This is a genomic window from Pseudorhizobium sp. NPDC055634 (assembly GCF_053618655.1).
Genome location: NZ_JBSHHW010000011.1, coordinates 1 through 56,025 on the forward strand (window position 1 = coordinate 1; position 56,025 = coordinate 56,025).

52 protein-coding genes and 1 tRNA gene (1 of these 53 only partly in view) are annotated in these 56,025 nt (G+C 64.9%); 31 read left to right on the forward strand and 22 right to left on the reverse strand.

Annotation, left to right across the window (positions count from 1 at the left end):
* Window positions 1-399: 399 nt before the first annotated feature.
* Entirely contained in the window at window positions 400-2,280 is a 1,881-nt protein-coding gene (locus tag ACWGPT_RS16885; protein ID WP_452606796.1) for a DUF6538 domain-containing protein, read from the reverse strand.
* Window positions 2,281-2,645: 365 nt separating this feature from the next.
* Window positions 2,646-2,719 (reverse strand) — tRNA-Gln (locus ACWGPT_RS16890).
* Between the two features lie 252 nt (window positions 2,720-2,971).
* Here ACWGPT_RS16890 and ACWGPT_RS16895 point away from each other — a divergent pair.
* Entirely contained in the window at window positions 2,972-4,492 is a 1,521-nt protein-coding gene (locus ACWGPT_RS16895; RefSeq protein ID WP_452606797.1) for a Ppx/GppA phosphatase family protein, read from the forward strand.
* Window positions 4,489-5,232 (forward strand): RlmE family RNA methyltransferase, encoded by a 744-nt coding sequence (locus tag ACWGPT_RS16900; protein ID WP_452606798.1) that lies wholly within the window; start codon window positions 4,489-4,491, stop codon window positions 5,230-5,232. Before ACWGPT_RS16895 ends, ACWGPT_RS16900 begins: the two co-directional genes overlap by 4 nt.
* Here ACWGPT_RS16900 and ACWGPT_RS16905 read toward each other — a convergent pair whose 3' ends face one another.
* A complete protein-coding gene (locus tag ACWGPT_RS16905; protein ID WP_452606799.1) occupies window positions 5,233-6,639 on the reverse strand; it encodes an MFS transporter in 1,407 nt (468 codons plus the stop codon).
* A 329-nt stretch (window positions 6,640-6,968) separates the two neighbouring features.
* Between ACWGPT_RS16905 and ACWGPT_RS16910 the strand changes: the two genes are divergently transcribed.
* The 4 genes from ACWGPT_RS16910 (at window position 6,969) to ACWGPT_RS16925 (ending at window position 11,085) form a co-directional block, all read left to right on the forward strand.
* A complete protein-coding gene (locus ACWGPT_RS16910) occupies window positions 6,969-7,829 on the forward strand; it encodes an MBL fold metallo-hydrolase (RefSeq protein WP_452606955.1) in 861 nt (286 codons plus the stop codon).
* 178 nt (window positions 7,830-8,007) lie between these two features.
* Window positions 8,008-9,513 carry an IMP dehydrogenase gene (guaB, locus tag ACWGPT_RS16915; RefSeq protein ID WP_452606800.1) on the forward strand — a complete coding sequence of 502 codons (1,506 nt, stop codon included), beginning with the start codon at window positions 8,008-8,010 and terminating at the stop codon, window positions 9,511-9,513.
* 156 nt (window positions 9,514-9,669) lie between these two features.
* Complete coding sequence (locus ACWGPT_RS16920) at window positions 9,670-10,071, forward strand: MAPEG family protein (protein WP_452606956.1); 402 nt, start codon at window positions 9,670-9,672, stop codon at window positions 10,069-10,071.
* Between the two features lie 126 nt (window positions 10,072-10,197).
* Entirely contained in the window at window positions 10,198-11,085 is an 888-nt protein-coding gene (locus ACWGPT_RS16925) for a dienelactone hydrolase family protein (protein WP_452606801.1), read from the forward strand.
* Here the strand turns inward: ACWGPT_RS16925 and ACWGPT_RS16930 are convergent.
* Window positions 11,066-12,013, reverse strand: a complete 948-nt coding sequence (locus ACWGPT_RS16930) for a LysR substrate-binding domain-containing protein (protein ID WP_452606802.1) — start codon at window positions 12,011-12,013, stop codon at window positions 11,066-11,068. The two genes, ACWGPT_RS16925 and ACWGPT_RS16930, sit on opposite strands and share 20 nt — an antisense overlap.
* 109 nt (window positions 12,014-12,122) lie before the next feature.
* On the opposite strand from ACWGPT_RS16930, the gene katA reads away from it, so the two are divergent.
* Entirely contained in the window at window positions 12,123-13,619 is a 1,497-nt protein-coding gene (gene katA / locus ACWGPT_RS16935; RefSeq protein ID WP_452606803.1) for a catalase KatA, read from the forward strand.
* Window positions 13,620-13,670: 51 nt separating this feature from the next.
* Here the strand turns inward: katA and ACWGPT_RS16940 are convergent, their stop codons facing one another.
* A complete protein-coding gene (locus ACWGPT_RS16940) occupies window positions 13,671-14,621 on the reverse strand; it encodes a LysR substrate-binding domain-containing protein (protein ID WP_452606804.1) in 951 nt (316 codons plus the stop codon).
* 192 nt (window positions 14,622-14,813) lie between these two features.
* Here ACWGPT_RS16940 and ACWGPT_RS16945 point away from each other — a divergent pair, with 192 nt between their 5' ends.
* Window positions 14,814-15,110 carry a DUF1127 domain-containing protein gene (locus ACWGPT_RS16945; protein WP_452606805.1) on the forward strand — a complete coding sequence of 99 codons (297 nt, stop codon included), beginning with the start codon at window positions 14,814-14,816 and terminating at the stop codon, window positions 15,108-15,110.
* 79 nt (window positions 15,111-15,189) lie between these two features.
* Here the strand turns inward: ACWGPT_RS16945 and ACWGPT_RS16950 are convergent, their stop codons facing one another.
* The 5 genes from ACWGPT_RS16950 to ACWGPT_RS16970 form a co-directional block, all read right to left on the reverse strand.
* Window positions 15,190-16,077 (reverse strand): DUF937 domain-containing protein, encoded by an 888-nt coding sequence (locus ACWGPT_RS16950; RefSeq protein ID WP_452606806.1) that lies wholly within the window; start codon window positions 16,075-16,077, stop codon window positions 15,190-15,192.
* An 82-nt stretch (window positions 16,078-16,159) separates the two neighbouring features.
* Complete coding sequence (locus tag ACWGPT_RS16955; protein WP_452606807.1) at window positions 16,160-17,533, reverse strand: glutamate--cysteine ligase; 1,374 nt, start codon at window positions 17,531-17,533, stop codon at window positions 16,160-16,162.
* A gap of 123 nt (window positions 17,534-17,656) precedes the next feature.
* Window positions 17,657-18,394 carry a 16S rRNA (uracil(1498)-N(3))-methyltransferase gene (locus tag ACWGPT_RS16960; RefSeq protein WP_452606808.1) on the reverse strand — a complete coding sequence of 246 codons (738 nt, stop codon included), beginning with the start codon at window positions 18,392-18,394 and terminating at the stop codon, window positions 17,657-17,659.
* 13 nt (window positions 18,395-18,407) lie between these two features.
* Entirely contained in the window at window positions 18,408-19,913 is a 1,506-nt protein-coding gene (locus ACWGPT_RS16965) for an inorganic phosphate transporter (RefSeq protein ID WP_452606809.1), read from the reverse strand.
* 149 nt (window positions 19,914-20,062) lie between these two features.
* The gene (locus ACWGPT_RS16970) at window positions 20,063-20,563 is read right to left on the reverse strand and encodes an NUDIX hydrolase (protein WP_452606810.1); all 501 of its coding nucleotides are present in this window, start codon (window positions 20,561-20,563) and stop codon (window positions 20,063-20,065) included.
* A gap of 295 nt (window positions 20,564-20,858) precedes the next feature.
* On the opposite strand from ACWGPT_RS16970, the gene ACWGPT_RS16975 reads away from it, so the two are divergent.
* Genes ACWGPT_RS16975 through glcF form a run of 3 tightly spaced genes read left to right on the forward strand, consistent with a single transcriptional unit; the run spans window position 20,859 to window position 24,799 of the window.
* A complete protein-coding gene (locus ACWGPT_RS16975) occupies window positions 20,859-22,298 on the forward strand; it encodes an FAD-linked oxidase C-terminal domain-containing protein (RefSeq protein ID WP_452606811.1) in 1,440 nt (479 codons plus the stop codon).
* Window positions 22,295-23,497 (forward strand): FAD-binding protein, encoded by a 1,203-nt coding sequence (locus tag ACWGPT_RS16980; protein WP_452606812.1) that lies wholly within the window; start codon window positions 22,295-22,297, stop codon window positions 23,495-23,497. Before ACWGPT_RS16975 ends, ACWGPT_RS16980 begins: the two co-directional genes overlap by 4 nt.
* Before the next feature lie 3 nt (window positions 23,498-23,500).
* Window positions 23,501-24,799, forward strand: coding sequence for a glycolate oxidase subunit GlcF (gene glcF, locus ACWGPT_RS16985; RefSeq protein WP_452606813.1), 1,299 nt, complete (start codon window positions 23,501-23,503; stop codon window positions 24,797-24,799).
* A 47-nt stretch (window positions 24,800-24,846) separates the two neighbouring features.
* Here glcF and ACWGPT_RS16990 read toward each other — a convergent pair whose 3' ends face one another.
* From ACWGPT_RS16990 to ACWGPT_RS17000, 3 genes are all read right to left on the reverse strand, one after another.
* The gene (locus tag ACWGPT_RS16990) at window positions 24,847-25,572 is read right to left on the reverse strand and encodes an outer membrane protein (RefSeq protein WP_452606814.1); all 726 of its coding nucleotides are present in this window, start codon (window positions 25,570-25,572) and stop codon (window positions 24,847-24,849) included.
* Between the two features lie 141 nt (window positions 25,573-25,713).
* Window positions 25,714-26,376, reverse strand: a complete 663-nt coding sequence (locus ACWGPT_RS16995; protein ID WP_452606957.1) for a L,D-transpeptidase — start codon at window positions 26,374-26,376, stop codon at window positions 25,714-25,716.
* 154 nt (window positions 26,377-26,530) lie between these two features.
* A complete protein-coding gene (locus ACWGPT_RS17000; RefSeq protein ID WP_452606815.1) occupies window positions 26,531-27,289 on the reverse strand; it encodes a L,D-transpeptidase in 759 nt (252 codons plus the stop codon).
* Between the two features lie 211 nt (window positions 27,290-27,500).
* Here ACWGPT_RS17000 and ACWGPT_RS17005 point away from each other — a divergent pair, with 211 nt between their 5' ends.
* Window positions 27,501-28,130, forward strand: coding sequence for a DNA-3-methyladenine glycosylase I (locus ACWGPT_RS17005; RefSeq protein WP_452606816.1), 630 nt, complete (start codon window positions 27,501-27,503; stop codon window positions 28,128-28,130).
* Here the strand turns inward: ACWGPT_RS17005 and ACWGPT_RS17010 are convergent.
* From ACWGPT_RS17010 to ACWGPT_RS17020, 3 genes are all read right to left on the reverse strand, one after another.
* Window positions 28,117-28,827, reverse strand: a complete 711-nt coding sequence (locus ACWGPT_RS17010) for an HAD family hydrolase (RefSeq protein ID WP_452606817.1) — start codon at window positions 28,825-28,827, stop codon at window positions 28,117-28,119. The two genes, ACWGPT_RS17005 and ACWGPT_RS17010, sit on opposite strands and share 14 nt — an antisense overlap.
* A gap of 79 nt (window positions 28,828-28,906) precedes the next feature.
* Window positions 28,907-29,284 (reverse strand): CopM family metallochaperone, encoded by a 378-nt coding sequence (gene copM, locus ACWGPT_RS17015; protein ID WP_452606818.1) that lies wholly within the window; start codon window positions 29,282-29,284, stop codon window positions 28,907-28,909.
* A 109-nt stretch (window positions 29,285-29,393) separates the two neighbouring features.
* Window positions 29,394-30,158, reverse strand: coding sequence for a hypothetical protein (locus tag ACWGPT_RS17020; RefSeq protein WP_452606819.1), 765 nt, complete (start codon window positions 30,156-30,158; stop codon window positions 29,394-29,396).
* Between the two features lie 125 nt (window positions 30,159-30,283).
* Here ACWGPT_RS17020 and hisS point away from each other — a divergent pair, with 125 nt between their 5' ends.
* From hisS to ACWGPT_RS17040, 4 genes are all read left to right on the forward strand, one after another.
* Window positions 30,284-31,834, forward strand: coding sequence for a histidine--tRNA ligase (gene hisS, locus ACWGPT_RS17025; RefSeq protein WP_452606820.1), 1,551 nt, complete (start codon window positions 30,284-30,286; stop codon window positions 31,832-31,834).
* Between the two features lie 67 nt (window positions 31,835-31,901).
* Window positions 31,902-33,020 carry an ATP phosphoribosyltransferase regulatory subunit gene (locus ACWGPT_RS17030; RefSeq protein WP_452606958.1) on the forward strand — a complete coding sequence of 373 codons (1,119 nt, stop codon included), beginning with the start codon at window positions 31,902-31,904 and terminating at the stop codon, window positions 33,018-33,020.
* The gene (gene hisG, locus ACWGPT_RS17035) at window positions 33,020-33,718 is read left to right on the forward strand and encodes an ATP phosphoribosyltransferase (protein ID WP_452606821.1); all 699 of its coding nucleotides are present in this window, start codon (window positions 33,020-33,022) and stop codon (window positions 33,716-33,718) included. Before ACWGPT_RS17030 ends, hisG begins: the two co-directional genes overlap by 1 nt.
* 4 nt (window positions 33,719-33,722) lie before the next feature.
* Window positions 33,723-34,325, forward strand: coding sequence for a class I SAM-dependent DNA methyltransferase (locus ACWGPT_RS17040; RefSeq protein WP_452606822.1), 603 nt, complete (start codon window positions 33,723-33,725; stop codon window positions 34,323-34,325).
* A 63-nt stretch (window positions 34,326-34,388) separates the two neighbouring features.
* Here ACWGPT_RS17040 and ACWGPT_RS17045 read toward each other — a convergent pair whose 3' ends face one another.
* The 3 genes from ACWGPT_RS17045 to groES form a co-directional block, all read right to left on the reverse strand.
* Window positions 34,389-34,841, reverse strand: coding sequence for a DoxX family protein (locus ACWGPT_RS17045; RefSeq protein WP_452606823.1), 453 nt, complete (start codon window positions 34,839-34,841; stop codon window positions 34,389-34,391).
* 219 nt (window positions 34,842-35,060) lie between these two features.
* Window positions 35,061-36,701, reverse strand: a complete 1,641-nt coding sequence (groL, locus tag ACWGPT_RS17050) for a chaperonin GroEL (RefSeq protein WP_452606824.1) — start codon at window positions 36,699-36,701, stop codon at window positions 35,061-35,063.
* Between the two features lie 58 nt (window positions 36,702-36,759).
* On the reverse strand, window positions 36,760-37,056 hold the full coding sequence (gene groES / locus ACWGPT_RS17055) for a co-chaperone GroES (protein ID WP_452606825.1): 297 nt from the start codon (window positions 37,054-37,056) through the stop codon (window positions 36,760-36,762).
* 245 nt (window positions 37,057-37,301) lie between these two features.
* Here groES and ACWGPT_RS17060 point away from each other — a divergent pair, with 245 nt between their 5' ends.
* The 5 genes from ACWGPT_RS17060 (at window position 37,302) to ACWGPT_RS17080 (ending at window position 43,675) form a co-directional block, all read left to right on the forward strand.
* Window positions 37,302-38,150, forward strand: coding sequence for a TIGR01459 family HAD-type hydrolase (locus ACWGPT_RS17060; protein WP_452606826.1), 849 nt, complete (start codon window positions 37,302-37,304; stop codon window positions 38,148-38,150).
* 10 nt (window positions 38,151-38,160) lie between these two features.
* Entirely contained in the window at window positions 38,161-39,144 is a 984-nt protein-coding gene (locus ACWGPT_RS17065; RefSeq protein ID WP_452606827.1) for a bifunctional riboflavin kinase/FAD synthetase, read from the forward strand.
* 231 nt (window positions 39,145-39,375) lie between these two features.
* Window positions 39,376-42,369, forward strand: a complete 2,994-nt coding sequence (gene ileS, locus ACWGPT_RS17070) for an isoleucine--tRNA ligase (RefSeq protein ID WP_452606828.1) — start codon at window positions 39,376-39,378, stop codon at window positions 42,367-42,369.
* A gap of 137 nt (window positions 42,370-42,506) precedes the next feature.
* Window positions 42,507-43,130, forward strand: a complete 624-nt coding sequence (locus ACWGPT_RS17075) for a hypothetical protein (protein ID WP_452606829.1) — start codon at window positions 42,507-42,509, stop codon at window positions 43,128-43,130.
* A gap of 65 nt (window positions 43,131-43,195) precedes the next feature.
* A complete protein-coding gene (locus ACWGPT_RS17080) occupies window positions 43,196-43,675 on the forward strand; it encodes an N-acetyltransferase family protein (protein WP_452606830.1) in 480 nt (159 codons plus the stop codon).
* A gap of 13 nt (window positions 43,676-43,688) precedes the next feature.
* On the opposite strand, the gene ACWGPT_RS17085 is transcribed toward ACWGPT_RS17080, so the two are convergent.
* A complete protein-coding gene (locus ACWGPT_RS17085; protein WP_452606831.1) occupies window positions 43,689-44,138 on the reverse strand; it encodes a nucleoside deaminase in 450 nt (149 codons plus the stop codon).
* A gap of 151 nt (window positions 44,139-44,289) precedes the next feature.
* Here ACWGPT_RS17085 and ACWGPT_RS17090 point away from each other — a divergent pair, with 151 nt between their 5' ends.
* The 9 genes from ACWGPT_RS17090 to lpxK all read left to right on the forward strand — a co-directional run bounded on the left by ACWGPT_RS17090 (window position 44,290) and on the right by lpxK (window position 53,705).
* On the forward strand, window positions 44,290-46,302 hold the full coding sequence (locus ACWGPT_RS17090) for a pseudouridine synthase (protein WP_452606832.1): 2,013 nt from the start codon (window positions 44,290-44,292) through the stop codon (window positions 46,300-46,302).
* Between the two features lie 6 nt (window positions 46,303-46,308).
* Window positions 46,309-46,869 (forward strand): 16S rRNA (guanine(966)-N(2))-methyltransferase RsmD, encoded by a 561-nt coding sequence (rsmD, locus tag ACWGPT_RS17095; protein ID WP_452606833.1) that lies wholly within the window; start codon window positions 46,309-46,311, stop codon window positions 46,867-46,869.
* Between the two features lie 8 nt (window positions 46,870-46,877).
* On the forward strand, window positions 46,878-47,756 hold the full coding sequence (locus ACWGPT_RS17100; protein ID WP_452606834.1) for a patatin-like phospholipase family protein: 879 nt from the start codon (window positions 46,878-46,880) through the stop codon (window positions 47,754-47,756).
* A gap of 122 nt (window positions 47,757-47,878) precedes the next feature.
* On the forward strand, window positions 47,879-49,225 hold the full coding sequence (locus ACWGPT_RS17105) for a TldD/PmbA family protein (protein ID WP_452606835.1): 1,347 nt from the start codon (window positions 47,879-47,881) through the stop codon (window positions 49,223-49,225).
* Window positions 49,226-49,229: 4 nt separating this feature from the next.
* The gene (locus ACWGPT_RS17110; RefSeq protein ID WP_452606836.1) at window positions 49,230-50,036 is read left to right on the forward strand and encodes a 3'(2'),5'-bisphosphate nucleotidase CysQ; all 807 of its coding nucleotides are present in this window, start codon (window positions 49,230-49,232) and stop codon (window positions 50,034-50,036) included.
* A gap of 53 nt (window positions 50,037-50,089) precedes the next feature.
* A complete protein-coding gene (locus ACWGPT_RS17115) occupies window positions 50,090-50,329 on the forward strand; it encodes a DUF4170 domain-containing protein (RefSeq protein WP_452606837.1) in 240 nt (79 codons plus the stop codon).
* A gap of 168 nt (window positions 50,330-50,497) precedes the next feature.
* Window positions 50,498-51,817: a lipid IV(A) 3-deoxy-D-manno-octulosonic acid transferase gene (gene waaA, locus ACWGPT_RS17120; protein ID WP_452606959.1), complete on the forward strand. Its 1,320-nt coding sequence runs from the start codon at window positions 50,498-50,500 to the stop codon at window positions 51,815-51,817.
* Window positions 51,818-51,846: 29 nt separating this feature from the next.
* Window positions 51,847-52,563 (forward strand): HAD family hydrolase, encoded by a 717-nt coding sequence (locus ACWGPT_RS17125; protein ID WP_452606838.1) that lies wholly within the window; start codon window positions 51,847-51,849, stop codon window positions 52,561-52,563.
* Window positions 52,564-52,643: 80 nt separating this feature from the next.
* On the forward strand, window positions 52,644-53,705 hold the full coding sequence (gene lpxK / locus ACWGPT_RS17130; protein ID WP_452606839.1) for a tetraacyldisaccharide 4'-kinase: 1,062 nt from the start codon (window positions 52,644-52,646) through the stop codon (window positions 53,703-53,705).
* Here lpxK and ACWGPT_RS17135 read toward each other — a convergent pair.
* Both ACWGPT_RS17135 and mutL read right to left on the reverse strand, forming a co-directional pair.
* Window positions 53,696-53,932, reverse strand: a complete 237-nt coding sequence (locus ACWGPT_RS17135; protein WP_452606840.1) for a DUF2093 domain-containing protein — start codon at window positions 53,930-53,932, stop codon at window positions 53,696-53,698. The two genes, lpxK and ACWGPT_RS17135, sit on opposite strands and share 10 nt — an antisense overlap.
* Window positions 53,933-53,990: 58 nt before the next feature.
* Window positions 53,991-55,802 (reverse strand): DNA mismatch repair endonuclease MutL, encoded by a 1,812-nt coding sequence (gene mutL, locus ACWGPT_RS17140; protein WP_452606841.1) that lies wholly within the window; start codon window positions 55,800-55,802, stop codon window positions 53,991-53,993.
* 222 nt (window positions 55,803-56,024) lie between these two features.
* Between mutL and ACWGPT_RS17145 the strand changes: the two genes are divergently transcribed.
* On the forward strand, window position 56,025 holds a 1-nt sliver of the coding sequence (locus ACWGPT_RS17145) for a putative bifunctional diguanylate cyclase/phosphodiesterase (protein ID WP_452606842.1). 1,352 nt of this gene lie beyond the right edge of the window; a 1-nt sliver of its 1,353-nt coding sequence is all that appears in the window; the start codon is cut by the window's right edge — 1 of its three bases falls inside, at window position 56,025; the stop codon falls past the right edge of the window.

Genomic DNA, 56,025 nt, shown 5'->3' on the forward strand with positions numbered 1-56,025 from the left:
AGCAAAAGGCGGATGGTCAGACGAAACAGGTGGGGGGTCAAAATTGGACGCCGGTCACCCCGCCAGAGGGGTCAATATTCCACGCCTAAACACAGTGTAGGGCGCGAATTCGCCGCTTCGGGCAGCAGTGTCGATATGTACGCAGCCGCGCTTTCTTTGCCCCATGAGCTTAGGCCATAGGAGGCGGATTGATCGGTGACTGCTACCCGCGACACTCGCTCACATCGATAGGTATTGGCCACACACCACCATCATATTATGCCGGATACAGTGCCGACCATGGCGGTCGCCCGCTGCCACAAGCAAGATGGCGCTGGCGGCCGGGCTTCCGGCCGCCCCTTTGGCAAACAGCAGCCTGATCTGGTAGCGGAGTAGAGAGCTTTCTCCGCTCCGACTGCTTCATTTCTTGCCTTCTCGGGCCCATGGCGGGGGTTGCTTGTTCTCGATCCACGGAAGAAGCTGGAGCGGCTTACGTTCGATGGCCGATGTGATGATCGGATAGTGCTTGAGCGCGCTCCGCATCAGTGGAAGATCCGCCGGATTGGTGTAGCGCGTATTGGTCTCACTGCCTTCGCTCAGTCGACCCGAGATGTCATCGATGATCTCAGTCGAAACACCCGCCTGCTTCAGGGTGTCGGCCATGCCGTGACGAAGTGCGTGGATCGCACGCTTCCACATTTTTTCACCGAGCGCTCCCTGCATCACAGGGACGAAGGTGTCGTAGAAACGATCGCCAGGGTCGTTATCTGTCTTGTCCGAAAACAGGTCCGGAAAAAGCGCCTCGTATCCAAGCTGCTTGATAGCTTCAACGTAGTCGATGAAGCCCAGTCGGACCATTTCCTCGGGTACCGGAAGCAGCCGCTCCGACTGTGCCGTTTTCAGCCGCCGCAGGCTGTTCGTCCGGAGGATGATGACATAGCCGTTCTCGTCCTTCGCGATATCATTCACGGAAAGACCGGCGAACTCCTTCCTCCTCGGTCCCAGGTAGGTGAACAGGATCGGCAGATAATAGAGCGCATCGTGGAAGACATGCTTTCCCGATTTGCGCCGCTTGCCCCGGAGGTGACCGATCGACCCGCAGAAGACGGGGCTCGAGAAGATCGGAGCAATGTCCTGCGGCTTGGGCTTGTACTGCTGGCGACGTACCTCGCCCAGTTTTGGTTTCCGGGGCCGTAGGCCTTCGAAGGTCCAGCTCTCGATTTCGAAGCCATGACCTTTGAGATGCTTCAGGAAGTGCTGCAGATTGCCAAAGTGCTTGCGGATGGTCCCGGCCGCGAGGCCGACCTTTGCCTTGGTTGCGGAGGCTTCGGCCGCTTTGCGCAGCTTTTCGCCCTCTGCGCGCAGTTCCGGTGCCGACATGATCCTCATCCGGCTGCTTCGGCCCCAGTCTGTTGGAATGTGGTTGAAGTGTTGCCGCAACTGACCGATGTGAAACTGCGCGATCTGTCCGGAATGCTCGACCCCATGTTCCTCGAGCACTGTCTTGAACATCCTCACCAGGGCCATCGCGTCGCGCCCGGTGTCCTTCGTCCACTCGTCGCCCATGTTGGCGATTAGCTTTTCACATTCCTGCTCGAAATCCGAAACCGCGACAACCCGCTGCTCGGTTTCCGAAACTTGCGGCGCTGGCTTCGTTGTCGTCGCCGGGTGAGGCGTCAGCTCGAGATAGGCCAGTTCCGGCTCTTCCGGAACAGCAGCCGCTGAGGCAGTCAAGGATCGCTCATCAACCAGAACTGCAGGAGCAGGATGTGAAACTTGAGCAGGTGCCGCCTTCAAGTCGGCAACAGACGCCACGGCTCTTCCGCCGCTTGTGAACTCGCTCTGGCTCCTGTCGACGAGGTCGTCGCGTTCGTCAATGTCCAACAGGGCTGCCGCGCGGCCTTCGAAGATCTTGGACATTGCGCGCTCACGATTGGCGACCGTATCGTCGATCTCGAAGTTGTAGATCAGCCGTCGGATGCCGTCTTCGAAGCCGGGGCTGCGCGCCAGCGCCCGTTCGCCCTGATAGTTGGCGCGAATGGCATCGACATGCGATGCGGGTACGCAATTGTTCAAAAGGTAGGTGAGGCCCGCGCAGCCACTCTCCAGAGATAGCTCAACGCGCGTGCCGAACTTTGCCAGGAGCTGATAGGCCCAGCCAGCCTCGAGATCGAGCTCCATCTCGACGACATCGCCGCCGCGGCCGTTGCGCTTGGCCATCGTGCTGATGTCATCGAGCCTCTCGGTTTCCTCATCCCGTACATGCTCGAACAGCATCTGGAGTTGGCGCTTGCTGGACATCACTTCCTTCGAATGCACCTTCATTTCGGCCAGGCGCGTGTTCAGCTTCCGGCCAATGATCTGCGCCTTTCTATGATCGGAACAATGAAGGCTGAGTGAAAGACGGCTGCCCGGAAGGCAGTGAATGAAGGCGGCGGGGATGCGCGGACGCCACTAGAAGATGTTTCCGCGGCGGATCAGATTCTCGACCTCGTGGCGCACGGCCATGACGAATGCCCTCTATCGGGCCCGAAGATTTGGCTGCGGCGGTTAAGCGCCTGGGCATCACCTTTGGGCATCAGTTTTGGGCATCAGGTCGCCAATGTTGCCAAAACGGGATCCGGCACGACTGGAAAAACAAGGGAATCAAGGCTTTTTGGGAGAATTGGCTGGGGAACCTGGATTCGAACCAGGACTAACGGAGTCAGAGTCCGTGGGTCTACCGTTAACCTATTCCCCAAGAATAGTGCGACGGCGTGCGTCGTTCGGTGTGGGCGGCTTATAGCCAAAGCGCGGGCGGATGCAAATACCCTTTTTGAAAAAGTTTTCACCAGGGTGCCGCGAGTGTTTTGCGGCGGGGATCGCGGTCGCGGGCAGGCGGTCGAAAAACCGATTGGCGAAAGCGCCGGTCGCTGTTATCTTCCGGTCAACGAAACAGATGGACGCCTGCTGCATGCCATGATGGCGTTGCGCGGCGAGATGGATAGAAGTGATGGACCCCGAGGGCGGCGGAAAGCCGCAACAGGGCGGGGCATCGGCTGAAGGGCGGGGCGAACCGAAGTCCCGCCGCCGCAGGGCGAAGCGGAACGGCAAGCACCGTCACGCGGCGCCTCGCATGCATGGCGCACCCGCGAACGAGGCGGGTCAGTCCCATGTCGAGCCGGGCAACGCCGAAAGTCCCAAACGCAAGCGAAAGCGCCGCCGCGCGCGGTCGCCATCGGATGCCGAAGGCATGCCGAAGACAGCCGCGGGCACGCCGTCCCGGCCTTCCGGTGCGGAAACCGGCGCGTCCGAGGATCGCAACCGCACGCGAAAGCGCCGCAAGAAGAACCGCAGCGGTCGCGAACTGCAGGGCCGCCCGCTTGCGCCGCCGCGCCATGAGCCCGCCTATGCCCCCGAGACGGCCGTCAGGGCTGCTGCCTCCGCCCCAAGGCCGGCGACGCAGTCGGCCGCGGAGACCGGCCGGCCGCCGTTCCGGGACGACTTCTACGCCGCGCTCGATCTCGGCACCAACAATTGCCGGCTTCTGGTGGCCCAGCCGACCCGTCCGGGACAGTTCCGCGTCGTCGACGCTTTCTCCCGGATCGTCAGGCTCGGCGAAGGCCTCGCGGCGAGCCGAAGGCTTTCCAACGAAGCCATGGACAGGGCCGTCGAAGCGCTCAAGGTCTGCGCCGGAAAGCTTTCCAGCCGGCCCATCCGCAAGATGCGCCTGATCGCCACCGAAGCCTGCCGGGCAGCCGAGAACGGGGAGGAATTCCTCGACCGCGTCGTGCGCGAGACCAGCCTCACCCTGGAGATCATCGACCGCGAGACCGAGGCGCGCCTTGCCGTCTCCGGCTGCTCGTCGCTCGTCGGGCGGGAGGCCCGTTCGGTCGTTCTCTTCGATATCGGCGGCGGCTCCTCGGAAATCGCCGTCATCCGTATCGGCGAAAGCCGTTCCAACAGGCTTGCCAACCATATCACCCACTGGACCTCGCTGCCCGTCGGCGTGGTGACGCTGTCGGAACGCCACGGCGGCCGCGACGTGACGCCGGACGTGTTTGCCGGAATGGTGGCCGAGGTCGAGGAAATGCTGGCCGGCTTCGAGGCGCCGCCGGTGGCGGGCCATCACCGGGAAGACGGCGCGGGTTTCCACTTGATCGGAACCTCCGGCACGGTCACGACGCTTGCCGGGGTTCACCTCGACCTGCCGCGCTACGACCGCCGCAAGGTGGACGGGCTGTGGCTCTCCGATGCCGAGGTTTCCGCGATGCAGGCGAAGCTCCTATCCTGGGATTTTTCCGACCGCGCCGCAAATCCCTGCATCGGCCCCGACCGGGCCGACCTGGTGCTCGCCGGCTGCGCCATCCTGGAGGCGATCCGCCGGCGCTGGCCGAGCCCGCGCATGCGCGTTGCCGACCGCGGGCTTCGCGAGGGAATTCTGACTGACATGATGGCGGATGACGGTGCATGGCGCCGCATCCGGCCGCGCCGCCCCGACGTGGAGCGGCAGGAGCAGGGGACGCGTCGATGACGAAACCGCCGGTCGCAGGCAACCGGACAGGCCGAAAGCTCGGCCAGAAGGTGAAGAAGGGCAAGCTCAAGGCGTCGTCGCGGCGCTGGATCGAGCGCCATATCAACGATCCCTACGTGCAGAGGGCGAGGCTCGAGGGCTACCGCGCCCGGGCCGCCTTCAAGTTGCTGGAAATCGACGAGAAGCACCAGATCCTCAAGGGCGCGCGCCGGATCATCGATCTCGGTGCGGCGCCCGGAAGCTGGTCGCAGATCGCCGCAAAGGTAACGGGCTCGACCGACGAGGACATCCGGGTCGCGGCAATCGATTTCCTCGAGATGGCGCCGCTGCCGGGCGTCAGGATCCTGCAGCTCGACTTCCTCGATCCGTCGGCCCCGCAACAGCTGACCGATGCGATCGGCGGCGCGCCGGACCTGGTGATTTCCGACATGGCGGCCCCCACCACGGGCCACCAGAAGACGGACCACCTGAGGACCATGCACCTGTGCGAGGTCGCGGCCTATTTCGCCGTCGACGTCCTGAAGGAGGGCGGGCACTTCCTGGCCAAGACCTTCCAGGGTGGGACCGAGCGGGATCTCCTCAACATGCTCAAGCAGAACTTCCGGCAGGTGATCCACATCAAGCCCGGCGCCTCCCGTTCGGAATCGGTGGAAATGTTCCTGCTCGCCAAGCACTTCAAGGGCCGCAAGGCCGAGGGCGAAGGTGAGGCTGCAGCCGAGGCCGACGAAGCGGAAGACTGATCACTCGGCGGCTTCGGGCTCGATGATCGCCTTGCGCCCGTGACCGGATACGGCTGCTCCCGCGTCCCGCCTCAGGCCGAGCAGCGGAACGATGGCGAAGAGCGACACGCCGGCGACGACGAAGAATGCCAGGTGAAAGTCCGCAAGCCGAAGATGACCGCTGGACAGCATGGCGGATATTTCCAGGATGAATGCGGCAAAAGCGACCCCGAGCGCGAGGCTCACCTGCTGGAGCACCGAGGCGATCGAGGTGGCCTGGCTTGCCTGCGAATTGTCGATCTCCGCATAGCTGAGCGCGTTGCTGCCGGTAAAGAAGAACGACCGGAAAAGCCCGGACGCGACCAGGAAGGCGATGATCAGCGCGTGCGAGGTCTCCGGCGTGAAGAAGCCGTTCGCGGCAGTCGTCAGCGCAGCCAGGAAGCCGGCGGTGATCAGCATGGCCTTGAACCCGGTCGCCGCGAAGACCCGCCGGGCGATGAACTTGACCGTCAGCGCCCCGATCGCGCCGGCAAAGGTGATCATGCCCGACTGGAACGGGTTGAGCCCGAAGCCAAGCTGCAGCATCAGCGGCATCAGGAACGGGATGGCGCCGGTGGAGATGCGGAAGATGGTTCCGCTGACCGTTGCGGCCCGGAAGGCGTCGTTCCTGAAAATCGCGAGGTTGAGGATCGGCGAGGGGTGTCGCGCTGCGTGCCGCACATAGCCTATGCCGCATGCGATGCCGAACAGGGTGGCGCAGATGCCGAAGGCCGGCGGCAGAGCGGGAAGGCTGACGACCGAGAGCCCGAAGACCGTGCCCGCGGCGGCCATGGAGGCGAGGAAGAAGCCGAACCAGTCTATGGGCGGCGGGCGGACGGCCTCGATATCCGGCAGGAATATGCCGGACAGCCATATTCCGAGAAGGCCGATCGGGACATTGATGATGAAGATCCACTGCCACGCGAAATAGGTGGTGATGAAGCCGCCGACGGGCGGCCCGGTCAGCGGCGCGATCAGTGCTGGAATGGTCAGGAGCGCGAGGGCCGAGACGAGTTCGCTGCGATCAGTTGTCCTCAGGAGCAGGAGCCGTCCCACGGGCGTCATCATCGCGCCGCCCATGCCCTGCAGGAAGCGGGAAAGGACGAATTGCGACACCGAGCCGGAAACGGCGCAGCAGATCGACCCGATGATGAACACGACCAGCGCGAGCCGGAAGACCTTCTTGGCGCCGAAGCGGTCCGCCATCCAGCCGCTGACCGGAATGAAGATCGCCAGTGCCAGCATGTAGGAGGTGAGGGCAAGCTTCAGGGTGATCGGCCCGACGCCGAGATCGGCCGCGATCGTCGGCAGCGCCGTCGATATGACGGTGGAATCCATGTTTTCCATGAACAGTGCGACGGCGAGAATGAGGGGGACGATGCGGTTCATGGACTGGGTCACGCGGGGAAGGAGGCTGGCCTTACTAGAGCTATCCTCGCCAATTGCCAACGCCCGTCGATGTTCCGATCATATCCGCATCACGTCTGCGTGACGCCGCTTTCCGTGCTGAGGGGGTCGATTATCTCAGTCCGCGACGTTCCCGCAGTCGCGGGGAGAACGGGAATTCGAGGGAGAGGACGATCATGACCATACCGAAGATGGGACGCCGGGCGCTGCTGGGTTCGGCCGGGCTTGGCATACTGGCCGCGCCGGCTATCGTACGTGCCCAGCCCGCCCCTGCGGCGCAGGGGACCGTGCAACTGGAAATCGACCGCGCCATGCCACCGGAGACTCACCGCTTCCCGCTTGGCGACTTCGAGGTCTTCGTCATCAAGGACGGTGCCCGCGGGTCGGGCGCGCCGAACGAGACCTTCGGGACCAACCAGCCGCCAGCCGATGTCGCGGCACTTCTGGAGGAGAACTTCCTGCCGGCAGGCGACTTCGTGAACAGTTTCGCCCCGACGCTCGTCAACACGGGCAGCGAACTCGTGCTCTTCGACACCGGGCTTGGCCCCGGTGGACGCGCGCAGGGACTGGGCCGGCTGGTCGAGGGGCTCGCGGCAGGCGGCTATGCGCCCGAGGACGTCACCGTGGTGGTGATCACCCACATGCACGGCGATCACATCGGCGGGCTGATGGAGGACGGCAAGCCGGCCTTCCCGAATGCGCAATACGTGACCGGCCAGGTCGAGTACGACTTCTGGACCGATCCCGCCCGCGTCGGGACGCCGGCCGAGAACGGCCACAAGGGCGTTGTCGCCAACGTCCAGCCGCTTGCGGAGAAGATGACGTTCATCGGCGATGGAGGGGATGTCGTCTCCGGCATCACCGGCATGGCCGCCTTCGGTCATTCGCCGGGGCACATGATCTACAACATCGAATCGGGCGGTCGGCGCCTGGTGCTGACGGCCGATACCGCCAACCATTTCGTGCTGTCGCTGCAGCGGCCCGACTGGGAGGTCCGCTTCGACATGGACAAGCAGGCCGCCGCGGCGACCCGCAAGAAGGTCTTCGACATGATCGCGGCCGACAAGGTCGCCTTCGTCGGCTATCACATGCCCTTCCCGGCGGTGGGCTATATCGAGAAAGAGGGAACCGGCTACCGCTTCGTGCCGAAGTCCTACCAGTTCGACCTCTGAGCATCCTCGACGACGAGCCAGGAACCCGGAGGCTCGGTCTCCGGGTTTTTTCTATTCCCATCCCGTCATGAACGTGTTACCAGCCCTCGCCAACTTCCTAGCATTTTTAAGGGACGCCCGGGCGGACGAATGATCGTTCCGGTGCAGTTCCCGCATTTCTGACCCGAAGGAATTGGCCATGGCACGCATCATTGAATCAGCAACCGGCGCGGATGCGCTTACCTTCGACGACGTGCTGCTGCAGCCCGGCCATTCCGAGATCATGCCCGGGCAGACGAACATCGCCACCACCATCGCCCGCGACATCGACCTCAACCTGCCGATCCTCTCTTCGGCAATGGATACGGTCACGGAAAGCCGGCTGGCGATCGCCATGGCCCAGGCCGGCGGTATCGGTGTCATCCACCGCAACCTGACGCCCGTCGAGCAGGCCGAGGAAGTCCGGCAGGTCAAGAAGTTCGAAAGCGGCATGGTCGTCAATCCGGTGACCATCGGCCCCGACGCGACATTGGCCGAGGCGCTGTCGCTCATGAAGTCCCACGGCATTTCCGGTATTCCGGTGGTGGAAAACGGCGGCAACGACGGCCAGAAGACCGGTCGTCTCGTCGGCATCCTGACCAACCGCGACGTTCGCTTCGCCTCCGACCCATCCCAGAAGATCTACGAACTGATGACGCGGGAAAACCTCATCACGGTCAACGACAACGTCGACCAGTCCGAGGCCAAGCGTCTTCTTCACAAGCATCGCATCGAGAAGCTTCTGGTCGTTGACGGGCAGGGCCACTGCGTCGGCCTGATCACCGTGAAGGATATCGAGAAGTCGCAGCTCAACCCGAACGCCTCGAAGGATGCGCAGGGTCGACTGCGGGCAGCCGCGGCGATCAGCGTCGGCGACGACGGCTTTGAGCGTGCCGAACGGTTGATCGACGCCGGTGTGGACCTTCTCGTCGTCGACACGGCGCACGGCCATTCGCAGCGCGTCCTCGATGCCGTCGCCCGGGTGAAGAAGCTTTCGAACTCCGTGCGCATCATGGCCGGCAACGTCGCCACGGCCGACGGCACCCGCGCCCTCATCGATGTCGGCGCCGACGCGGTGAAGGTCGGTATCGGCCCGGGATCAATCTGCACGACGCGGATCGTCGCAGGCGTGGGCGTCCCCCAGCTCGCCGCCATCATGGCCGCCGTGGGCGCCGCCCGGGAGCAGAACATTCCGGTCATTGCCGATGGCGGCATCAAGTTCTCGGGTGACCTTGCCAAGGCAATCGCCGCAGGCGCCTCCGCCGTGATGGTCGGCTCGCTCCTGGCCGGCACCGACGAAAGCCCGGGCGAGGTCTACCTCTACCAGGGGCGCTCCTTCAAGGCATACCGCGGAATGGGCTCGGTCGGCGCCATGGCGCGCGGATCGGCGGACCGCTACTTCCAGGCGGAAGTCCGCGACACTCTGAAGCTCGTCCCCGAAGGCATTGAAGGCCAGGTTCCCTACAAGGGCCCGGTCTCGGCGGTCCTGCACCAGCTCGCCGGCGGTCTGCGCGCCGCCATGGGCTATGTCGGCGGCGTGGACATTCGCGACTTCCAGGAGAGGGCGACATTCGTGCGCATCTCCGGCGCGGCCTTGAGGGAAAGCCACACCCACGGCGTGACGATCACCCGCGAAAGCCCGAACTATCCGGGCACCGGGGGCTGATCGGAACATCCTTTCGTCGATAGCGGCAGCAACCCCGGCTGTCGCTCGTCGACTAGATCATGTACGAGCCATGGCCCTTGGGTCGTGGCTCGTAAAGCGACTGCCGGCCATGCTCCTGCAACCGTTCTGGAGAGCGCAGTGACGTTCAGCACGATGATGATCTGGCCGATGATCGGCCACGCGGCCCTGGTTTTCTGCCTCTACTTCCTCCTGTCGCGACGCCGCGTCGGCGCCGTGCGCGCCGGCACGGCCAGGGCCGATCAGTTCAGGGAAAACCGCGACGAGCCGCTCGAAAGCCTGCTCATCAACAACAACATCAAGAACCAGTTCGAGCTTCCGGTCCTCTTCCATGTGGTCTGCCTGGCGCTCTACGTGACGACCGCGGACAATGTGGGCACGGCCCTGCTGGCCTGGGCATTCGTGCTTTCGCGCTACGTCCACGCCTATGTCCACATCACCACCAACCGGCTTCGCCAGCGCCGGTCGATCTTCATCACGGGCTTCTTTATCGTCGTCCTGCTTTGGGGCTGGCTTGCCGTCTGGCTCGCGCTCTCCTGAGGTGATCCGGGAGGCCGATCTTTCACGCAGAAGTGTCACCCGCTTGTCGGCGGGATGATCTAGCCTTCGTCCTCCGGCATTCCGTCTCGTGCGGGCATGGCCGGATAGTCCCGGGAGGAGACCTGCATGGAAAAGCCGACCATCACCCCGACCATCACCCAGGCGATGATCAACGCCTATGATGAATACACGCACCTCACGCTCGACCGCCGCGGCTTCATGGAGAAGCTGACTGCCCTGGCGGGGTCCGGCGCCGCGGCCGCCGCCATCGCGCCGCTCCTGGCCGCCAACGGAGCAAACGCGCAGATCGTGGCCGAGAGCGACGATCGGCTGATCGCGGAAGACGTGACCTATCCGGGAGCGGACGGGGAGATGACCGGCTACCTCGTGCGCCCCAGGGATGCGAGCGGCGATCTGCCCGCCGTGATCGTCATCCATGAAAACCGTGGCCTGAACGCCCATATCCGCGACGTGGCGCGGCGCATGGCGCTCGAGGGCTTCGTCGTCCTGGCGCCCGATTTCCTCTCGCCGCAGGGCGGTACGCCCGCCGACGAGGACCAGGCCCGACAGATGTTCAGCAGCCTCGATCCGAACGCCACCGCCGCCAACGGCGAAGCGACGCGCGCCTATCTTGCAAGTCTGGAAGGCACCAACGGCAAGGTCGGCGCGGTCGGCTTCTGCTGGGGAGGCGGGCTCGTGAACCGCATGGCAACGAAATCCCCGGAACTCAATGCCGGTGTGGCCTATTACGGATCCCAGCCGCCGATCGAGGACGTGCCCGCAATCCGCGCGCCGCTATTGCTGCACTATGCAGGGCTCGACGAGCGGATCAACGCGGGCATCGAGGCCTACAAGGCCGCGCTCGAACAGAACGGCAAGACCTTCGAGATCTACGTCTACGAGGGCGTCAACCACGCCTTCAACAACGACACCTCGGCGGCGCGATACGACAAGGCGGCGGCGGATCTCGCCTGGAAACGCACGGTCGACTTCTTCAGGACGCACCTGAGCTGAGTTCGGCGGCGGGCCTTGTCCCGGCGTCGCCCCGATTTGCCAACCGGCAGTTCGAGATCGCCTTCGCCAACGCCGCCATTTCCTCGCGCCGGCCGCTCGATCTCCGCCACACAAGGCCGATCTCCCGGGAGGGGGCGGGGTCGGCAAAGGGGACGATGCGGATGTCGTTGCGCGCCGTCTCCGTCGGGATGGCGAGTTCGGGAATGAGCGTCATCCCCATGTCGTGGGATACCATCTGCAGAAGCGTCGCCATCGACGTCGCGCCGATGTTGACGAGGTTGCGCTTGCGCGTGGTGCCGCAGACCGAAAGCGCCTGTTCTCTCAGGCAATGGCCCTCCTCGAGCAGGAGAAGGCGATCGGTGTCGACCTGCGTCTCCGTCATCGGCGACATCAGGATGGTGTCGCTGTTGTTGGCCATTGCCATGTAGAAGGGGTCGAAGAACAGGGACGTCGTCTCAAGTCCCTCCTGCTCGATCGGGAGCGCCGCGATGACGGCATCGAGCCTTCCTTCCTGAAGATCGATGAGCAACCGGTCGGTCACCGCCTCCTTCAGTTCGATCTCGATCAGCGGGAAGTTCTCCCGCAGCCGCGGCACGAGCTTCGGCACGAGGTAGGGAGCGACGGTCGGAATGATCCCGATCCGGACCAGTCCTTCCAGGAGCTTGCCGCTATTGCGTGCACCGTTTTCCAGCTGATCCACGAGCCCGAGTATCGCGACGACCTGTGCGAGAACGTCCTCTCCATGGCGGGTCAGGAGGATGCCGCCGCGGTTCCGCTCGACGAGTCGCACCCCCAGCGAATGCTCCATCTCGCTGATCTGGGCAGAGAGGGCGGGTTGGCTGACATGGACCGATTCCGCCGCGCGCCCGAAGTGTCGTTCCCGGGCGAGGGCCTCGAAATACCGCATTTGGCGAAGCGTCAGAGCCATAAGAAAATCCTATCGACAATCCAAAAAAATAATATTGGAAATTATGGAACTGCGGTGCGAAGGTCAAGCCGAAACCTAGAATCGTTCCAGAATGAAGCAGGGAGATGACATGTCCGACCGTCCCACGATGACGACCACCGCCGGTGCCCCTATACCGGACAACCAGAATTCGATTACTGCGGGGCCGCGTGGCGGCGTCATGCTGCAGGACTACCAGCTGATCGAGAAGCTGGCCCACCAGAACCGCGAGCGCATTCCCGAGCGCGTCGTCCATGCCAAGGGCTGGGGCGCCTATGGTACGCTGAAGATCACCGGGGACATCTCCAGGTACACGAAGGCCAAGTGCCTGCAGCCGGGCGCGGAAACGCCGATGCTGGCTCGCTTCTCCACCGTCGCCGGTGAAATGGGCGCGGCCGACCACGAGCGCGACGTGCGCGGTTTTGCGCTGAAGTTCTACACGCCGGAAGGCAACTGGGACCTCGTCGGCAACAACACGCCGGTCTTCTTCATCCGTGATCCGCTGAAGTTCCCCGACTTCATCCACACCCAGAAGCGCCATCCGCGCACCAACCTGCGCTCCGCGACGGCGATGTGGGACTTCTGGTCGCTTTCCCCGGAAAGCCTGCACCAGGTCACCATCCTGATGTCCGACCGCGGCCTGCCGGTCGACCCGATGCACATGAACGGCTACGGTTCGCACACCTATTCCTTCTGGAATGACGCCGGCGAGCGCTACTGGGTGAAGTTCCACTTCAAGACCCTGCAGGGCCACAAGCACTTCACCAACGAGGAAGGCGAAGCCCTCATCGGCAAGACCCGCGAAGGCTATCAGGAAGCCCTCTTCGGCGGCATCGAGCGTGGCGAGTTCCCGCGCTGGAAGGTGCAGGTCCAGATCATGACCGAAGAGCAGGCCGAGAAGACCTCCTACAACCCGTTCGACCTCACCAAGGTCTGGCCGCATTCCGAGTTCCCGCCGATCGACATCGGCACGATGGAACTGAACCGCAATGCGGACAACTATTTCGCAGAGATCGAACAGGCCGCATTCTCGCCGTCCAACATCGTGCCCGGCATCAGCCACTCCCCGGACAAGATGCTGCAGGCCCGCGTGTTCTCCTATGCCGATGCCCATCGTTATCGCCTGGGCACCCATTACGAGAACATTCCGGTCAACCAGCCGCGCTGCCCGGTCCATCACTACCATCGCGATGGTCAGATGAACACCTACGGCGGCCTGCGCACCGGCAATCCGGAGGCCTACTACGAGCCCAACTCGGTCAACGGACCCTTCGAGGACGCTTCCGCCAAGGAGCCGCCGCTGAAGATCTCCGGCGACATGGCCCGCTATGACCACCGCGAAGGCAACGACGACTACGCCCAGCCGCGGGCGCTCTTCAACCTCTTCGACGAGGGCCAGAAGGGCCGCCTGTTCTCCAACATCGCAGCAGCGATGGGTGGGGTTCCCGGCCACATCGTCGAGCGCCAGCTCGCCCACTTCAAGCTGGTCCATCCGGACTACGAGGCAGGCGTCCGCGCTGCGCTGGAAAAGATGCACGGCTACAAGGCCGACACGATTTCGGCACAGCCCACCGCTGCCGCCGAGTAACATCGGTACCTGATGAAAATGAAACCGGAGCTTCTGCCCCGGTTTTTCGTTCTACCAACTGGTCGCCATCTGGCCGGCCCGCAGCTTGAGCGAACGGCCGATCCCCTTCGGCTCGGGATCCAGGTCGTCCGGGACCACCGCCGGCGAGATGTTGTCGAGGCAGGCGGCGATGTGATCGGTGATCGCGTTCATCAGCGAGGGCGACAGCCCCGGCCGTTTCATCAGGCCGATCTGCACCGGCGGAAGCGGCGGGAAGCCATCCCCGGAAGTCAGCACCTTCATGCCGGGGCGCAGCGCCGATTCCGGCAGGACCGAGACCGCCATCCCCGCAAGCACTGCAGCCGCGACCACGGTCGACGACCAGCTCGTGAACAGGATCTGGTATTCCCGGCCGTCCGCATCCAGCGCCGAGGATGCCAGCTGCCGCCACAGGCAATCCCGGCGCCCGACCGCAAGCGGCACCGGCGCGCCCTCCCGTAGCGGATGGTTCGCCGATCCGACCCAGCAGAGCGGTTCGGTACGGACCACGTCCGACATGCGGGCCCGCGGGTTATGGGTCACCAGCGCAATGTCCAGCTCGCCGCGGGCCATCCGCTCCGCCAGGCTCGCTGAGTTCTCGCAGACGATATAGAGCTCGACGTTCGGGTGGGTTTTGGCGAAACGACCTATGATTTCCGGCATGTAGCGGTCCGCGTAATCGTCGGGCGTGCCGATCCTCAGCGTCCCTTCCAGCCGGTTGTCGTCGAAGGCGGCAATAGCCTCATTGTTCAGGCGGATGATGCGGCGGGCATAGTTGAGGAGCTTCTCGCCCTCGGTCGTCAGCCGGTTGCCGCGCCCGTCCTTCGCGAAGAGCTGTTTGCCGATCCTCTCCTCGAGGCGACGCATCTGCATGGAGACCGCCGACTGCGTCTTGAACACCCGGTCCGCCGCCTTGGTGAAGCTGCCGGTGTCGACGATGGCGAGGAAAGTGTGAAGCTGGTCGATATCGAGGGGAGCAGTCATGGCGTCCATCCATCAGAGTAGCTGATAGCAACCATTAGAAACATTCGTTGGACTGATCAATAGAGCTTAGAATAAATGGCAAATGTACTCATCAGATCGGGTGTTTCTCCCTTCGCCCGTAGCAAATTGGCCACCCGTTCGCATGTTTCGCGGACGGGGCGGCTATCCTCGTGCCGATGGAAGGAAAGTATCATGCGCACGACCCGGATTGTTGAACTCGACCTCGCCAAGCCGCAGCCGGCGACGCGCGGCCTCTACACCACGAGCATTGCGTTCGCGGCGACGATCTGGCGCGTGATGCGCAATCGCTGGGCGTCCAACCGTCTTCACGAGCTCGACGACCGCCAGCTCGACGATATCGGCCTGAGCCGTCACGACGTCTTCGCCGCGACGCATGCCTCCCGCCTCTTCGACGATCCCGCCGCCCTGCTGGCCGAGTCTGCGCGCCGCCGTGCGGTCGTCAGGTTCGAGCGGCTTCGGAGAATCTGAATTTTCCCCGCAGGGTGATAGCCAATAGCCCTGCCGCTTGCCCGGCCCGGTCTCCCGGCCGGGCTTTTTTATGCCTGGTTTATTTGGGGCTCTTCGCCGCCGCGGCGGCTTCGCCGGCGGGCTTGCCGCCCAGATAGGTATCGAAGATCGATTCCATGCTCTTCTGATAGGCCTTCTGCACCTCGAGCCCGCTGTCGAACATGCTGGCCAGCGCGTCGGCGTAGGGATTGGACGCAGGCTTCGCTTCTGTCTGCGCGGAGGCCTTTTGAGCCGCCGCCGTGCCGGGCTTGCCCGTCATCATCTCCTGGAACGCCTGCATGAAAGGGTTGTTGGCGAACGGATCGACCGTTGCCGCGGGACGTGGCGCCGCCGTTTCCTTGTCCAGCCCCCAGGCGCTGCGGATGCTCTGCATGAAGGGATTGTCGAAGAGATCAGCCGACGCGGCCGCAGGGCTCGGCTTCGGCTGGAGGCCGAGGTTCTCCAGCCATTGCCGGGTCATCTGTCCCATCGGGCTGGAGGCGAACATATCGCCGCCTTGCTGCATCTGCCCGGTCGCCTGCTTGAACATGCCGCCCATCATCATGTCCGCCATAACCGGCATCATGTTGCGCAACATGTCCTGGCCGAGCCCGGTCAGTTGCGCCGCCTGCGCCGAGATGGCGCGCGCGACCGCCGGTGACCCGAAGAGCTTGTCCAGAACGGCATTGCCGTCCGCGATCCCCTGCGGCGTGAAGGCCTTGCTCAGGTCCTCGAAATACTTCGCATACGTGCCCGACATCATCGTGTTCATCAGGGTGCCGAAGTCGTAGGGGTTAGTGGCGGTACGCTTGAGGCCGGAGGAAAAGGCGGGCGTCAGCGCTGCGATCGCCTGTGCCACCTGCTCCTGTGCAAGGTTGAACTGCCGCGCCATTGCCTCCATGGCGGTGCCGTTCTGCGCCTTTAGCATCATGTCGAACAGTGGCAGCATGGAGCATTCCTCTCGGGTTGACGCGATAGGCAAATATATCCCGAAACTTATCGACGGAAACCGCTTTTTGGAATGCGGTCGATCAGTACTTGTACTCGTCGAATACGGGCTCGACGCTTTCCTGCCAGCGACCGTGGTAAAGGGTCAGCAGGTCGTCCGCCAGTGTTGCCCTTGTCGCCAGCACTTCCTCGAGCGGGTTCAGGAATACCGTCTCGTCCTGCCCCTCGCCATTCAGCCGCTTGCGGGATGCCAGGCCGTCGCGCGAGATGGCGACGACCGCGCGGGCGATTTCCATCAGCGGCCGTCCGGCGATCTCGGCCTTGAGCCCTTTGGCGGGAACGTTGTCGCGAAGCTGCTGGACATCCGCGTAGGTCCACCCCGCCGTCAATTCTTCCGCTGCGGCAAGCGCGCCCTGGTCGTAGAGGAGGCCGACCCAGAAAGCCGGGAGCGCGCAGATGCGCCGCCACGGACCGCCATCGGCCCCGCGCATTTCAAGGAAGCGCTTCAGCCGGACGTCGGGAAAGAGCGTGGAAAGGTGGTTGGTCCAGTCGCCGAGCGTCGGCTCCCAGGCATCGATCTCGCCCTTGAGGGCGCCGTTCATGAACTGGCGGAAGGTGACATGGGTGCAGTCATGGTACCGGCCGTCGCGAACGACGAAATACATCGGCACGTCGAGTGCCCACTCGACATAGTCGTCAAAGCCGAAGTCGGCGTTGAAGACGAACGGGAGAATGCCCGCACGCTGGTTGTCGGTGTCGCGCCAGATGTCGCCGCGCCAGGAAAGCAGCCCGTTCGGCTTGCCTTCGGTGAAGGGCGAGGAGGCAAACAGTGCCGTTGCCAGCGGCTGCAGCTTCATCGAAAGCCGCATCTTGCGCGCCATGTCCTCCTCGGAGGAGAAGTCGAGGTTCACCTGGATCGTGCAGGTGCGATACATCATGTCGAGACCCTGCGTGCCGACCTTGGGCATGTAGCGGGTCATGATCCCGTAGCGCGACTTCGGCATCCTCGGCGTCTCGGCCAGGCTCCATTTCGGGCTGCCGCCGATGCCGAGGAAGCCGATGCCCATCGGCTCGGCGACCTCGCGCAGGACTTCGAGGTGCCGGTTGGATTCCTGGCAGGTCTGGTGGACCGTCTCGAGCGGCGCTCCGGAAAGTTCGAACTGGCCGCCGGGCTCGATGGAGATCGCGCCCATGCCGGTGGGTTCGGCAAGCCCGATGATGTTGTCGCCGTCCATGATCGGATCCCAGCCCAGCCGCGCCTGCATGCCCGTCAGAAGCGCGGCGATGCTGGCCTCGCCCGCATAGGGAACGGGGCTGTGGTCCCTGGTGAAGAACGGAAACTTCTCATGCTCGGTGCCGAGCCGGAATTCGTCGGCCGGACGCGCGCCGCCTGCGAGGTAGGCTGAAAGCTCGGACACCGAATTCAGGGGTGTCTGGTCGATCGTGTCACGGGCCATGGAAATTACCTTGTAGAGCCGCCAGGGCTGTCGTTTCCGGCTGCTTGAACCGGATTGATGTGCCGCGCAAGTGAATTTGTTTCAAGATGATTTCAGAATTTCATGAAATTCGTTGCCCGCGTATCATCGCCAGTCGCCGATGGTGGCCTGGATAACGGCGAGCGCGGCGACGGCGGCCGTATCCGCCCGCAGGATGCGCGGGCCGAGCGGGATCGGAGTGACGAAGTCGAGGCCGCGCAGCATCCCACGCTCCTCTTCCGAAAAGCCTCCCTCGGGTCCCACGAGAAGAGCGAGGCGCTGGCCTCGCAATTCCTCCAGCGCGGGGAGGGGGTTCTGGCTTTCCTCGCCTTCGTCGCAAAAGATGATCCGCCGGTCCGCCGGCCATTCGTCGAGCAGGTCACGCAGCTTCCTGGGCGGTGCGACCTGCGGGACCCACAGTATTCCGCATTGCTCCGCGGCTTCTATCGCGTTTGCCTGCAGCCGGTCGAGATTGGTGATCTTTCCCTGCACATGCTGCGTCATCACCGGCTGGAGCAGTCCGGCGCCCATCTCGACGGCCTTCTGTACCATGTAGTCGAGACGGCCGACCTTCAGCGGCGCGAAGAGGTAGTGGAGATCGGGGGCGGCAGGTTGCGGACGCGTCTGTTCGGCGCATTCGATCACCAGCTTCTTCCGGGAGGGGAAGGCGAGCCTTGCCCTCCATTCGCCGTCACGGCCGTTGAAGACGAGGATCTCGGCGCCATCCGTCAGCCGCAGCACGTTGGCGAGGTAGTTGAACTGCTCCGGACCGGCCTCGACCCGGGTGCCGGCCGAAAGGTCGCCCGCCACGTGAAGCCGCTGCATTCGGAAGTTGGCGCGCATGCTCGTTCACCCCTCAGAGGAAGAACGAAGACATAGCCAGATAGAGAATGGCTGCAAGGCCACCTGCGGCGGGAACGGTGATGACCCAGGCCGCGACGATGGTCATGAAGTGCGAGCGACGGACGAGATAGCGGCGGCGCAGTTCTTCGGCGTTGCGCTCGGCGCGCTCCTCGATTTCCCACTTGTCCGCCTTCATCCTCATGTACTCGACGCGGCGCTTGGAGTTGCGGGTATACCACTCGCGGAAGAAGCCGACCCCGAAGACCGCCCCGACAGCGATGTGCGTGGAGCTTACCGGCAAGCCGAGCCAGGAGGCGATGATGACGGTCAGCGCGGCCGAGAGCGACACGCAGAATGCCCGCATCGGATTGAGCTTGGTGATCTGCTCGCCGACGAGCCGGATCAGGCGCGGTCCGAAGAGGAGAAGCCCGACGGAAATGCCGAAGGCGCCGATGACCATAACCCACAGCGGGATGCTGACCGCTCCCGAGACGCTGCTCCCCTGCGCGACCGAGACGATGGCGGAAAGCGGACCGATCGCATTGGCGACGTCATTGGCGCCGTGAGCAAACGACAGCAGTGCCGCCGCGAAGATCAGCGGCAGCTGGAAGAGCTTGCGCAGCGACTGGTTGCGGTTCTCGAGGCCGCGCGACTGGCGGCGGATCAGCGGCACGCTGGATGCCCAGGCTGCGGCGCCCGCGACCAGCCCGACGAGGCAGGCGTTCAGCAGGGAGACGTGGACGAGCTGGCGAAGTCCCTTGAGCGCCAGATAGGCGGAAAAGGCGCCGACCATGACAGCGATGAGAACCGGGACCCAACGGCGCGCCGCGGCGATCTTGTCATGGCGGTAGATGATGAATTCCTTGATGAAGGCCAGGAAGCCCGCCGCCACGACGCCGCCCATCAAAGGGGATATGACCCAACTGGCGGCGATCCCGCTCATCTGCGTCCAGTCCACCGATCCCACGCCCGCCGCAGCGACGCCGGCGCCGACGACGCCGCCCACCACCGCATGGGTCGTCGAGACGGGTGCGCCGATCCAGGTCGCAAGATTGACCCACAGGGCAGACGACAGCAGCGCCGCCATCATCGTCCAGATGAACATGTCGGCGTTTTCGAACTGGGCCGGGTCGATAATGCCCTTGGAGATCGTCTCGACGACGTCGCCGCCTGCGATCATCGCGCCGGCGGTCTCGAACACCGCGGCGATGAAGAGGGCGACGCCCATGGACATCGCCTTGGCGCCGACCGCGGGCCCGACATTGTTCGTCACGTCGTTGGCGCCGATGTTCAGCGCCATGTAGGCGCCGACAGCGGCTGCGGCGATGACGACGACCGCACCCGGCCTGTCGATCACGGCCACCGCCGCGAACATCATTGCTGCCACCAGGAAGATCAGTCCAATTCCGGGACCCGCAAGACGCCGGGAGACGGAGTGCGTTGCAGCTTCGACCGAACTGATCTTGTCGAGGTCTTTGTCCAGCGTCTGTTTGACGAGGCGCGGGGTCTGCTGTGCCATGACGGTTCCTTCGGCCAGGGAGGTTCGCGGCATTCATGCCGCGATCACTATTCATCGGCCGTCAGGACATGCTTGCTGCCGGCAACGATGGGCTTCGCCTAGCGGGATTGTGACCTCAAAGCAATATGACGGTTTGGTGACAGTATGCCTCAGGCACCGACGACCGATTTCAGCGGCGGTTGTTGCAGCCTTTCGCCGAAGTTCAGCAGGAGTTCCTTGAGTTCCGGTTCGTTGACCCGTGACGCAGCCTCTACCGGCGAGACCCACTCAAGACGCCGGCTTCCCTTCTCGGGAAAGTTTCGCGCCATCTCCTCGACTTCCAGTGCGTGCACCTGAACCCGCACCGGGATCTTGAGCCCCGTCTGCAGAGATTTCCGGTAGTGGTAGAAGCCGAGCGGTTCCTTGGCGACCTTGCCCCTGGCGCCGGCTTCCTCGAAGGCCTCCCGCTCCGCGACCGCATGCGCCTTCTTCCCCGGCATGGGCCAACCCTTGGGGATAACCCACCGTCCGGTATCGCGGCTGGTGAGGAGGAGGATCTCGCATGTCCCCTGCTTCTTCTTCGCCCGATAGCAGAGTGCGGCATATTGCTGCTTCGGCGGTCGCCGCAACATCAGGCCGACGTCATTCTTCAGGCGGTTCAGAAGTTGCAACAGGGTAATCCTCCTATACTCCCATGGTGTCTTGCGGCCGGTCTTTCGGCTGCCTGGCGAGCCCGCGGATCGCATGGCTGTGCGGCAGAAGTGAGTCGTTTTATTTTGGTCTTGAAATATAGTGCTTATCTGAGGCTTGTGCAGCGATTGACTGCGACCGGAAGCATAAAATCACCATAAAAAATGGGTTCCGGCAGGCCCGATGGTGCCCGGGGCAGTCGAGCTTCATGCTAACGCGTCTTGGTATGTCGCCATCCTAGCTGCTATGACGCGCATAAAGGCTGGAGGAGATACCATGTCCGATGCCATAAAGTTTCTCGAACCACGCCAGGCAGTCCTGTCGCGGCGGACGACGATCATCGCCGATCTCGCGGATCTGCTGCCGCCGGAATGTCTGGTGCACGAACCGCGGGAACTCGTTCCCTTCGAGACGGACGCATTCGTCTCCTACCGGCGTCTGCCTCTCGCCGTCGCCCTGCCGAGGACGACGGAGCAGGTGGCCGCGGTGATGAAATACTGCCACCGCTATGGCGTCCCGGTCGTCCCCCGAGGTGCCGGCACCTCGCTCTCCGGCGGCGCTATCCCGCAGGAAGACGCAGTCGTGCTCGGGCTTTCCAAGATGTCGCGGATCCTCGAGGTCGATCCCGCCAATCGCACGGCAACCGTCCAGGCGGGCGTGACCAATCTGAGCATTTCCGATGCCGTGAGCCCGCAGGGTTTCTTCTACGCCCCCGACCCGAGCTCGCAGCTCGCCTGCACGATCGGCGGCAATATCGGAATGAACTCGGGCGGCGCCCACTGCCTGAAATACGGCGTCACCACCAACAACCTGCTCGGCGTGAAGATGGTGCTGGTAGACGGCACCGTCATCGAACTCGGCGGCAAGCACCTCGATGCGGCCGGCTATGACCTGCTCGGGCTGGTCTGCGGCTCCGAAGGCCAGCTCGGCATCGTGACGGAAGCAACGGTGAGGCTGATCGCCAAGCCGGAAGGCGCGCGTCCCGTCCTCTTCGGTTTCGATACCTCCGAGCAGGCGGGCGCCTGTGTCGCGGATATCATCGGGTCCGGCATCATCCCGGTCGCGATCGAGTTCATGGACAAGCCGGCGATCGAGATCTGCGAGGCTTTCGCGCATGCAGGCTATCCGCTGGACGTCGGTGCGCTGCTGATCGTCGAGGTCGAGGGATCCGAGGCCGAGATGGAGGCAATGCTCAAGAGCATCGTCGAGATCGCCGGCCGCCACGGCGTCAGGACGGTGCGCGAAAGCCAGAGCGCCACGGAGGCGGCGCTTATCTGGAAGGGGCGCAAGTCCGCATTCGGGGCGACCGGGCGCATTGCCGACTATATCTGCATGGACGGGACGGTGCCGCTCGGCAAGCTGTCCTACGTGCTGGAGAAGACGTCGGAGATCGTCGAGCGCTTCGGGCTGAGGGTCGCCAACGTCTTCCACGCCGGTGACGGCAACATGCACCCGCTGATCCTGTTCAACGCCAACGATCCCGAGGATGCCGCCCGCGCCGAGGAGGCGGGCAACGAGATCCTCAAGCTCTGCGTCGATGCCGGCGGTTGCCTGACCGGCGAGCATGGCGTCGGCATCGAGAAGCGTGACCTCATGCTCCACCAGTATTCAGAGGCCGACCTCAACCAGCAGATGGCGGTCCGGTCGGCCTTCGATGCGGGCTGGCTCCTCAACCCGTCGAAAGTGTTCCCGCTGGAGGGGCGTCCGGCCGCATGACCTTCATACCCCATAATGAATCCGACGCCGCCTATGTCATCCGCAATGCCGCCGCCAGCGGCTCGACCCTGGAGCTTTGCGGCGGCAATACCCGCAGCGGCTTCGGCAATGCGGTTGTCGCGCACGAGACGCTGAGTTCGCGGGGGCTGTCGGGCATCGTCGATTACGTGCCGGCCGAAATGGTCATGACCGCGAGAAGCGGAACCCCGGTTTCCGAGATCGAGTCAGCACTCTCGGCCAATCGCCAGATGATGCCCTTCGAACCGATGGACCACCGCGGCATCATGGGAACCTCGGGCGAGCCGACGATCGGCGGCGTCTTTGCCGCCAATGTGTCGGGACCCCGCCGCTTCGTCGCCGGTGCCGCCCGCGACAGCCTGCTCGGCCTGCGCTTCGTCAATGGCAGCGGCGAGATCATCCGCGCGGGCGGGCGGGTGATGAAGAACGTCACGGGGCTCGATCTCGTCAAGCTGCTCGCCGGATCGCAGGGGACGCTGGGCTTTATCACCGAGGTGACCTTCCGCGTCCTGCCGGTCCCGCAGACCATGGCGACCATCGTGGTCTCGGGGCTTGACGATGCCGTTGCGGCGCGGGCGATGGCGACCGCCATGGCCATGCCGGTGGAAGTCTCCGGCGCCGCCCACCTGCCGCAGAGCGTCAAGGGCCGTTTCCTGGCCGGCAGCCTCCCCGAAGGCGAGGCGACCGTCCTCAGGCTGGAGGGCCTGGAGGCCTCCGTCGCCGTCCGCGCCGAAAAGCTCGCCGCGACCATGGCGGCGTTCGGCAGCGTGTCGAGGCTTGGACCAACGGAAAGCGCGTCCCTGTGGCAGGAGATCCGCGACGTGGCGCCCTATGCGGGGAATCGCAACAAACCGCTCTGGCGGGTTTCCGTCGCGCCCTCGGCCGGCCACCAGCTCGTGGCCGCCCTCCGCCTCGGAGCAGGAGTGGATGCCTTCTACGACTGGCAGGGCGGGCTTGTGTGGATGCAGATGGAGGCAGATCCTGAAGCGCCGCTCCTCCGGCGCTATATCAAGGCGCTCGGGGGTGGGCATGCGACGCTGATGCGCGCGCCGGATCAGTTGCGCGCCAAGACGCCCTCGTTCGAGCCGGAAGCCGACGCCGTTGCCGCGCTTTCGGCGCGCATCAAGAAAAAGCTCGATCCCGCCGGTATCTTCGGCCCGGGCAAGATGGCAGGAGCCTGAGACTTGCAGACGAACTTCACGGCCGAACAGCTCGCGAACCCGCATGTGGCGGAATCTGAAAAGATCCTCCGCCGTTGCGTCCATTGCGGCTTCTGCACCGCCACCTGTCCCACCTACGTGACGCTCGGCAACGAGCTCGACAGTCCCCGCGGCCGCATCTACCTCATCAAGGACATGCTGGAAAACGGCCGCCCGGCGGATGCCGAGGTCGTCACCCATATCGACCGCTGCCTCTCCTGCCTTGCCTGCGTCACGACCTGCCCTTCGGGGGTGGACTACATGCACCTGGTCGACCACGCCCGGGTCCATATCGAGAACACCTACCGGCGCCCCCTGATGGACAGGGTCATCCGCAACATGCTGGCGGCGGTGCTTCCCTATCCGCGACGGTTCCGCGCGGCGCTGGCCCTGGCGCGTCTCGGACGTCCGCTAGCGCCGCTGGCAAGGGCGCTGAAGCCCCTGCGGCCCCTCGCGGCCATGCTCGAACTTGCGCCACGGGGCAGGCTGGCCTCCACCGGCTCCGCAGGTCCGGCCAGCCATGAGCCGCAGATCGAGCGCCGCGGGCGCGTCGCGATTCTCACCGGCTGCGCGCAGCCGGTCCTGGACGGCGGCATCAACGAGGCGACGATCCGGCTTCTGACACGGTTTGGCGTCGAGGTGGTCGTGCCGGAGGGAGAGGGCTGCTGTGGCGCTCTCGTCCACCACATGGGCAAGGAAGAGCCTGCGCTCGCCTTCGCGCGCCGCAACGTCGACGTCTGGACCCGGGAAATCGACGGCGGGGGGCTGGACGCCATCGTCATCACCGCGTCCGGATGCGGCACCACCATCAAGGATTACGGCCACATGCTGCGGCTCGACCCAGAATATGCGGAAAAGGCCGCGCGCGTCTCGGCGCTGGCGAAGGACGTCACCGAATATCTGGCGACCCTCGAACTCCCCGTTCAGGAACCGCGGGGGCTGACGGTTGCCTATCACTCCGCCTGTTCCATGCAGCACGGCCAGAAGATCACCATGCTTCCCAAGGCGCTGCTTACGAAGGCGGGCTTCAAGGTCCGCGAGCCGGCCGAAGGTCATCTGTGCTGCGGTTCCGCCGGAACATACAACATCCTGCAGCCGGAGATTTCCGAGCAGCTCAAGGCGCGCAAGGTGCGAAACATCGAGGCGACGCGGCCGGATGTCGTCGCCACCGGAAATATCGGCTGCATGACCCAGATACGCATCGGCACGGCCTTGCCCGTCCTGCACACGGTCGAGCTTCTCGACTGGGCCTATGGCGGCCCGAAGCCGGTAAGGCTTGCATGAAAAAGCCGGCGCGAGGCCGGCTTTCGATGCGCGTCTCCAACCGGAGATCAGAACTTGAGCGAGATACCCACGTTGACGGCATTGGTGAAGAGTTCGGTCTTCAGCGAGGCGCCATTGTCGATATCGACGTCGATCCAGGAATAGTTGCCCTTGTATTCGACGAAGGCTGCCCAGCGGTCCGTGATGTCGAACTTCACGCCGGCCTGCGCCTGGAGCGTCGCGCCGCCGAGCTGGTATTCCGCCGTGGTCCCGGAAGGCCGGGTCACTTCGATATGCGGCACGTTGATACCGGCGCCGACGCCGACATAGGGCGTGAACCGGCTGCCTTCGATCGGGAAGCGATACAGCGCGTTGACGGTGAGCAGGTTGATGCCGTCCGTCATTTCGAAGCGGTCCCAACCGGCCTCGGTCAGGGTGTCATCGTCCGCGTATACCTTGGCGTGGGTGAAATCGAGCGAGATGCCCAGGTTGGACAGCTGGCCGCCATCGAACCAGTAGGTGCCGCGCACGCCCCAGTAGGGCGGCGAGGCGAAGGACTTGCCGTCCCACTCCGCCGTGAAGTCGGGCCCGTCGGAGACGTCCACGTCGCTGTGCGGAGAGGTCTGATAGCCGCCGTAGACGGAGAATTCGAAGCCGCCCGTGCTCGCGGGAGCAACGGTTGCCTCTAGCGGGCGCTCGATCGGTTCGAGGTCCGCCGCCTGCAGCGGCGACGCGGTGGCAAATCCCAGAGCGAGGGCGGACGACAGCAAGGTGAGGGAGGCGAGAGTGCGCATGGGGCCCCAAATCAGTTGTTTTCTCGATTCCATTCTTACGCGGCAGAGTAGTGATCGTCTGTGGCATTTGTGCACCACGACGGGGAACTTTGCCTTGCCGGGCATGCATGGGAGGCGAGGGGACCGGTCGTCCCCTCGAAGTCAGCCGCCGAAGAGCGTCCGCAGGATGTCGATGCCGCGGTCCTCGAAAGCGACGTCGCCATGCTTGTTGCCGGGGCCGATGACGATCACCTTGGTGTCGATGGGCGCCCGCGAATAAAGGTGCTCGACATCCTTGTTCATCATCCGGATGCAGCCGGACGACAGGTTGAGGCCGATCGACCAGGGCTGGTTGGTGCCGTGGATGCGGAAGATCGTGTCGTGACCGCCCTTGTAGAGATAGAGGGCGCGCGCCCCGAGCGGATTGTCCGGGCCGCCCTTCTGCACGGCGGGCAGGACATGGCCCCGAGCGGCCTCGCGGCGGCGCATTTCCGCAGGCGGCGTCCAGGAGGGCCATTCCGCCTTGCTGCCGACCTTTACCACGCCCGACCAGCCGAAGCCTTCCCGGCCGACGCCGATGCCGTAGCGGGTCGCCCGGTTCTTGCCTTCCACGTAGTAGAGGAACTTGTTGTGGGTATCGACGATGATCGTGCCCGGGGCCTCATTGGTGGAGAAGCGCACCATGCGGCGCTTGTACTTCTCCGGAACGGCGCGATTGCGCACCGCGGGTGCCGCGTCGCTCGCCGTCGTCGCCGGTCGTGCTCCCGAACTCTGCGCCGGTGCCTCGCTCGCCATCATCGCCGCCATCAGGCTGGCGACGACCATCATCATTCTCGCTTTCATATGACCCTCTTGTCCCCCTGCTTATGCATTGGGGGCAAGATGTCCCGGCACGGGACGGACGGCAAGCGCACGAAGGCTACTCAACGTGCAGGCGAGACGAGAAAGCGGGGCGGCCGTTGCGAAGCGGCCACAATTTTCAGATGACGATCACCTTCGTTCCGACCGACACCCGCTCGTAGAGGTCGACGACGTCCTCGTTGCGCATGCGGATGCATCCGGAGGAAACGGCGCTGCCGATGGACCAGGGAGCGTTGGTTCCATGGATGCGGTAAAGCGTCGAGCCCAGATACATGGCCCGCGCGCCGAGCGGATTGGCCGGGCCCCCCTCCATGCTGGCGGGCAGGAAATGGCCCTTGGCGGCCTCGCGGGCAATCATTTCCTTCGGCGGCGTCCAGCGCGGCCACTCGGCCTTCCGGGTGATCTTGTGGGTTCCCGCCCATTCGAAGCCCGGCTTGCCGACGCCCACGCCGTAGCGGCGCGCCTGTCCCTTGCCCGTTACCAGGTAAAGAAAGCGGTTGTTCGTGTCGATGATGATCGTGCCTGCGGCGTGCTTGGTATCATAGGCCACCGTCTGCGGCAGGAACTGCGGCTCGATCTGACTGCGAACGACCCGTTCGGGCCGCACGCTCGCCGGCTGGACGATCCCCTGGCGGGCCGGCTGGACGCGGCGCTGGACCTCCCGCGGCGCTCTCGGCTGGAAGATGCCGCGCGGCTTTGCCGGGCGCGCCGGATGGACGACGGGGCGCACATTGCCGTGACCGAGCTGCATGAGCCAGGGCGCGGCGAGATCGGGACTGACGATGACCGGCGGCCGCTCGCGGTAGCGATCGCTGGCCTGCGCCATGCCGGCAAAGACGGGAAGAAGGCCAAGGGCCAGCAGAAGCATCTTGTTCATCGTCGGATCCACTCGCTACCATGCACCGAAAGGGGCAATTCTGCCCCCGCTGCTGCCCATCACGCTGCCAACGGAGAACGAGGGAAATGTAAACGGGTAGCCAATCAAATGCGGCACGGGCCATAAACCGTTCGGCAGGGTTACCGGCGGGTTCGGGGACATGGTTGACCAAGGCTGAAAGTGCCGGAACGGTCGTTAACGAGGGGCGGGAATGGAAAAGACAGGCATCATCATCGGCGAAGACGGGCTGTCCCGCTGCTCCTGGCATGGAGGGATCGAGGACTATCGCCGCTATCACGACGAGGAGTGGGGCCGCCCGATGACGGACGACTTCCGACTCTTCGAGAAGATCTGCCTGGAAGGGTTCCAGTCGGGCCTCTCCTGGCTGACCATCCTTCGCAAGCGGGAGAATTTCCGGGCCGCCTTCGCGGGCTTCGACTACGGCAAGGTGGCGGGCTTCGACGAGGCGGATGTCGAGCGGTTGCTGGCCGATGCGGGCATCATCCGCCACCGCGGCAAGATCGTCTCGACCATCAACAACGCGCGCCGCGCGGTGGAGCTGCGCGAGGAATTCGGCTCGCTCGCCAGGTTCTTCTGGAGCTTCGAACCGACCGCCGCCGAGCGCCCGGCTGTGATGGATTATGCGACGCTGCGGGCGAACCCCACGACCCCGACTTCGGTCCGGCTCTCGAAGGAACTGAAGAAGCGCGGCTGGACCTTCGTCGGCCCCACCACCGTCTATGCCTTCATGCAGGCCATGGGGCTCGTGAACGACCATCTCGCCGGCTGCTTCTGCCAGCCGGAGGTGGATCGGCTGCGGGCCGCCCTCATTCGTCCGTGATCGTCGACAGCACGTCCTGCAACTGCCCCAGGTGTTCGATCTGCCGGAACCGCGGCGCGTCGCGCGGCGGCTCCACATGCTCCACCACCCAGGTCAGTTCGTGCGGCACGAAGACCCCGTAGCTGCCGGCGGCTATCGCCGGAACGATGTCCGACTTCAGGGAATTGCCGACCATCATCGCCCGGTCCGGCCCGTCGGCGACCTTGGTGAAGATCCGGCGGTAGGTGGTGGCGCTCTTCTCGCTGACGATCTCGACCGCATCGAACAGGTCGCCGAGCCCGGATTGCGCCAGCTTGCGCTCCTGGTCGAAGAGGTCGCCCTTGCTGATCAGCACCAGGAGATATTCGCCGTTCAACGCGCGAAGCGTTTCCTCCGCATGCGGCAGCGCCTCGACCGGGTGGCGCAGCAACTCGCGGCCGATGTCGAGAATTTCCGAAATGGTCTTTGCCGGCACATTGCCGTCGGTGACCTCGATGGCCGTCTCGATCATCGATAGGGTGAAGCCCTTGATGCCGAAGCCGTAGTGCTCGAGGTTGCGTTTTTCCGCCTCCAGCAGGCGTTCGGAGACATGCGTGCCCTCGGCATAGTCGCCGAGAAGGCCCGCGAAGTGCTCTTCCGTCAGGCGGTAATACTGCTCGTTCTGCCAGAGCGTGTCGTCGGCGTCGAAGCCGATGGCGGTGATGGGGCGCATGATCAATCCTCCCGTCCTTCATATGGACCGGCGGGAAGAGCCGGGCAAGGACGCCTGCCCGGCCGGGATATTGCCGCCCGCGAGGTCAGTGGCCGCGATCTTCCAGCCACTTGCGCATCTCGGCGATCTCCGCGTCCTGCGCCTTGATCACCTCTTCGGCGAGCTTGCGCATCTCGGGATCCCTGCCGTGCTCCAGCTGGATCTTTGCCATGTCGATCGCACCCTGGTGATGCGGGATCATGCTGCGCACGAAGTCGACGTCGGCGTCGCCGCTATAGTCGATCGCCATGTCCTCGTGCATCTTGCGATTGGCCTCTTCGTAGGCCTTGGCCACCGGATTGTCGGTGGAAGCGTCCGTCGCCGCGGCATGTCCCTGGTGGTGATCGTGCGTATCCTGCGCCGTCGCCGGTCCGACGAGCAGAAGCGCGAGGGCGGATGTGGCAAGAAGATGTCTCGCTGGCATGGTTCTTCCTTTCGGTTTCTCTACGGTGAGCCGAGCGGCCGGGTGATGCCCCTCTTCCCCGTGCGCTTCATGCAGATGTGCTGCGCCGGAATTGCGGCATTGCCATTATCTATCGCAGGACCCGCCGCGCGACGACCTCGTGGACGATCCGATAGTCGCTGCTTTCCTCCCCGAACGGCACGACCGGCCAGGGCCACCGCGCGTCGACATCCGCCAGTGACACCCCGTGCATGAGATCGGCGGAAGCCTGCACCTCGCCGGAGCGCCCGAGAACCCGGTAGGATATATCGGTCATCAGCACGGTCGCGCAGGGGAGGTCGCGCAGCCCGCGCAGATGCGCCGCGATCAGTTCAGGCACGATCTCCGAATGCGCGGCGGTACCTCCCTGTTCGAGGCTGCGTTCCGCACCGACGCCGATCTGCGACAGGAGGTTCGCCGAGACCACCAGGTCGAGATAGGGGACCTGGCGCAGGAAGGAGAGGGGTTCCGGGCGCTTGCCGGCAAGCGCGTCCTGAAGTCCCGAAAGGTCGCGATGGACGAGCCGGACGTTCCCGAGCCGCTTCGCCGTCAGCCAGAGCCGCACGCTCGAAAGATGCACGAGGTCGACCAGCACGACGGTGTCGAAGGCGCGGGCGAGGGCTTCCACGGGCACGTCGCGAACGAGCCCCGACCCCAGCACCACGGCCGTTCGCCGCTGGCGAAGACCATCGATGGTCTCGGAGACGAAGCGCAGGCAGTTTTCCTCATGGGGCCGCCACGCGGACGCGCACCGTGTCGCACGGGACCAGAGGCTGACGGAGGAATTGATGAACGGGCGAAATTCCCCCGGAGTGACCGCGTAGGTCGCGGCATACTGCATGGCTTCGGCAATCATCCGGCGGCGTTACCAAATTGCGGCGGCCTTCGCCAGCCGCCCGCCCTTGCCGCTCCGGCCTCCATCCTCTAAGAAACCGCTCACGAATTCAGGCCCCGCGGGCCGCCGGCAATGGACATCCGATCATGAGCGACAAGAAACAGAAATCCCAGAAGTTGAAGGCCCGCCTGCCGCGCGGCTTCGTCGATCGCTCGGCCGCCGATATCCATGCCACCAACGAGATGATCCAGAAGATCCGCGAGGTCTACGAGCGCTACGGCTTTGACCCCGTCGAGACGCCGCTCTTCGAATATACCGATGCGCTCGGCAAGTTCCTGCCCGACAGCGACCGTCCCAACGAGGGCGTCTTCTCGCTGCAGGACGACGACGACCAGTGGATGTCGCTGCGCTACGACCTGACGGCGCCGCTTGCCCGTCATGTCGCGGAGAACTTCAACGAGATCCAGCTGCCCTTCCGCACCTATCGCGCCGGCTACGTCTTCCGCAACGAGAAGCCGGGCCCCGGTCGCTTCCGCCAGTTCATGCAGTTCGACGCCGATACGGTCGGCGCGGCGGGCGTACAGGCGGATGCCGAGATGTGCATGATGATGGCTGACACGATGGAAGCGCTCGGCATCCAGCGCGGCGACTACGTGATCCGGGTGAACAACCGCAAGGTGCTCGACGCAGTGTTGGATGCTGTCGGTTTGGCTGGTGAAGAAAAGGCGGGGCAGCGCCTGACGGTTCTACGGGCACTCGATAAAATGGACAAGTTCGGGTTGAAGGGGGTTCAGCTCTTACTAGGCCCAGGCCGTAAAGACGAAAGTGGTGACTTCACCAAAGGGGCCGGCCTTGACGATATCCAGATCATGCGATTGCTCAACACGCTTGGCTGGGGAGAGAGAGGCAGCGGTCCGGACAGCTCGGTGAGCGATAGGTTGACACTTTTCAATCTAAGAGACCGCCTCGAAGAATACGGCGTGGCAACTAATGGCGCAGATGAGCTTTTGCTGATCAACGATTTGGTTCGCGCCGCTGACTACGATGAGACCCGCATCAAGATCGACCCCTCCGTCGTCCGCGGCCTCGAATATTATACCGGCCCCGTCTTCGAGGCCGAACTGACCTTCAACGTCACCAACGAGAAGGGCGAGAAGGTCGTCTTCGGCTCGGTCGGCGGTGGCGGGCGCTATGACGGGCTCGTCTCCCGCTTCATGGGCCAGCCGGTCCCGGCGACCGGCTTCTCGATCGGCGTCTCGCGCCTGATGACGGCGCTGAAGAACCTCGGCAAGCTCGGCCAGGACGAGGTCCTCGGGCCCATCCTCGTCACCGTCATGGATGGCGACGTGGAAAGCATGGGCCGCTACCAGCGTTTCACCCAGGAGCTTCGTGCCGCCGGCATCCGCGCCGAAATGTACCAGGGCAACTGGAAGAAGTTCGGCAACCAGCTGAAATACGCCGACCGCCGCGGCTCGCCGATCGCCATCATCCAGGGCGGCGACGAGCGGGCAGAGGGCGTCGTGCAGATCAAGGACCTCATCGAAGGCAAGCGCCTCTCTGGGGAGATCGAGGACAATGCCACCTGGCGCGAGGCGCGCGTGGCCCAGGAGGTCGTGCCGGAAGCGGAACTGGTCGCCAAGGTGAAGGAAATCCTGGCCGCTCAGGCCGAGGACCGCAGGCGGGCGAAGGATGTCTGATCGCCTCTCCAACCCTTCCCGCAACGGGGAGGGTCGCAGCGAAGCGACGGGGAGGGGTAGTACGGCCATGCCGCTGACCGACATGCCCGATTTCGCTGACAGCCTGCTGGCCGAATTCGATGCGCGCGGCACGACGCGCGTCAGCACGCCGGTCATCCAGCCTGCCGAGCCCTTTCTGGACATGGCCGGCGAGGACCTGCGCCGCCGCATCTTCCTGACGGAGAGCGAGACGGGCGCAAGCCTCTGCCTTCGCCCGGAATTCACCATCCCCGTGTGCCTGCGCCACATCGAGACCGCCACCGGCACCCCGAAGCGCTATTCCTATCTCGGCGAGGTCTTCCGCCAGCGCCGCGAAGGGTCGCATGAATTCTATCAGGCCGGCATCGAGGATCTCGGCGAACGCGATACGGCGGCTGCCGATGCCCGCGCCATCGGTGACGCGGTCGGCATCCTTTCCCGCCTCGTTCCCGGCCGCGCGCTTGCGGTGACGCTCGGCGACCAGGCCGTTTTCGAAGCCGTGGTCAGGGCGCTCGGCCTTCCGCTCGGCTGGCAGAAGCGGCTGATCCATGCCTTCGGCGACATCGCGCACCTGGAAGCGCTTCTCGACCGGCTCGCAAGGCCGCAGCCCGTCGCTGGCCTCGATCCGGAGATCGCCGCCCTCCTCCTCGCAGACAGGGAAGAGGAACTCGTGGCGCGGATCGACCGCACCATGCAGGAAACAGGCTATTCCACCAATGCCAGCCGGTCACCGCTCGAGATCGCCCGGCGCCTGAAGGACAAGCTGACGCTTGCCGAAACCAGGCTCGATGGCGGGGCGCTGCTTCTGCTGCGGGAATTCCTGACGCTCCGACTGCCGCTTGCCGACGCATCCTCGGCCCTGGCAGGCTTCGCCGATGCGGCAGGGCTCGATCTCGACCCGGCGCTCGACCGCTTCAACGCGCGGCTTGCCGCGCTTGCCGGAAGCGGCCTCGATCTTTCCGGCATGACCTATCGCGCCGCCTTCGGCCGTCCCCTCGATTACTACACGGGCCTTGTCTACGAAGTGACGGTGGCGGGATCGCCTGCCGTACTCGCCGGTGGCGGCCGCTTCGACCGGCTGCTCACTCTGCTCGGCGCAAGGGATCACATCCCGGCGGTGGGTTTTGCTCTTTGGCTCGACCGGATCGAGCAGGCGAGGGGCCTCTGATGACGATCACCATCGCACTGCCCTCCAAGGGGCGCATCAAGGACGATACGGCCGCCGCCTTCGCTCGCGCCGGGCTGACCATTTCCGCCGTCGGCAACGACCGCTCATACCGCGGCCGGATAGACGGCATGGACGGCGTCGAGGTGGCCTATCTCTCCGCATCGGAAATCGCCCGGGAACTGGCGGCCGGCACGGTCGATTTCGGTGTCACCGGCGAAGACCTCGTGCGCGAGGGCATGGCCGACGTGGACACGAAGGTCGAATTCTGCAGCCGCCTCGGTTTCGGCCAGGCGGATGTCGTCGTCGCGGTGCCGGAGATCTGGCTGGACGTGGAGACGATGGAAGACCTGGGCGACGTCGCCGCCGACTTCCGCACCCGCCACGGACGGCGCCTCGCGATCGCGACGAAATACTGGCGGCTGACACAGCAGTTTTTCTCGCGACAGCACGGCATCCAGCTCTACCGCATCGTCGAAAGCCTCGGGGCGACCGAAGGTGCGCCGGCCGCCGGCCAGGCGGATATCATCGTCGACATCACCTCCACCGGCTCGACGCTGCGGGCGAACCATCTCAAGGTGCTGGGCGATGGGGTGATCCTGAAGAGCGAGGCCTGCCTCGTCCGGGCCCGCAAGGCCGAACACGAGCATGATCCGCGCATCGCCCGGATCATGCAGGCAATCCGGGGCGAGGGCGCCTGACCCGATGGCCGGGGACGATAACATCATCGGCCTCTATGAACGGCACGCGCAGGCGTTCGATGAACTGCGCGGCAGGAACCTCTTCGAGAGGCCCTGGCTGGACCGCTTCACCGCTCTCCTTCCTGCACATGGTACCGTCCTGGACCTTGGCTGCGGCGCGGGAGAACCGATCGCCGGCCACCTGATCGCCCGGGGCCTGCGCCTGACGGGCGTCGACAGCTCCCCGACCTTGGTCGGCCTGGCGAAAGACCGGTTTCCCGATCACCAATGGATCGTCCGCGACATGCGCCGGCTGTCCCCGGGACGCAGTTTCGACGGCGTCCTTGCCTGGCACAGCTTCTTCCACCTCAACCCGGACGACCAGCGCCGGATGTTTCCGGTCTTTGCCTATCTCTGCGCCCCGGGTGCGCCCCTGATGTTCACCACCGGTCACTTCGAAGGCGTGGCGATGGGCGAATTCGGCGGCGAGCCGCTCTACCATGCAAGCCTTTCGAGGCAGGAATACCTGGCTCTCCTTGAGGAGAACCGTTTCGAGCTCGTTGCGCAGATGGACCAGGATGCGGGATGCGGCGGAGCGACCGTCTGGCTGGCCCGCCGGAAGCCCTGAGATAACAAAAAAGGCGCCGGACCCCGGGGTCCCGCGCCCTTTTTGGGAGGAATGCTGCCGAGGCTAGGCGGCGACTGCCACGGACCCGCGGCGGCCATCGACCGAATAGGCGCCGGCTCCGGCTGCGGCAAGCGCCAGGAAACCACCGGCGATCGTCAGGTTCTTCATCATCATCAGGCCGTTGAACATGGTCAGCAGGCCGTTTGCGGCTGCCGGGAAGTCAGGCACGTTGATGGCGCCGGAATGGAAGACCAGCCCGGTGAAGGCCGCGAATGCGGCCAGAAGCACCGCCGAGATGCGCGTCTGGAACCCGACCAGGACGAAGAGCCCCAGCAGTAGTTCGAAAATGCCGGCGAGATAGGCGAGCGCGGTGGCGGCCGGTAGGCCTGCTCCGGCGATCATGCCGGCCGTGCCCGCAGGATCGAGAAGCTTCGGATAGCCGGACAGGATGAACATCGCCGACAGCAGGATGCGGGCGGCGAGACGCAGAAGATTGGTGGTGGCGGTGTTGGGCATGGAGCTCTCCAGAAGAAGCGTTGATCTGATTTCGAGGCATCGAATTCTGGAGGGGAATGTGACGCGTTTTGCGTTTTTCCGAAAGCTGAACAATTGACGACAGATTGTCGTCTAATATTGAACAATGGTCACTCTGCCTGATCCGTCAACGAGAAAAGGGCGGTCTCGCGACCGCCCTTCCGATTGAACCGGATGGCTCGGATGTAGGACCCTGAGGTCTTACATCATGTCCATTCCGCCCATGCCGCCCATGCCGCCAGGCATGCCGGCCGGAGCGTCCTTCTTCGGCAGTTCGGCGATCATGGCTTCCGTCGTGACGAGGAGGCCGGCAACCGAGGCTGCGTCCTGAAGGGCGGTACGGACGACCTTGACCGGATCGACGATACCCATGGCGATCATGTCGCCATACTCGCCGGTCTGGGCGTTGTAGCCGAAGTTGTCGGTGTTGCCTTCAAGGATCTTGCCGACGACGATCGAAGCTTCGTCACCAGCGTTCTCGGCGATCTGGCGGGCCGGAGCCTGCAGGGCGCGACGAACGATGTTGATGCCAGCTTCCTGGTCGGCATTCTCGCCCTTGACCGACAGCTGGTGGGAAGCACGCAGCAGGGCGACGCCGCCGCCCGGTACGATGCCTTCCTGGACGGCAGCGCGGGTCGCGTTGAGCGCGTCGTCGATGCGGTCCTTCTTTTCCTTCACTTCGACTTCCGTCGAGCCGCCGACGCGGATCACGGCAACGCCGCCAGCGAGCTTGGCCAGGCGTTCCTGGAGCTTCTCGCGGTCGTAGTCGGAGGTGGTTTCCTCGATCTGGGCCTTGATCTGGGCAACGCGACCTTCGATGTCGGCCTTCTGGCCTGCACCGTCGACGATCGTGGTGTTTTCCTTGGAGATCGAGACCTTCTTGGAACGGCCAAGCATGTCGAGGGTAACATTCTCGAGCTTGATGCCGAGATCTTCGGAGATGACAGTGCCGCCCGTCAGGATGGCGATGTCTTCCAGCATGGCCTTGCGGCGGTCGCCGAAGCCCGGAGCCTTGACGGCAGCGATCTTGAGGCCGCCACGCAGCTTGTTGACGACGAGGGTCGCGAGGGCTTCGCCTTCGACGTCTTCAGCGATGATGAGGAGCGGCTTGCCGGACTGTACGACGGCTTCCAGGACCGGCAGCATTGCCTGCAGGTTGGAGAGCTTCTTTTCGTGCAGCAGGATATAGGGGTCGTCGAGATCGGCGACCATCTTTTCCGGGTTGGTCACGAAGTAGGGCGACAGGTAGCCGCGGTCGAACTGCATGCCTTCGACGACTTCGAGTTCGGTCTCGGCGGTCTTGGCTTCCTCGACGGTGATGACACCCTCGTTGCCGACCTTCTGCATGGCTTCCGCGATGTCGAGGCCGATCTGGCGCTCGCCGTTGGCGGAAATCGTGCCAACCTGTGCAACTTCTTCCGAAGTGTTGATCTTCTTGGCCTTGGCCTGGAGATCGGCGACGACGGCCTTGACGGCGAGGTCGATGCCACGCTTCAGGTCCATCGGGTTCATGCCGGCCGCAACAGCCTTGTTGCCTTCGCGAACGATGGCCTGGGCGAGGACGGTAGCGGTGGTGGTGCCGTCACCGGCGATGTCGTTGGTCTTCGAAGCGACTTCGCGGACCATCTGGGCGCCCATGTTCTCGAACTTGTCTTCGAGTTCGATTTCCTTGGCGACGGAAACGCCGTCCTTGGTGATGCGCGGTGCGCCGAAGGACTTGTCGATGACGACGTTACGACCCTTCGGGCCGAGCGTTACCTTGACGGCATCAGCGAGGATGTCGACGCCGCGCAGCATCTTTTCGCGCGCGGTACGGCCGAACTTTACTTCTTTAGCTGCCATTTTGAGAACTCCTGAAAAGGGGTGTCAGCGTTATTTCGGAATGCGAAGACTGAAAAAATCAGCCGATGATACCCATGATGTCGGATTCCTTCATGATCAGAAGGTCTTCGCCATCGAGCTTGATTTCCGTGCCGGACCACTTGCCGAACAGGACGCGGTCGCCGACCTTCACGTCGAGAGCGATCAGGTCGCCGTCGTCGTCACGTGCGCCGGGACCAACGGCGACGATTTCGCCTTCCTGGGGCTTTTCCTTGGCGGTGTCCGGGATGATGATGCCACCCTTGGTCTTCTCTTCAGACTCGACGCGACGAACGACGACGCGGTCGTGCAGGGGGCGGAAATTGGTGCTTGCCATTGTCTTATCCCTCGATCAAATGACATGGATGGGTCAGCGGACCCATATCGGTCGTTAGCACTCGCTAAGGGGGAGTGCTAACTGGCGTCGAGATAAGCTTGGCTTTGACCGGAGTCAAGAACGGCGCAGAACGAAATCTCCCATATTCCTGCGAACCCTGGCACCTCGCGAGGCTCGAAATTCCTTGCCATCGGGCACAGGCTTTGCGATGTCAGCGCCGGTTCAGTATCGGTTCGGGAAAAGACATGGCCAAGCGCATAAGCAGTCTCAGCGAGATCACCGGCGATTACGATGTCGTCCTGTCGGACGTCTGGGGCGTGGTTCACAACGGCGTCGATGCCTTCCCCGATGCCTGCAAGGCTCTCGCCGACGCGCGTGCCGCAGGGGTGACGGTGGTGCTCATCACCAATTCGCCGCGACCCTCGCCCGGCGTCATTTCGCAGCTTCGGCTACTCGGGGTTCCGGACAATTCCTATGACGGCATGGTCACCTCGGGCGACGTGACGCGGCAGCTGATTGCCGAGGGGCCGAGGAAGGTCTTCCTGCTCGGGCCCGAACGCGACATGCCGCTGTTCGACGGGCTCGACGTCGAGGTCGTCGGCGCCGACGATGCGGACGCCATCGTCTGCACTGGTTTCTTCGACGACGAGAAGGAAGTCCCCGAAGATTATCACGACATGCTCGTCGCCTTCCAGAAGCGCGATGTTCCCTTCATCTGCGCCAATCCCGACCTGGTCGTCGAGCGGGGCCACCGCATCATTCCCTGCGCGGGAGCGGTTGCTGCCTATTACGAGGATCTCGGCGGCAAGACCCGCATCGCCGGCAAGCCCCATACTCCGATCTATGAAGAGGCGCTCGCCTTCGCAGCCAAGGCTCGCGGGAAGCTCGTGAAGGAGCGCGTCCTGGCGATCGGCGACGGCATGCCGACGGATGTCCGCGGCGCCATCAACCAGGGGCTCGATCTCCTCTATATCAGCGCCGGAATCCATGTGGGCGAATACACCGTGAACGGCCAGATCGACGAGGCGGTCATGAATGCATGGCTGAAGAGCGAAGGGGCCGCCCCGAAATGGTGGATGCCGCGGCTCGCCTAGGAAAACGCCGATGACCGTGTTCCATCGCAACGAGAAGAAGGAACCTCTGCCCGACGCCCTGAAGGGCGGGGTCGTGGCGATCGGCAATTACGACGGGGTTCATCGCGGTCACAGGAGCGTCCTCGAGCGCGCGCTGGAGCTTTCGCGGGAGCGTCAGGTTCCGGCGCTGGTCCTGACCTTCGAACCGCATCCGCGGACCGTGTTCCGCCCCGACAGTCCCGTCTGCCGCCTGACGCCGGCACCCCTCAAGGCGCGGCTCCTGGAGGCCATGGGATTCCGCAGCGTCATCGAATATCCGTTCGACAAGGAGTTCTCGCAGCGCTCGGCCGAGGAATTCGTCCAGACCGTCCTCGTCGACTGGCTGCAGGCCAGCGCAGTGGTCACCGGTTTCGATTTCCACTTCGGCAAGGGCCGCGAGGGCGGACCCGCCTTCCTGATGGCGTCCGGCAAGCGTCATGGCTTCGACGTAACCCTGGTCGATGCCTTCCGCGACGAGAACGGCGAGGTCATCTCCTCGAGCCGCATCCGGGCGCTGCTGGCGCAGGGCGACGTTTCCGCGGCAGCGGGCCTCCTCGGCTACCGCTTCACGGTCGAGGGCGAGGTAATCGGCGGCCAGAAGCTCGGCCGCACGCTCGGCTTTCCGACCGCCAACATGGCGCTGCCACCCGAGACGGAGCTGAAGCCCGGCATATACGCCGTACGTTTCCGCCGTGCGGACGGCACGCTCTACGACGGGGTCGCGAGCTACGGCCGCCGTCCGACGGTGACGGAGAACGGCGCCCCGCTGCTGGAAACCTATCTCTTCGACTTCTCCGGCGATCTCTACGGCGAGACGTGCTCCGTCTCCTTCTTCGGCCACCTGCGCGACGAACTGAAGTTCGACGGGCTGGAGCCGCTGGTGCAGCAGATGAAGCGCGACGAGGAAGAGGCGAGGGCGCTTCTCGCGGGCGTGACGCCGCTTGGCGAACTCGACGCGAAGATCGCCTTCCGGTAGCCGGGCGCTATTCGAACAGCGCTCTTTCCTTCACCGGCGAAAACCCGTAAAGACGCGTGCCATGAGAACGTACCGGCCGGTCCCCTTCATACGAATTATCGGCCCGGCCTTCTGCGCCGCCTGAGCATCAGGCGCCGGGAAGGTCCGGGTATCCGGGCGCCTGTTTACGCGCCTTAGCCACCTCATCCTCATCCCGAAGCGCCCTGCGGCGCCAGAACGATTGCCTGAGCCATGACCGACACTGCCGAAAAGCTCGACTACTCCAAGACACTCTACCTGCCGGAAACGGACTTCCCGATGCGCGCCGGCCTGCCGCAGAAGGAGCCGGAATTCGTCGCCCGCTGGCAGAAGATGGACCTCTACAAGAAGCTGCGCGCCTCCGCCGCCGGCCGCGAGAAGTTCGTCCTGCATGACGGCCCGCCCTATGCCAACGGCAACATCCATATCGGCCATGCGCTGAACAAGATCCTCAAGGACGTCATCACCCGCTCCTTCCAGATGCGCGGCTACGATTCCAACTACGTTCCCGGCTGGGATTGCCACGGCCTTCCGATCGAATGGAAGATCGAGGAGAAGTACCGCGAGAAGGGCAAGAACAAGGACGAGGTCCCGGTCAACGAATTCCGTCAGGAATGCCGCGACTTTGCCGCGCACTGGATCAAGGTGCAGTCGGAGGAGTTCAAGCGCCTCGGCATCGAGGGCGACTTCGATAATCCCTATACGACGATGAACTTCCACTCCGAGGCCCGGATCGCCGGCGAACTCCTGAAGATCGCGCGCTCCGGCCAGCTTTATCGCGGCTCCAAGCCGGTGATGTGGTCTGTCGTCGAGCGCACCGCGCTTGCCGAGGCCGAGGTTGAATATGCGGACGTCGAGAGCGACACGATCTGGGTGAAGTTCCCGATCATGCTCAAGGCCGAGCCGGGCTTCACGCTCGGGACGAGGGAGGCGCTGCGCCAGGTTGTGATTGCGCAGAACGCCGAGGGCGGCGTGCTCGGAGACCTCCAGGGCGCATTCGTCGTGATCTGGACGACCACGCCGTGGACGATCCCCGGCAACCGGGCGATCGCCTTTTCGCCGCGTGTGCAATACGCGCTCTATCAGGTGACGGCGGCCGAGAACGACTTCGGCCCGCGGCCCGGCGAGAAACTGGTCTTTGCCGAGAAGCTGGCGGACGAGTCCTTCAAGAAGGCCAAGGTCGAGTACGTCAAGATCCGCGACGTCGACGCCGAGGAACTGGCGTCGATCATCTGCGGGCACCCGCTGCGGCAACTGGGCGGCGGCTATGAATTCCCGGTGCCGCTCCTTCCCGGCGATCACGTCACCGACGATGCCGGTACCGGCTTCGTTCATACCGCACCCGGACACGGCCGCGAGGACTTCGACGCATGGACGGCTGCCGCAAAGGAACTTTCGGCGAAGGGGATCGACACGACCATCCCCTTCACGGTCGACGATGCGGGCTTCTTCACCAAGGATGCCCCCGGCTTCGGCCCTGACCGCGAAGGCGGTCCTGCCCGCGTCATGGACGACAATGGCAAGAAGGGTGATGCCAACAAGGCGGTGATCGACGCTCTGATCGGAATGAACATGCTCTTCGCCCGCGGGCGCCTGAAGCACTCCTATCCGCACTCCTGGCGGTCGAAGAAGCCGGTCATCTTCCGCAACACGCCGCAGTGGTTCGTCTACATGGACAAGGACCTCGGCGACGACACGACGCTCCGCTCGCGCGCCCTCAAGGCGATCGACGAGACGCGCTTCGTGCCGGCCGCCGGCCAGAACCGCCTGCGCGCGATGATCGAGCAGCGCCCGGACTGGGTATTGTCGCGCCAGCGCGCCTGGGGCGTGCCGATCTGCGTCTTCGTCGACGAGGACGGCACAATCCTGCAGGACGAGGCGGTGAACGCGCGCATCATCGAGGCCTTCGAGCAGGAAGGCGCGGACGCCTGGTTCGCCGAAGGTGCCCGCGAGCGCTTCCTCGGCTCCCGCGCCAACGAAGGCTGGACGCAGGTCCGCGACATCCTCGACGTCTGGTTCGACTCGGGTTCGACCCACACGTTCACGCTGGAAGACCGGCCGGACCTGAAATGGCCGGCGGACGTCTATCTCGAAGGCTCCGACCAGCATCGCGGCTGGTTCCACTCCTCGCTTCTGGAATCGGCTGCGACCCGCGGCCGTGCGCCCTACGACACCGTGATCACCCATGGCTTCACCATGGATGAGAAGGGGCAGAAGATGTCGAAGTCGCTGGGCAATGTCGTGTCGCCCCAGGACGTCATGAAGGATGCCGGGGCCGATATCCTGCGCCTCTGGGTCATGACCACCGACTATTGGGAAGACCAGCGTCTCGGCAAGACGATCATCCAGACCAATGTCGATGCCTACCGCAAGCTGCGCAACACGATCCGCTGGATGCTCGGCACGCTCGCCCACGACGAGGGCGAGGAGATCGCATATGCGGACCTCCCCGAACTCGAAAGGCTCATGCTGCATCGCCTGGCCGAACTCGACCGGCTGGTGCGCGAAGGCTATGACGCCTTCGACTTCAAGAAGATCGCGCGCGCGCTCATCGACTTCGCCAACATCGAGCTGTCGGCCTTCTACTTCGACATCCGCAAGGACGCGTTCTATTGCGACGCGCCGTCGTCGCTACGCCGTCGCTCGGCGCTCGCCGTCATCCGCCAGATCTTCGACTGCATGGTGACCTGGCTCGCCCCGATGCTGCCCTTCACCACGGAGGAAGCCTGGCTGTCGCGCAATCCGCGGGCCGTGTCGGTCCATCTGGAGCAGTTCCCCGAGGTCCCGGCCGACTGGCGCAACGATGCGCTGGCGGAGAAGTGGTCGAGGGTTCGCCGCGTCCGCTCCGTGGTTACCGGTGCTCTGGAGATCGAGCGCAAGGAAAAGCGCATAGGTTCGTCGCTCGAAGCCGCACCGGTCGTGCATGTTTCCGATCCGGAACTGATGAAGGCGCTGGACGGCCAGGACTTCGAGGAGATCTGCATCACGTCCGCCATTCGGGTGGTCGCAGGCGAGGGACCGGAAGCGGCCTTCCGCCTTCCCGAAGTGCCGGGTGTCGCGGTCGAGCCGAAGCTTGCCGAGGGCACCAAGTGCGCGCGCTCCTGGCGCGTCACCACGGATGTCGGATCCGATCCGGAATACCCCGACGTCTCCGCCCGCGACGCCGCGGCCCTGCGGGAACTTGCGGCCCTCGGCCGTCTCGGCTGATCCGCTTTCGCCGCCGGATGATTGCGCTTCGCCGCGTCATCCGGTACACCTGCCCGAAATTGGCCGGAATTCTCGGCCAGGCGGTACTGACGGACATCTGAAGGCGTCTAGGGACGGGCGCTGCTGGAAGGGTTTTGATGAAGACGTCGCATGGGTTTCGCGCCGCATTGAGCATAACCGGTCTGATGGCGGGTGTGCTGGCGCTTTCCGGCTGTGTGAGCAGCCCCACCTACGGGACCGGGACCTCGGCCATGGAACAGCTCGGCGACGACATCACGTCCGCCGTCGCGCTGGGTCCGGAGGAACAGAAGCGCGACGTCAAGTACAATCCCCGCCCGGGCCTCGTGGTGACGGCGCAGGACAGATCCCTTCCGGCGCCTCAGGCATCTCTCGCCAGCCGCGAAACCAATCCGGCCTGGGTTGAATCCCCCGAGGAAACCCGCCAGCGCCTCCGCCAGGAGGCAGCCGACAACGAAGGTAATCCGCGCTATCGCTCGCCGCTTCTCGCCGGCAGGGGCAAGGCCGGGCAGATGACGGAATCGGAAAAGTGGGAAGCCTTCCGTCAGGCCAAGCAGAACGTCAACAATGCCGACGTGACGCAGACCCGCCGGTCGCTGACCGATCCGCCGGTCCAGTATCGCGCCGTCGATTCCGCGACGCTTGAGGATTTGGGTGAGCCGGAGGTCCAAAAGGAGCGCCGGCGCAAGAAGGAAGCCGAAACGGCCAAGAAGGGCTCTAGCTGGTGGAAACCCTTCCAGTAGGACCTTCCTCCTGACGATTTAGAAGGCAGGCCCCGGGGCCTGCCTTTATCTTTTGAGGCCCTTCCATGAATTTCACGATCCGCCCCGCGACCCCCGACGATGTCGGGACCATCCTCCGCTTCATCACCGAACTTGCCGCATACGAGAAGGCGGAGCATGAGGTCCAGGCGACGGAAGAAAGTCTTGCGGCGTCAATGTTCGGCCCCGATGCGGTGACGCAGGCCGCAATACTGGAAGCCGAGGATGGTCCCGCGGGATTTGCCGTCTGGTTCTACAGCTACTCGACCTGGCAGGCCCGCAACGGCCTCTACCTCGAAGACCTCTACGTATCGCCGCGATATCGCGGCGCGGGTGCGGGCCGCCTTCTCCTTCGCCATCTGGCAGGGATCGCGGTGGATCGGGGCTGTGGCCGCTTCGAATGGAGCGTGCTGGACTGGAACGAGCCGGCGATCCGCGTCTACGAGGCCATCGGCGCGGCACCGCAAGCCGAGTGGATCCGCTACCGGCTCGCGGGCGACGAATTGGCGGCCTTCGCTGCGGGCTGACGCCCGGCCCGGATCACCGCCGTTCCTGGAAGAAGCGCTTGAGGAGTTCTGCGGATTGTCGTTCGCCGATCGCGGAATAGACTTCCGGCGCATGATGGCAGGTCGGCTGCGCATAGAACCTGCCGCCGTGATGCACGCCGCCTCCCTTCGGGTCTTCCGCGCCGTAATAGAGCCTGCGGACGCGGGCAAAGGAAATGGCCGCGGCGCACATGGCGCAGGGTTCGAGCGTCACGTAGAGATCGGCACCGGCAAGCCTTTCCTGTCCGAGCAGCCGCGAGGCTTCGCGGATGACGTTGATCTCGGCATGGGCCGTGACATCCTGGTCGACCCGTGTCCGGTTGCCGGACCGGGCGAGGATTCTGCCGTCCATGACGAGCACGGCCCCCACGGGGATCTCGCCCCTTTTGCCGGCTTCCTCGGCCTCGTTCAGCGCTTCCGCCATGAAACTGTCGTTCTTGGCCATTCTCGGCGATTTCCTCTTAACCCGGCAGTCCTGAACTGGTAGGAAGCGATCAAACGGGCCCCGCCGCGTCGCGCGGGCAGCCGGGATGCACCTCAACCCGCATGAACGTCCGGAAGCTTCCGTCGACTTCATCGCTTCAGGCAAACAACAAATGACACCCAAAGACAAGCCAAAGCGCGGCGGAGCAAAGCCCTTCCAGCGCGCCACGAAACCCGGATCAGAGGCCCGTGGCAAGGCGCCCGGCAAGCCCGCCTTCTCCGCCAAGGCCGGCCTGAACCCGCGCGAGCCCAAGGCGCCCCGCGGCGACGAGAAGCCTGCGGCAAGGCCCCCCGCCAGGGTCGCGGCGGCTCAGGTGGATGCAGCCGTCTCCAAGCCGGAACGAATCTCCAAGATTCTCGCTCGGGTTGGCGTCGCTTCCCGCCGCGACATCGAGCGCATGATCATGGAAGGCCGGGTGCGACTGAACGGCGTGGTCCTCGAAACGCCGGTCGTCAATGTCACCCTGGAGGATCGCATCGAGGTCGATGGCGAGCCGATCCGCGGCATCGAACGCACGCGGCTGTGGCTCTATCACAAGCCTGCCGGCCTGGTGACGACAAATTCCGATCCCGAAGGTCGCCCGACGGTCTTCGAGAACCTGCCGGAGGACCTGCCGCGGGTCCTGTCGATCGGTCGCCTCGATATCAATACCGAGGGCCTCCTGCTTCTCACCAATGACGGCGGTCTTTCGCGCGTTCTCGAACTTCCGACCACCGGTTGGCTGCGCCGCTATCGCGTGCGCGCCCATGGCGAGGTCGATCAGGCCGCTCTCGACAAGCTGAAGGAAGGCATCGCCGTCGATGGTGTTCTCTACGGTGCGATCGACGCCACGCTCGACCGCCAGCAGGGCCACAATGTCTGGATCACCGTCGGACTGCGCGAGGGCAAGAACCGCGAGGTCAAGAACGTCCTCGGCGCGCTGGGCCTCGAGGTCAATCGGCTTATCCGGATTTCCTATGGTCCCTTCCAGCTGGGCGATCTGCCCGAAGGGCAGGTGGTCGAGGTGCGCGGCCGCATGCTGCGCGACCAGCTGGGTCCTCGCCTGATCGAGGAAGCCAAGGCCAATTTCGATGCGCCGATCTACAAGGAGACGGCCGGCGAGGAGCCCGAGGCCGCGACCACGCGCCCGGCCGCCCGCGAAGACAAGCCGCGCACCGGCGGATGGTCGCGCGAGCACCCGGCCAGCCGGCAGGATGGCAGGCGCGAGGACCGCGGCGCACGATCGGGATCGGGCAGCGGCCCGCGCGACGATCGAGGCTCGGGCGAAAAACCGAAGAAGCGGCCGCCCATGGGGACGTCGCGCACGGCCAATGTATGGATGGCGCCCGGCGCACGTCCCACCACCGACGCCAAGGGAAAGAGAAGCTCCGCCCGGGCCGAGGCGGAAAAGCTGTTCGACAAGCCGAAGGCACCGGAAGACCGCCGCGTCGTCGTGAACCGCGCGGCCGAGGACAGCGACTGGATCCGTGCCGAGACACCCGCTCGCGACGACAGGGGCGATGATGGAAGGCGCAACCGTCCCACAGGCAACCGTCCCACAGGCGATCGTCCCACAGGTGATCGTCCCAGGCGCGGCGAGTTTTCCCGTGGCGAACGCGAATTCTCCGGCCGGCCGAGAGGGGAGCGTTCGTTCTCCGACAAGCCCCGTGGTGATCGCAAGCCACGCGAGGAAGGCGATCGCCCACGCGGCCGGGCATTTTCGGATGACGCAAGGAGCGATCGTCCCCGTGGCGACCGTCCCCGGGGCGACCGGCCGTTCGGCGACAGGCCCCGCGGCCCGCGCGCAGACGGTGACCAGGCCCGTGGCGACCGTCCCCGTGGCGATCGTCCCCATGGAGATCATCCTCGCGGCGACCGCCCTCAACGCGACAGACCGGCGGGTGACCGCTCCTTCGCGGGCAGGCCGAGCGACGGCAAGCCCGGCGGTGGAAAGTCCTTTGGTGGCAAGCCCGGCGGTGGAAAGTCCTTTGGTGGCAAGCCGGGTGGCGGAAAATCCTTTGGTGGAAAGCCGGGCGGTGGCAAGCCGGGCGGCGGAAAACCGGCGGGCGGGCGCGGCAAGCCTGGCGGCGGTGCTGGCAGGCCGGGTGGGCGTCCGGCCGGTGGCAAGCCGCGGACACGAGGATAGCGACCGATGCGCATCGTCGGGGGTGAATTTCGCGGCCGGACCCTGGCCGCGCCGAAATCCAACGACATCCGGCCGACCATCGACCGGACCCGCGAAAGCCTGTTCAACATCATCGGCCACGTCTATCCGGAGGCCTTGCAGCAGACGCGGGTGATCGATCTTTTCGCCGGCACCGGCGCGATCGGCCTCGAGGCGCTGTCCCGGGGCTGCCGGCACGCCCTCTTCGTCGAAAACAGCGTCGAGGGGCGGGGCCTGCTCTGGGAGAACATCGACCATCTCGCCCTGCATGGACGGGCGCGCATCCTGCGACGGGACGCGACGAAGCTCGGCCCGATCGGCACGATCGAGCCGTTCCAGCTGCTTTTCGCCGATCCGCCCTATGGCCGCGGCCTCGGCGAAGCGGCGATGCTCGCCGCGCATTCCGGCGGATGGCTTGCCCCGGGCGCGCTTGCGGTTCTTGAAGAACGCGCCGATGTTGCGCCCGCCGTCGATCCCGTCTTCCGGCCGCTCGAACAGCGCCTGTTCGGCGACACACGCATGCATTTCTTCCGCTACGAGCCCGGCTGAGTCGAGCGATGAACACCAAGCTCGCTCTTGCGAATGCCAGGGTCGAGAAGGACGGGCGAGACCTGACCTTCGCGGTGGCCTTCGGCGCCGGCGGCGCGCGCGGGCTTGCCCATGCTCACGTGATCGATACGCTCGACGAACTGGGGATACGCCCGGTCGCGATCGCCGGCTCCTCCATGGGCGCCATCATGGGGGCCGGAATGGCCGCCGGAATGAAGGGCGCCGAAATCCGCGCCTATACGCTCGAGACGGTCGGCAATCCTGCAACGCTCGCCAACCGGCTCTGGTCCCTCGGTCCCTCGTCCATGCGTGGCAGCGACGGCGGTTTCCGCTTCGGCCAGTTCAATATCGAGCACGTTCTGAAAGCTCTCCTGCCGGACGCCATTCCGTCTGATTTCGAAAGTCTCGGCATCCCGCTGAAGGTGATCGCGACGGACTATTACGGTCGCTCCGAAGTCGTGCTTGAAGAAGGTCCGCTCCACCCCGCACTTGCTGCTTCGGCGGCGATCCCCGGCATTTTCATGCCGGTCACGGTGAACGGTCGTATCATGGTCGATGGCGGGATCTTCAATCCGGTGCCTTACGACCACCTGATGGACCTGGCGGACGTGGTCATCGGCGTGGATGTCGTCGGCGCCCCGGAAGGCGACGGCCTGTCGCCTCCGAGCCGCATGGACAGCGTCTTCGGCGCCAACCAGTTGATGATGCAGTCGACCATATCGTTCCAGCTGAGGCTGCAGCCGCCGCATGTCTTCCTGCGGCCGCCGGTCAATCACGTGCGGGTTCTGGACTTCCTCAAGGCAAAGGACATCTTCGACCACACCGCGCCGGTGAAGGACGACCTGAAGCGCGCGATCGACGCCATCCATCTGGCCGCCGGGGCCTAGCAGAGGGTTCGCACCGCCCATGCGAGGCCGCCGTTCCGACATGCCGGACCGCGAGAATCGCCGCTTGAGCCTTGATGCCTCCCCGGTCCCACAATAAATGGTGCCGCAACGAAAGGTACACGATGACCTCCGCAATCAACTCCCAGGATCTTCTCTCCCGCGCCAGCCAGCTGATCGATCTCGCCAGGGCGGCCGGCGCCGACCAGGCGGATGCCGTGGTCGTTCGCTCCCGCTCCCGTTCGGTCAGCGTCCGGCTCGGCAAGGTGGAGGGCACGGAGTCCTCGGAGAGCGACGATTTCGCGCTGCGCGTCTTCGTCGGCGGTCGCGTTGCAAGCGTCTCCGCCAACCCGGGCTTCGACATGAAGGTCCTTGCCGAGCGCGCGGTTGCCATGGCCCGCGTCTCGCCGGAAGATCCCTACGCCTGCCTCGCCGACGAGAAGGACCTGGCGAGAAATTATCCCGACCTGCAGCTGTTCGACCCGACCGAAGTGCCGACGGAGCACCTGCGCGAGGCCGCGCTTGAGGCGGAGCAGGCTGCCCTCGATGTCCCCGGCGTCTCCAATTCCGCCGGCGCCGGCGCCTCCGCCGGCATGGGAGGGCTTGTCCTCGTCACCTCGCACGGCTTTTCCGGCAGCTACATAGCCAGCCGGTTCGGCCGCTCGCTGAGCGTCATCGCCGGCGAAGGCACGAAGATGGAGCGCGACTACGACTTCGACAGCCGGCTCTACTTCGCCGACCTGGACGATGCCGCAACGATCGGCCGGCGCGCGGGCGCGCGGGCCGTCAAGCGACTGAACCCGCGCCAGGTGGAGACGGGCAGCAACGTCACCGTGGTCTTCGATCCCCGGATCGCCCGCGGTTTCGTCGGCCATATCGCCGGAGCGATCAACGGTGCCGCGGTCGCGCGCAAGACGAGCTTCCTGCGTGACCGCATGGGCCAGCAGGTGCTGAAGTCCGGCCTCAACATCACCGACGACCCGCTGGTCGTCCGGGGTTCCTCCTCGCGGCCTTTCGACGGCGAGGGTGTCTCCGGCGAGCGGCTGGTGATGATCGAGGACGGGGTGCTGAAGCACTGGTTCCTGTCGACGTCGACGGGCCGCGAGCTCGGGCTTCCGACCAACGGACGCGGCGTTCGGGGCGGCAACTCCGTCACGCCGGCCTCCACGAACCTCGCGCTCGAGCCCGGTGATATCGCGCCCGAGGACCTGATCCGCGGCATCGGCAACGGCTTCTACGTGACGGAACTGATCGGCCAGGGCGTCAACATGATCACCGGCGAGTACAGCCGCGGCGCAAGCGGGTTCTGGATCGAGAACGGTGAACTCGCCTATCCCGTCTCGGAGGTCACCATCGCGTCCAACCTGAAGGACATGTTCATGCGCCTGACGCCGGCCAGCGATATCGACCGGAAATTCGGCGTCGCGTCGCCCACCATCGCGATCGAGGGCATGACGCTGGCAGGACGTTGATCCGATGACCACCGGAGAGCACGACTGGCAAGCCGATCTCGACCTCATCCGCAAGGCAGCCGTCGAGGCGGGTGAGGTTGCACATTCCTTCTTCGGACGTTCTCCGGAGGTCTGGTGGAAGAACGAGGGACGTTCCCCCGTCAGCGCGGCGGATTTCGCCGCCAACGAGCGCCTTGAAAAGCTCCTGACCGCCGCTCGGCCGGACTACGGCTGGCTGTCGGAAGAGACCGATGACGACAATGCGCGGCTTTCGCATGAGACGCTTTTCGTCGTCGATCCCATCGACGGTACCCGGGCCTTCATTGCCGGCGAGCGGACCTGGTGCGTCTCCGTCGCGGTCGTCCACGGGGGGCGGCCCGTCGCCGGCGTCCTGGTCGCCCCGGCGCTGAACGAGGAGTTCTGCGCCAGCCTGGATAGCCCGGCGCTCCGCAACGGCGAGGCGATATCCGTATCCCGCCCGGATCCCGAACTTCCCCTCACGCTGGCCATCTCGGAGGAACTGCTCAGGGCCCTTCCGGCATCACAGACCCAGGCGATCCGCCGGGTGCGGCACATCCCCTCGCTTGCCTACCGGCTGGCGCTGACCGCCGATGGCCGGATCGACGGCACGATCGTCAGGAAGAATTCCCATGACTGGGATCTCGCGGCAGCGGATCTCATTCTCGAGCGTGCCGGCGGCCGGTTGCTCGATGCGACCGGCCACCCGCTTGTCTACAACCGCCAGAGCGTGAAGCACGGAATGCTCTATGCCGGGGCTGGCCCGGCTCTGGACAAACTGTCCAGGTTCATGCCAGACGAACGGGCGGATTGACGCTTTTCCCCGCGCCGGAAAGATCGCGGGGAGACGAACCGAAGGAACTGACGATGACCGAAGCTACCGAGAAGAAACAACTCCTGCACCTGGTATTTGGCGGCGAACTGTCCAGCCTCGAGGGCGTGCAGTTCAAGGACCTGAACAATCTCGATATCGTCGGTATCTTTCCCGACTATGCCAGTGCTCTCGCGGCATGGCGCTCGAAGGCGCAGCAGACCGTCGACAACGCCCAGATGCGTTATTTTATCGTCCACATGCACAAGCTCCTCGAACCGGAAGCCAAGGGCTGACAGGCTCAAAGCAGGGGATATCCGGTCGCGGCGGCTGGATGCGTCAGCGCTTCTGCTCCATGATTGCCGGCGCCATTTTGACGTATTTCTAACCGACTAGACCAGTGCCGGCCTAACGGAGGACTTTTCACCATCAGCGGACACGAGCGGCGATCAGGGACGGGCGTGATAAGCAAGGCTCTGGCGCGTCTGGCGCTTTCGGGCTACCGCGTGGCCGGCATTCTCGCATATCCGTTCGCCAGCCCCTTCCTTGCCTACAGAAGCTGGAAAGGCAAGGAAGACCGTGCGCGCCGCTCGGAGCGGCTTGGCCATGCCAGCCGGCCGCGTCCCCAGGGGCCGCTCGTCTGGGCCCATTCGGCGAGCGTCGGCGAGACGCTTGCGCTCATCCCGCTGCTGCGCGAACTCGGGCGTCGCGACATCCACGTGCTCCTGACCACCGGCACCGTCACCTCCGCGGAACTGGTCAGGAACCGGCTGGGAGACCAGGTCATCCACCAGTATGTGCCGCTGGACCTGAAGTTCTCGGTCAAGCGCTTCCTCTCCCACTGGCGGCCCGATGCCTGCATCACGGCGGAATCGGAGATCTGGCCGACGACGCTCCTCGAACTCCACCGGCGCAAGATCCCGCAGATAACCGTGAATGCGCGCATCTCCGACCGGTCCTACGAGCGCTGGCAGCGCCACGACACGATCGCGGAAGCCCTTTTCGGGAGGATGTCGCTCGTCGTCGCGCAGTCGGACCTCGATGCCGAACGGTTCAGGGATCTGGGCGCATGGCCGGTCCTCGTCTCCGGCAACCTGAAGGGTGATACCGACCCGCCCCCTTGCGATCCGGCGGCGCTCCAGCGCTATCGGAGCGAAATCGGCGAACGCAAGACATGGGCCGCGATCTCGACCTTCGCGGGCGAGGAAAGGGCCGCGGCCGGCATTCACAGGGCGCTCAAGCCGCGAAACGGGCAGCTGACGATCATCGTCCCGCGTCATCCCGAGCGGTCCGACGAGATCGAGGAAATGCTCAAGGCCCAGGGCCTCGTCGTCGCAAGGCGCTCCCGCAACGATCCGCTGACCCCCGAAACCGACATATTCCTCGGCGATTCCATGGGCGAGATGGGACTTTATCTCCGCCTCACCGAACTCGCCTTCGTCGGCCGGTCGCTGATAGGAGAGGGCGGGCAGAACCCGCTCGAACCCGCCATGCTCGGCTGTGCGGTCCTGTCGGGAAGTCACGTCCAGAATTTCAGGGATGCCTATGCCAATCTCGTGCGCAAGGGCGGTGCCCGGCTGGTGCGCGACGTCGAGATGCTGGCCAAGGCCGTCCACTACCTGCTTTCCAACGATGTCGCCCGCCGCAAGATGATCGACGCCGGCCAGGACACGATCAACGACATGCGCGGCGCGCTGTCGATCACGGTCAAGGCGCTCGAACCCTACATCAATCCGCTGACCGTCAGCGCAAGGCTGCAGCCGAAGGCGGCGACGGCCCGATGACCGCCCGATGACCGCCCGATGACCGCCCGATGACCCGTGCCAGCTTTCCCGGCATTGCCGGTATCCTGTTCGACAAGGACGGTACGCTGATCCGCTATGACGAGAGCTGGGGCCCGGTGAACCGGGAGGCGGCCCGCATCGCGTCAGCCGGCGATCCGGACCTCGAGCCGAGGCTTCTGCTGGCTGCCGGCATGGACCCCGTATCCGGACATACCCGTGCCGACAGCCTGCTTGCGGCAGGCAATGCCGCGGAGATTGCGCTTGGTTTTGCAGCCGCCGGTTCTCCGGTCGATGCTGCGGAACTGACGGTTCTTCTCGACGACCTGTTCCTGCGGGCCGTGGACTACGCCGTCCCCGTGACGGACCTTCGGCTTCTGTTCGGGAGGCTGAAGGCGCGTGGCCTCAAGATCGGCGTCGCCTCCAGTGATAACGAGGCGTCCATCCGCCACACGATCGCACGGTTCGGGATCGAAGGCTGCGTCGACTTCGTCGCCGGCTATGACAGCGGCTTCGGAAGCAAGCCGGAGCCCGGCATGCTGCTCGGCTTCTGCGCGACGACCGGTCTTGAGCCGCGCCAGGTGGCGATGGTCGGCGACAACCTGCACGACCTTCACATGGGCCATGCCGCCGGCGCCGGCCTGAAGGTCGGCGTGCTGACGGGAACCGGCACACGGGAGACGCTTTCGCCGATGGCGGACATCACCATCGACGATATCACCGCGCTGACGGGCCTCCTGCAGGCCTAGCGCCGCAGCCCGGGCTTGCCTTTTTGCCGCCATTCCCGTTTCTGTGCCTCTGATCGACTGGCATCTTGGGAGTTTTGCGTATGGTATCGGAAGCGCCGCCTTTCTGGTGGACCAAGGCGGATTGGCGCGCTTGGGCGCTCGCCCCGCTCTCCTATGTCTATGGCAGGGTCGCCGGCAGCCGGATGGCCAGGGCAAGCCGCGAGGGCGTGCCGGCACCGGTTCTGTGCGTCGGCAATTTCACCGTCGGCGGCGCCGGAAAGACGCCGACCGCGCTCGCCCTGGCGCTCGCCGCCCGGGAGAAGGGCTATACACCGGGCTTCCTCAGCCGCGGCTATGGCGGGTCGCTGGACGTCACGACGCTCGTAGACGTCGAGCATCACAGGGCAGCGGCAGTAGGGGACGAAGCGCTTCTGCTCGCCCGGGCCGCGACCACCGTCATCTCGCGCCGCCGGCTCGATGGCGCCCGCAGGCTGATCGCCGAAGGGGTCGACCTCATCATCATGGACGACGGTTTCCAGAGCGCCCGGCTGGCACTCGATTTCGCACTCATCGTCATCGACAGCGTGCGCGGCATCGGCAACGGGCACCTGGTTCCCGGCGGCCCGGTGCGCGCCCCGCTCGCGGAGCAGATGCGTCACCTCTCGGCCATCCTGAAGGTCGGCAATGGCGACGCAGCCGACCAACTCGTCCGCCTGGCCGCGCGGGCCGGCAAGCCGGTCTATGTTGCGGCGCTCAGGGCACGGCCGGCGCCGGACCTGAAGGACCGGCAGGTTCTTGCCTTTGCAGGGATTGCCGATCCGGAGAAGTTCTACCGCACCCTGGAGGGCCTGCAGGCGCGCATCGTCGTCAAGCGGTCCTTCCCCGACCACCACTATTTCGGCGATGACGAACTGGCGGACCTGTTACTGGAGGCAGACCGGCAGGGACTGCTTCCGGTCACGACGGCAAAGGATGCGGCAAGGCTCGTGGGTTTACAGGGCGCTGCCGGGAAACTTCTGGAGAGGGCACGGATCGTGGAGGTGGACATGACCTTCGACGATCCGAATGCTCCCGGCAAGATCATCGACCTTGCCGTCGCCAATTACCAGCGTCGACGATTGCAGGAAGGCCAGCCGTCGGGCCGCCTGGCTCGTCAGGCCTGACGGGCCTGGATCGGCAGGGCGCCGGCGCGCTTGTCGGCCTCCAGGGATGCTGCCGCATCCACATAGGCCTCCTGGCGGGCCACGCTCCAGTAGCGCAGTTCGTCGAGGGGAATGTGCGCGCCCGTGATGGCGCAGACGACGTAGGCGCCGGACGCGACGATCTGGTAGTCGCCGTCCAGGTAGCGAATTTTCGCCTCCCGGCTGCCGCTTCCTTCGAACCGGTTCATCTTGGTCTCCTGGGGAACATCATCCTGCTCTATCGCGCCGATCGGGCGAGCGCCAGTCTCAACTGCGCCCGAACAGCCGTTCGATGTCGGATAGCTTGAGCTCTATATAGGTCGGGCGGCCATGGTTGCATTGGCCCGACCCCGGTGTCGCTTCCATCTGCCTCAGAAGGGCGTTCATCTCTTCCGGCCTGAGCCTTCGCCCCGACCGGACCGAGCCGTGGCAGGCCATGGTGGCGGCCACGCTCTCGAGCTTGCCCCTCAGTCCCTCGGCCGTATTCCACTCGGCGATCTCGTCTGCGAGGTCGCGCACGAGGAGGGCTGCGTCGATCTCTCCCAGCATCGCGGGTGTCTCCCGCACCGCGACCGCGCCCGGGCCGAACCGCTCGATGGCGAGGCCGAAGCTGTCGAGTTCGGTTGCATGCGCCATCAGCCGGTCGCATTCCTCCTCGGGCAGGTCGACGATCTCCGGGATCAGCAGCGCCTGGGAGGCGAGGCGTCCCGCGTCGATGGCCTTGCGCATGGCTTCGAAGACAAGCCGCTCGTGGGCGGCGTGCTGGTCGACGATGACGAGGCCGTCGTCCGTCTGGGAGACGATATAGTTCTCGTGAAGCTGCGCCCGGGCAGCACCGAGACGATGGTTGGCCGGGTGCACGGGTGAGGGCGTATCCTCCGCCGGCCACCGTCCCGCCGGCGGGTCGAATGTCTCGGTTCGCCCCGACGGGACGGTAAGGCTTTCGAACGCCACCTGTGGCCCCTGCGAAAACCCGCTGACGAAGTCGAGGGGGCGGGAAGGAGACTGGGCCGCCTGCCACGGTGCGGCCGGCTGCTCCATGCCGGTCCTGAACGCGCGCATGAGCCCGTGGCCCCCGGTGGTCGATGCGCGGCTCCCCTCGCGGGCGAGGGCCTCGCGGATGGCCCCGACGATCAGGCCGCGGACGAGGCCGGGGTCGCGAAAGCGGACATCGGCCTTCGCCGGATGAACGTTGACGTCGACGAAGGCCGGATCGAGCTGGATGGAAAGGACCGCGACCGGATAACGCCCGGCCGGTACCGTTTCCGCATAGGCGCCGCGGATGGCCGAAAGGATCAGCTTGTCCTGGACCGGGCGGCCGTTGACGAAGGCGTACTGATGTCCGGAATTGCCGCGATTGAACGTCGGCAGGCCGGCATAACCCCTCAACGAAACCTCCTCGCGCTCGGCGTCGATCTCGATCGAATTGTCGCGGAATTCGGCGCCCAGGATCTGCGCGATGCGGCCGAGCGGGTCGCCGCCAGTCGCCGCCAGTTCCAGCGTCGAGCGATCCGAGCCGGAGAGCACGAAGCGGATCGACGGAAACGCGATCGCCATGCGCTTCACCATCTCGGTGATCGCAGCCGCCTCGGCGCGTTCGGATTTCAGGAACTTGAGCCGGGCGGGCGTCGCAAAGAACAGGTCGCGCACCTCGACGACGGTGCCTGTATTGGCCGCTGCCGGTCGCACCGGCGACATCCGGCCTCCCGCCACCGTGACCTGCGCGCCTTCCGGATCGCCCTGCCGGCGGCTGGTGATGGTGAGCTTGGCGACCGATCCGATGGAAGGAAGCGCTTCGCCGCGAAACCCGAGCGTGCGGATGTCGTCGAGCGTGTCGCTGATCTTCGAGGTACAGTGGCGCCTGACCGCGAGGTCGAGATCCGTCGCGTCCATGCCGCATCCGTTGTCGGTGATGCGCAAGAGGCTCTTGCCGCCGGCCGCGGTGGCGATCTCGATGCGGGTGGCGCCGGCGTCGATCGCGTTTTCGATCAGTTCCTTCGCGGCGCTTGCAGGGCGCTCGATGACTTCGCCCGCAGCGATTTGGTTGATCAGGGTTTCGGGAAGCTGTTTGACGGGCATGTCGCCATAATTCCGGATTCGGAGGCGGTTGAGAAGTCCCAATTCCCCTCGGGTGGCATGCGGGAAGGACCCGCGCCGGTGCTGGCTGAGCACATAGAGCATCGGCGACCTCGGCGCCAGAGCGGGTGGATCGACATGCTCCAACCTGCCACCCGGCAATGCAGGTTTGTTAAGGTTTCTGACGCATCGTGACCGAATGTGTACAGAGTGTCGGGTTTTGCCA

Excerpts from the sequence above, each read along its gene's own strand:
- ACWGPT_RS16885 (WP_452606796.1), bottom strand. The coding sequence starts at position 2,280 with ATGTCCAGCAAGCGCCAACTCCAGATGCTGTTCGAGCATGTACGGGAT.
- ACWGPT_RS16895 (WP_452606797.1), top strand. The coding sequence starts at position 2,972 with ATGGACCCCGAGGGCGGCGGAAAGCCGCAACAGGGCGGGGCATCGGCT.
- ACWGPT_RS16900 (WP_452606798.1), top strand. The coding sequence starts at position 4,489 with ATGACGAAACCGCCGGTCGCAGGCAACCGGACAGGCCGAAAGCTCGGC.
- ACWGPT_RS16905 (WP_452606799.1), bottom strand. The coding sequence starts at position 6,639 with ATGAACCGCATCGTCCCCCTCATTCTCGCCGTCGCACTGTTCATGGAA.
- ACWGPT_RS16910 (WP_452606955.1), top strand. The coding sequence starts at position 6,969 with ATGCCACCGGAGACTCACCGCTTCCCGCTTGGCGACTTCGAGGTCTTC.
- guaB (WP_452606800.1), top strand. The coding sequence starts at position 8,008 with ATGGCACGCATCATTGAATCAGCAACCGGCGCGGATGCGCTTACCTTC.
- ACWGPT_RS16920 (WP_452606956.1), top strand. The coding sequence starts at position 9,670 with ATGATCTGGCCGATGATCGGCCACGCGGCCCTGGTTTTCTGCCTCTAC.
- ACWGPT_RS16925 (WP_452606801.1), top strand. The coding sequence starts at position 10,198 with ATGGAAAAGCCGACCATCACCCCGACCATCACCCAGGCGATGATCAAC.
- ACWGPT_RS16930 (WP_452606802.1), bottom strand. The coding sequence starts at position 12,013 with ATGGCTCTGACGCTTCGCCAAATGCGGTATTTCGAGGCCCTCGCCCGG.
- katA (WP_452606803.1), top strand. The coding sequence starts at position 12,123 with ATGTCCGACCGTCCCACGATGACGACCACCGCCGGTGCCCCTATACCG.
- ACWGPT_RS16940 (WP_452606804.1), bottom strand. The coding sequence starts at position 14,621 with ATGACTGCTCCCCTCGATATCGACCAGCTTCACACTTTCCTCGCCATC.
- ACWGPT_RS16945 (WP_452606805.1), top strand. The coding sequence starts at position 14,814 with ATGCGCACGACCCGGATTGTTGAACTCGACCTCGCCAAGCCGCAGCCG.
- ACWGPT_RS16950 (WP_452606806.1), bottom strand. The coding sequence starts at position 16,077 with ATGCTGCCACTGTTCGACATGATGCTAAAGGCGCAGAACGGCACCGCC.
- ACWGPT_RS16955 (WP_452606807.1), bottom strand. The coding sequence starts at position 17,533 with ATGGCCCGTGACACGATCGACCAGACACCCCTGAATTCGGTGTCCGAG.
- ACWGPT_RS16960 (WP_452606808.1), bottom strand. The coding sequence starts at position 18,394 with ATGCGCGCCAACTTCCGAATGCAGCGGCTTCACGTGGCGGGCGACCTT.
- ACWGPT_RS16965 (WP_452606809.1), bottom strand. The coding sequence starts at position 19,913 with ATGGCACAGCAGACCCCGCGCCTCGTCAAACAGACGCTGGACAAAGAC.
- ACWGPT_RS16975 (WP_452606811.1), top strand. The coding sequence starts at position 20,859 with ATGTCCGATGCCATAAAGTTTCTCGAACCACGCCAGGCAGTCCTGTCG.
- ACWGPT_RS16980 (WP_452606812.1), top strand. The coding sequence starts at position 22,295 with ATGACCTTCATACCCCATAATGAATCCGACGCCGCCTATGTCATCCGC.
- ACWGPT_RS16990 (WP_452606814.1), bottom strand. The coding sequence starts at position 25,572 with ATGCGCACTCTCGCCTCCCTCACCTTGCTGTCGTCCGCCCTCGCTCTG.
- ACWGPT_RS16995 (WP_452606957.1), bottom strand. The coding sequence starts at position 26,376 with ATGGTCGTCGCCAGCCTGATGGCGGCGATGATGGCGAGCGAGGCACCG.
- ACWGPT_RS17000 (WP_452606815.1), bottom strand. The coding sequence starts at position 27,289 with ATGAACAAGATGCTTCTGCTGGCCCTTGGCCTTCTTCCCGTCTTTGCC.
- ACWGPT_RS17005 (WP_452606816.1), top strand. The coding sequence starts at position 27,501 with ATGGAAAAGACAGGCATCATCATCGGCGAAGACGGGCTGTCCCGCTGC.
- copM (WP_452606818.1), bottom strand. The coding sequence starts at position 29,284 with ATGCCAGCGAGACATCTTCTTGCCACATCCGCCCTCGCGCTTCTGCTC.
- ACWGPT_RS17020 (WP_452606819.1), bottom strand. The coding sequence starts at position 30,158 with ATGATTGCCGAAGCCATGCAGTATGCCGCGACCTACGCGGTCACTCCG.
- hisS (WP_452606820.1), top strand. The coding sequence starts at position 30,284 with ATGAGCGACAAGAAACAGAAATCCCAGAAGTTGAAGGCCCGCCTGCCG.
- ACWGPT_RS17030 (WP_452606958.1), top strand. The coding sequence starts at position 31,902 with ATGCCGCTGACCGACATGCCCGATTTCGCTGACAGCCTGCTGGCCGAA.
- hisG (WP_452606821.1), top strand. The coding sequence starts at position 33,020 with ATGACGATCACCATCGCACTGCCCTCCAAGGGGCGCATCAAGGACGAT.
- ACWGPT_RS17040 (WP_452606822.1), top strand. The coding sequence starts at position 33,723 with ATGGCCGGGGACGATAACATCATCGGCCTCTATGAACGGCACGCGCAG.
- ACWGPT_RS17045 (WP_452606823.1), bottom strand. The coding sequence starts at position 34,841 with ATGCCCAACACCGCCACCACCAATCTTCTGCGTCTCGCCGCCCGCATC.
- groL (WP_452606824.1), bottom strand. The coding sequence starts at position 36,701 with ATGGCAGCTAAAGAAGTAAAGTTCGGCCGTACCGCGCGCGAAAAGATG.
- groES (WP_452606825.1), bottom strand. The coding sequence starts at position 37,056 with ATGGCAAGCACCAATTTCCGCCCCCTGCACGACCGCGTCGTCGTTCGT.
- ACWGPT_RS17060 (WP_452606826.1), top strand. The coding sequence starts at position 37,302 with ATGGCCAAGCGCATAAGCAGTCTCAGCGAGATCACCGGCGATTACGAT.
- ACWGPT_RS17065 (WP_452606827.1), top strand. The coding sequence starts at position 38,161 with ATGACCGTGTTCCATCGCAACGAGAAGAAGGAACCTCTGCCCGACGCC.
- ileS (WP_452606828.1), top strand. The coding sequence starts at position 39,376 with ATGACCGACACTGCCGAAAAGCTCGACTACTCCAAGACACTCTACCTG.
- ACWGPT_RS17075 (WP_452606829.1), top strand. The coding sequence starts at position 42,507 with ATGAAGACGTCGCATGGGTTTCGCGCCGCATTGAGCATAACCGGTCTG.
- ACWGPT_RS17080 (WP_452606830.1), top strand. The coding sequence starts at position 43,196 with ATGAATTTCACGATCCGCCCCGCGACCCCCGACGATGTCGGGACCATC.
- ACWGPT_RS17085 (WP_452606831.1), bottom strand. The coding sequence starts at position 44,138 with ATGGCCAAGAACGACAGTTTCATGGCGGAAGCGCTGAACGAGGCCGAG.
- ACWGPT_RS17090 (WP_452606832.1), top strand. The coding sequence starts at position 44,290 with ATGACACCCAAAGACAAGCCAAAGCGCGGCGGAGCAAAGCCCTTCCAG.
- rsmD (WP_452606833.1), top strand. The coding sequence starts at position 46,309 with ATGCGCATCGTCGGGGGTGAATTTCGCGGCCGGACCCTGGCCGCGCCG.
- ACWGPT_RS17100 (WP_452606834.1), top strand. The coding sequence starts at position 46,878 with ATGAACACCAAGCTCGCTCTTGCGAATGCCAGGGTCGAGAAGGACGGG.
- ACWGPT_RS17105 (WP_452606835.1), top strand. The coding sequence starts at position 47,879 with ATGACCTCCGCAATCAACTCCCAGGATCTTCTCTCCCGCGCCAGCCAG.
- ACWGPT_RS17110 (WP_452606836.1), top strand. The coding sequence starts at position 49,230 with ATGACCACCGGAGAGCACGACTGGCAAGCCGATCTCGACCTCATCCGC.
- ACWGPT_RS17115 (WP_452606837.1), top strand. The coding sequence starts at position 50,090 with ATGACCGAAGCTACCGAGAAGAAACAACTCCTGCACCTGGTATTTGGC.
- ACWGPT_RS17125 (WP_452606838.1), top strand. The coding sequence starts at position 51,847 with ATGACCCGTGCCAGCTTTCCCGGCATTGCCGGTATCCTGTTCGACAAG.
- lpxK (WP_452606839.1), top strand. The coding sequence starts at position 52,644 with ATGGTATCGGAAGCGCCGCCTTTCTGGTGGACCAAGGCGGATTGGCGC.
- ACWGPT_RS17135 (WP_452606840.1), bottom strand. The coding sequence starts at position 53,932 with ATGAACCGGTTCGAAGGAAGCGGCAGCCGGGAGGCGAAAATTCGCTAC.
- mutL (WP_452606841.1), bottom strand. The coding sequence starts at position 55,802 with ATGCCCGTCAAACAGCTTCCCGAAACCCTGATCAACCAAATCGCTGCG.